This window comes from Streptomyces sp. NPDC059866 (genome assembly GCF_042731325.1).
Lineage (GTDB): Bacteria > Actinomycetota > Actinomycetes > Streptomycetales > Streptomycetaceae > Streptomyces > Streptomyces flavusporus.
This window is the reverse complement of the sequence record NZ_JBHWJT010000006.1, coordinates 57,145-113,201: the sequence shown is the minus strand read 5'-3', so window position 1 is coordinate 113,201 and position 56,057 is coordinate 57,145. Positions and strand designations below refer to the sequence as shown.

Sequence of the window (56,057 nt, the reverse complement as noted above, 5' to 3'; positions counted from 1 at the left end):
GCCTGGCCCGCCTCGCCGGCACCGGACGTGTGCAGATGCCGGAGCTGGAGCTGCTCCCCGCCTCCTACGACCTGCCGGGCGCCCGCCTCCTCGACCTCGTGCAGGTCATGGACCGTATCCGCGCCGAATGCCCGTGGTCGTCCCGCCAGACCCACCAGGGCCTGGCGAAGTACGGCATCGAGGAGGCGTACGAACTCGTCGAGGCGATCGAGGACGGCGACCGCGAGGAACTGCGCGAGGAACTCGGTGACGTCCTCCTCCAGGTCGTCTTCCACGCCCGGATAGCCGAGGAGGACCCGGACGCGCCCTTCTCGATCGACGACGTGGCGGCCGGCATCGTCGCCAAGCTCATCCACCGCCATCCGCATGTCTTCGGGGACGAGACGGCCTCCACCCCCGAGGAGGTCAAGGAGCACTGGCTGCGCACGAAGGCACAGGAGAAGCGGCGTACGTCGGTGACGGAGGGCATCCCCCTGCACCAGCCGGGCCTGGCCCTCGCGGCGAAGCTGGCGTCCCGGGTGCGTACGGCGGGCCTGGAGGTGCCCCTGCCGAAGACCGAGGGCGTCGGATACGAGCTGCTGGCGCTGGCGATACGGGCCGAGGCGGAGGGCGTCGACCCGGAAGCGGCGCTACGGGCGGCGGCGCGGGCCTACCGGGATGCGATCAGGGAGACCGAGAGCCGGGGACAGGAGACCGAGAGCCGGGGACAGCGGATGGATTCAGACACAGCCGGGACCGGCGACTGACGTCACTCGCCGACCAGCGACCGATGTCACCCGGCGACCGATGTCACCCGGCGACCGGCGACCGGCGACCGATGCCGACCGACGACCGATGTCACCCGCCCCTCCGCCTCCGGATACCGTCAACGGGTGACCAGCCAGCCCCACCGCCCGAGCCCCCACCAGGACGCCCCCGAGCTCTTCACGTGGGAGTTCGCCACCAACCCCTACCCGGCCTACGCCTGGCTCCGTGAGCACGCCCCCGTCCACCGGACACGGCTCCCCAGCGGTGTGGAGGCCTGGCTGGTCACCCGTTACGCCGACGCCAAGCAGGCCCTCGCCGACCAGCGGCTCAGCAAGAACCCCGCCCACCACGACGAGCCCGCGCACGCCAAGGGCAAGACGGGCATCCCCGGTGAGCGCAAGGCGGAGCTGATGACGCATCTGCTCAACATCGACCCGCCGGACCACACCCGCCTCCGCCGGCTCGTCTCCAAGGCCTTCACGCCCCGCCGCGTCGCCGAGTTCGCGCCCCGGGTGCAGGAGCTCACCGACGACCTCCTCGACCGGTTCGCCCGCACCGGCTCCGCCGACCTCATCCACGAGTTCGCCTTCCCGCTCCCCATCTACGCCATCTGCGACCTGCTCGGCGTCCCCCGCGAGGACCAGGACGACTTCCGGGACTGGGCGGGCATGATGATCCGGCACGGGGGAGGGCCGCGGGGCGGGGTCGCGCGGTCGGTGAAGAAGATGCGCGGCTATCTTGCCGACCTCATCCACCGCAAGCGAGAGTCGCTCTCCTCCGAACCGGTCCCGGGCGAGGACCTCATCTCCGGCCTCATCCGCGCCTCCGACCACGGCGAGCACCTCACCGAGAACGAGGCCGCGGCGATGGCGTTCATCCTGCTGTTCGCCGGGTTCGAGACCACCGTCAACCTGATCGGCAACGGCACCTACGCCCTGCTCACCCACCCCGAACAGCGCACCCGCCTCCAGCAGGCCCTCGCCACCGGCGACCGTGGCCTCCTGGAAACCGGGGTCGAGGAACTCCTGCGCTACGACGGCCCGGTGGAGCTGGCCACCTGGCGGTTCGCCACCCAGCCGCTCACCGTCGGAGGGCAGGACATCGCGCCCGGCGACCCCGTGCTCGTCGTACTCGCCGCCGCGGACCGGGATCCGCAGCGGTTCGCCGATCCGGACACCCTCGACCTCGCCCGCCGTGACAACCAGCACCTCGGCTACGGGCACGGCATCCACTACTGCCTCGGCGCCCCGCTCGCCCGTCTGGAGGGGCAGACCGCGCTCGCGACCCTCCTCACCCGCCTCCCGGACCTCCGACTGGCCGTGGACCCGAGCGAGTTGCGCTGGCGCGGCGGCCTCATCATGCGCGGACTGCGCACGCTGCCCGTGGAGTTCACGCCCATTTCGTAAGGCAACTCCCCGGATTCGACCGGAACCCTCCACTCCGGCACCGAAAACGTGACACGACCTCAACTCTGTGATCTTCACGTGATCTGCGCGGCATTAACTTGTGACAAGTGATCGACTGCCGATACGTTCACCCATCAGCGCGACGTCGAACACCAGTCGCCGCGCCGGTCACTGCTGTCTCGTGAAAGGTCCCCGCATGCTCTCCGGGAACGGTCGTCACCGTCGCCCCCGCCAGGTTCCGGCCCTCGTGGTCGCGGCCGGCGTGACCGGGTCCGCCATCGCCATCCCACTCCTCGGCGCCACCGGCGCGAGCGCGGCCAGCGGCACGACGTGGGACCGGGTGGCGGAGTGCGAGAGCGGCGGCTCCTGGAGCGCCAACGCGGGCGACGGGTACTACGGAGGGCTGCAGTTGTCCCAGGAGGACTGGGAGCGGTACGGCGGCCTCGCGTACGCGGCCAGCGCCGACCAGGCCAGTCGTTCGCAGCAGATAGCCGTCGCCGAGAAGGTGCTCGCGGACCAGGGCGTGGGCGCGTGGGGCACCTGCGGGCTCACCTCCGGTCTCAACGCCGACAAGGGGTCGGCCGATGTGGACACGGGTGTGGCCGGTGACACCTCGTCGGACACTTCCGAGAGCCTGCGTAACTCGCTCGGCTTGTCCGGTTCCTCCAGCTCGTCCGGTTCGTCTGATTCGGCAGGATCTTCGCCTGAATCCACCGCGCCGTCCCCGTCGTCTGACTCGTCATCGAATGCGACGGACGGTTCCGCGAGCCCGACGCCCACCGACTCCACCTCGGGCAACTCTCAGGAATCCGACAGCTCGCCCACAGTCACCCCGAAGGGCACGGAATCGGACAACTCTGGGCAGAGTGAAGGTGATTCCGGTCTGATCGACACCGGGACGGGCAGGCATCGCGGCGACAGCGCCGACGAGGACGCCGCCGACGCTCGTACGGCCGATTCCTCGGGCCGTCACGCCTCGCGCGACAGCGCCTCCGCCCGCGATGCCGCCGACGGGTCGTACACCGTGCGCGAGGGGGACAGCCTCTGGGGCATCGCCGACTCCCTTGGCGTCCAAGGGGGGTGGCCCGTGCTCTATGCGGACAACGAGGAGACCGTCGGCGCCGACCCCAACCACATCATCCCCGGTCAGACGCTGGATGTCGGGGTCGAACCGGGCGAAAAGTAGCGGGAGTTCACGTCACACTTCGCGCCTAATGTCCGGTTTGGTGAAAGTGTGGGATGAGTCTCAGAGGCCCTGATCCTCTTTGAAATTCCGCCAATCGCGTGTCTACGGTCATGACCGCTCGCCAACGCGAGCCCCGGCTGCCGCAACGCCGAATCCTGCCAGCGGCCGTTCGGGAACAGTCGTCGCGTCAAGCGCCGTAGGCAGGAGCGGGGGACCCAAGGTAAGCGCCGCACCGGACAGTTGAGCCGGTACGGCTTGGGGTGAAGTCACGCCTCCCCACAGGGGCGTGGCCGGGCAACTCAACCGGCCCGAACCCGACAGCTCACCTCGCAGGCGTCGGTGAGGGGATCTCTCCATGCTGTTTTCCAGCAAGGGCAAGCACCGTCGTCCGTCCAAGGCCGCTCGCGCCATAGCCGTCGTCGGCGTCACCGGCGCCGCCGCCGTCGCCGCCCCGCTGATGGCGGCCGGCAGCGCCTCCGCCGCCACCGCCTCCGAGTGGGACGCCGTCGCCCAGTGCGAGTCGGGCGGCAACTGGTCCATCAACACCGGCAACGGCTACTACGGCGGTCTGCAGTTCTCCGCCTCCACCTGGGCCGCGTACGGCGGCACGCAGTACGCCGCCACGGCCGACCAGGCCACCAAGGCGCAGCAGATCCAGATCGCCGAGAAGGTGCTCGCGGGTCAGGGCAAGGGTGCCTGGCCGCACTGCGGCACGGGCCTGTCGAACGCCACGTACACCGGCGGTGGCGCGAGCGACTCCTCCTCGGAGGGCTCCTCGCAGAGCAGCACCGAGACCACCACCCGCTCGACCGAGCAGCAGCCGGCCTCCCGTTCGCAGGAGCGCCCGGCGCAGAAGACCGTCACCGCCCCGACCGGTGAGAAGGTCGCGAAGGGTGACGGCGAGTACAAGGTCGTCACCGGCGACACGCTCAGCACCATCGCCGAGAAGCACGATGTCGAGGGCGGCTGGGAGAAGCTGTTCCAGCTGAACAAGGACATCGTCGAGGACGCCGACCTCATCTACCCCGGTCAGCAGCTGCACCTGAAGTAATCCGGGTCCACCCGGGTCGGCAGCTTCACCTGACCTGAAGCGATCCGGGCTTCGCAGACCCCCGTGAGGGTCCCCCCGTCCCCGCGGGCCCCCGCCCCGGCGCGTGTTCCCCCGTACGCGCCGGGGCGGGGCTTTTGTGTCACCGCTCGTGCCCTCGTTCTTCGCTCGGGCCCTCATTCTTGAGGAACCGTCTTTGTTCCATTCGGAAACAATTTACGATCGGTTCCGTCCACGGGGCGGGCGACCGGCTGGCCGATCCCACGGAGCCGGTTAGGCTCGTCTCGCAGAGCCGCTGCGGTCCTGCTAAACCGCGTCACATCCACGAAGGAGATGCTCGTGCCGTCCATCGACGTCGTCGTAGCCCGGGAAATCCTGGACTCCCGAGGCAACCCCACGGTCGAGGTCGAGGTCGGCCTCGACGACGGCAGCACGGGTCGTGCCGCCGTTCCGTCCGGCGCCTCCACGGGCGCCTTCGAGGCCATCGAGCTCCGCGACGGCGACCCCAACCGCTACCAGGGCAAGGGCGTCGAGAAGGCCGTCCTGGCCGTCATCGAGCAGATCGGCCCTGAGCTGGTCGGCTACGACGCCACCGAGCAGCGCCTGATCGACCAGGCGATGTTCGACCTGGACGCCACCGACAACAAGGGCTCCCTCGGCGCCAACGCCATCCTCGGCGTCTCGCTCGCCGTCGCGCACGCCGCCTCCGAGGCCAGCGACCTGCCGCTCTTCCGCTACCTGGGCGGCCCGAACGCGCACCTGCTGCCGGTGCCGATGATGAACATCCTGAACGGCGGCTCGCACGCCGACTCCAACGTGGACATCCAGGAGTTCATGATCGCCCCGATCGGCGCGGAGTCCTTCTCCGAGGCCCTGCGCTGGGGCACCGAGGTCTACCACACCCTCAAGAAGGTCCTGAAGAGCAAGGGCCTGGCCACCGGCCTCGGCGACGAGGGCGGCTTCGCCCCCAACCTCGGCTCCAACCGCGAGGCCCTCGACCTCATCCTCGAGGCGATCAAGGAGGCCGGCTACACCCCCGGCGAGCAGATCGCCCTTGCGCTCGACGTCGCCGCGTCCGAGTTCTACAAGGACGGCTCCTACCTCTTCGAGGGCAAGGCGCGCTCGGCCGCCGAGATGACCGAGTACTACGCCGAGCTGGTCGACGCCTACCCGCTGGTCTCCATCGAGGACCCGCTGTTCGAGGACGACTGGGAGGGCTGGAAGACCATCACCGCCAAGCTCGGTGACAAGGTCCAGCTCGTCGGCGACGACCTGTTCGTCACCAACCCCGAGCGCCTGGCCAGGGGCATCGAGGAGGGCGCCGCCAACGCCCTGCTGGTCAAGGTCAACCAGATCGGCTCGCTGACCGAGACCCTGGACGCCGTCGAGATGGCCCAGCGCAACGGCTTCAAGTGCATGATGTCCCACCGCTCCGGCGAGACCGAGGACGTCACCATCGCCGACCTGGCCGTCGCCACCAACTGCGGTCAGATCAAGACCGGCGCCCCGGCCCGCTCCGAGCGCGTCGCCAAGTACAACCAGCTGCTGCGCATCGAGGAGATCCTCGACGACGCCGCGGTGTACGCCGGCCGCTCGGCGTTCCCCCGCTTCAAGGGCTGAGCGAGCCTCGTAGGAAGCGTCGTACGTACGTCCCCGTACTCGGTCCCGTACCGTGTGCGGGGACGTACGCGCGTGTGACGGGAGTGGGAGATGGCCGCCAAGGACCGGGACCGTTTCTCCACCACGACCAGGATCCGGCTGCTCGGCGAGCAGACGGCCGCCCGCGTCTACCGCTCCCAGACCCGGCGCCAGGCCCGCCGCTCCCGGCTGACCGGCCGCGCCGCACTGCTCGCGCTCGTCGTCTGCTCGCTGGTGGTCGCCCTCGCCTATCCGATAAGGCAGTACGTCGCCCAGCGCGCCGAGATCGCCGACCTCCAGCGGCAGCAGGAACAGGCCCGGCAGCGGGTCGAGGAACTGCGCGACCTCAAGGCACGCTGGCAGGACGACGCGTACGCGGAGCAGCAGATCCGGCAGCGACTGCACTATGTGATGCCGGGGGAGACCGGTTACGTCGTGATCGACCCGGACGCGGCCGAGCAGTCGCACGCCGACTCCGGGGCGGCCGACCGCCCCTGGTACGCGAACGTCTGGGACGGCGTCGACAAGTCCGACGCCTCCGACCAGTGAACACAAGAGAAAGAACGTCATGGAGACCCCCCCGCCGCCCACCCCGCGCACCGAGCCCACCGACGCGGACGTCGAGGCCTTCAAGCAGCAGCTCGGCCGGCCGCCGCGCGGGTTGCGCGCCATCGCGCACCGGTGCCCGTGCGGGCAGCCGGACGTCGTGGAGACCGCCCCGCGGCTGCCCGACGGCACGCCCTTCCCGACGCTGTACTACCTGACCTGCCCCAAGGCGTCCTCGGCGATCGGCACCCTGGAGGCGAACGGCGTGATGAAGGAGATGACGGCCCGCCTGGAGACCGACCCCGAGCTCGCCGCCGCCTACCGCGCCGCGCACGAGGACTACATCCGGCGCCGGGACGAGATCGAGGAGCTGAAGGGCTTCCCGAGCGCCGGCGGCATGCCGGACCGGGTGAAGTGCCTGCACGTCCTGGTCGCCCACTCGCTGGCCGCCGGACCCGGCGTGAACCCCCTCGGCGACGAGGCCCTCGCCATGCTGCCGGAGTGGTGGCGCAAGGGCGCCTGCGTGACCGTACCGAACGAGGAGAACGACCAGTGACCCGAGTGGCCGCCGTCGACTGCGGCACGAACTCCATCCGGCTGTTGGTCGCCGACGCAGACCCGGCCACCGGCGAACTCGTCGACCTGGACCGCCGTATGACGATCGTGCGGCTCGGCCAGGGCGTCGACCGCACCGGCCGCCTGGCCCCCGAGGCCCTGGAGCGGACCTTCGCGGCCTGCCGCGAGTACGCCGCGATCATCAAGGAGCACGGCGCCGAGCGGCTCCGCTTCGTCGCCACCTCCGCCTCCCGGGACGCCGAGAACCGGGACGACTTCGTGCGCGGGGTCATGGACATTCTGGGCGTCGAACCTGAGGTCATCACCGGCGACCAGGAGGCCGAGTTCTCCTTCACCGGCGCGACCAGGGAGCTGGCGGAACACGACCATCTCCCCAAGCCCTACCTCGTCGTGGACATCGGCGGCGGCTCGACCGAGTTCGTCGTCGGCGAGGACCACGTCCGCGCGGCGCGCTCGGTCGACGTCGGCTGTGTGCGGATGACCGAACGGCACCTGGTCCGCGACGGCGTGGTCTCCGACCCGCCGACCGAGGAGCAGATCGCCGCGATGCGGGCGGACATCGAGGCGGCCCTCGACCTCGCCGAGGAGACGGTGCCGCTGCGCGAGGCGCACACGCTGGTCGGCCTGGCCGGCTCGGTGACGACGGTGTCGGCGATCGCGCAGAACCTGCCCGAGTACGACTCGGCCCGCATCCACCACTCCCGTGTCTCCCACGACAGGGTCCGCGAGATCACCGACTGGCTGCTGCACTCCACCCACGCCGAACGCGCGGCCGTCCCGTCCATGCATCCGGGGCGGGTGGACGTCATCGCGGCGGGGGCTCTCGTCCTGCTGTCGATCATGGAACGGACCGGCGCGGAGGAGGTCGTCGTGAGCGAGCACGACATCCTCGACGGCATCGCGTGGTCCGTCGCGTGAACTGCAGCGGCCGACCGTGACTTCCTATACCGGCGCCGTCTTCAACAACGGGATGGTGGCGAGGCTCGTCGACATCCTCGCCTCGGCACGCGAACGAGGCGGGACGGCACCGTTCGCCGACGAGATCGCACGCATCAACCGAACACTGGACAGCTGCGCCACAGCGAGGTGGGCCATGCCGAGCGCCACGCTGGCAGCCCTCCTCGACCTCATCGCCGAGGAGCTGAAGACATCCCCGGACCAGGATCTGCCGCCAGGCTTCCTCACGAGGCTGGATGCGGCCGCCGGGGATCAGGACCGGCTGGAGTTCCTGACCCACACGGCCTCGTCGCTTCGCACCTCGAAGCGAGAAGGGATCGCCCGCTTCGAGGAACTCCCGATGTCTTCCTGGGAGGCGGAGCTGCGATACGCCCGCCTGCGGGACTTCTCATGGTGGGTGGAGTCGGAAGAACATGAGAACTTCGAAGAAGGGGTGCTCGCCGGCGCGACCGGCGAGCACCCGGACGGTTGCGCGCACCTGCTCCCGCCCCTGATCGCGGAGCTGCACGCGGCTCTGCTGCTCGACAAGGACGCCCGCTCCGCCGCCGGCCTCCGCTCCGTGGTGCCCTGGGCCACGCCGCCGATCCTGCGCGAAGTCCTGCGGGCCGCCTCCACCCACCTCCTTGAAGCGCACTGAGGCCTGGCGGCGCATGGTCGGTGGCGCAGGTCGCTCGGGCTGGGTGGTCCGGGTCTCGTTTACTACTGGTCAGTAGCCATCAGTTGAGCGGGTCGGCTAGCGTATGAGCTCATCCGAAGGGCCTCCGTGGGGCCCTCCGCGACGCCCTGTCGGAAAACTTCGTGAAGTTCTTCACAAGGAATTCGGCCCTGTCGGAGGGTGGAAAGGGCCCGGTTGGCCCTTCCGGGGGCCGAGCAGCCCTTGAACGCGTTCAGAAGGCTGCTGCAGGGGTGTACTGGAAGGCTCTCGCGGAAGCGTGTTTCGACCGGCTCACACGGGGGTCGGCGACCCAGAGAGGCAGCTCACGCGGCATTGACAACGGGTCGTACCGCCCCTCGGTTCCGGGCGTGACCATGACCTGCGTCACGCGGGCCGGGGAGTGTAACACAGGGCCTGCAAGAGCTTGTGAAGGGGCGCACGAACTACCCCCCTGAGGCAGGTGGATACTCGATGGCATGAGCACCACGGAGCGTCCCAGGATCCTCGTAGTAGGCGGTGGGTACGTAGGCCTGTACGCAGCTCGGCGCATTCTCAAGAAGATGCGCTACGGCGAGGCGACCGTCACGGTCGTCGACCCCCGGTCGTACATGACCTACCAGCCCTTCCTTCCCGAAACCGCCGCCGGCAACATCTCCCCGCGACACGTCGTCGTCCCGCTGCGACGCGTGCTCCCCAAGGCGGAGGTGCTCACCGGCCGGGTCACCACCATCGACCAGGACCGCAAGGTCGCCACGATCTCCCCGCTGGTCGGTGAAGCGTACGAGCTCCCCTTCGACTACCTCGTCGTCGCGCTCGGCGCGGTCTCCCGCACCTTCCCGATCCCCGGCCTCGCCGAGCAGGGCATCGGCATGAAGGGCATCGAGGAGGCCATCGGTCTGCGCAACCACGTCCTCGAGCAGCTCGACAAGGCCGACTCCACCACTGACGAGGAGATCCGCCGCAAGGCGCTCACCTTCGTCTTCATCGGCGGTGGCTTCGCGGGTGCGGAGACCATCGGCGAGGTCGAGGACCTGGCCCGCGACGCGGCGAAGTACTACAACAACGTGTCTCGCGAGGACATGCGCTTCATCCTCGTCGACGCCGCCGACAAGATCCTCCCCGAGGTCGGCCCCAAGCTCGGCCAGTACGGCAAGGAGCACCTGGAGAGCCGCGGCGTCGAGATCTACCTGTCCACCTCCATGGACTCCTGCGTCGACGGCCACGTGGTGCTGAAGAACGGCCTCGAGGTCGACTCCAACACCATCGTGTGGACCGCGGGCGTCAAGCCCAACCCGGTCCTGGCCCGCTACGGCCTCCCCCTCGGCCCGCGAGGCCACGTCGACACGGCGGCGACCCTCCAGGTCCAGGGCACCGACTACATCTGGGCCGCGGGCGACAACGCCCAGGTGCCGGACATCGCCGCCCGCAAGGCCGGCGTGGAGAACGCCTGGTGCCCGCCGAACGCCCAGCACGCCCTCCGCCAGGCCAAGGTCCTCGGCGACAACGTGGTCTCCGGCATGCGGGGCTTCCCGCAGAAGGAGTACTCGCACGCCAACAAGGGCGCGGTGGCCGGGCTCGGCCTCCACAAGGGCGTGGCGATGATCGTCATGGGCAAGATGAAGATCAAGCTGCGTGGCCGCCTGGCGTGGTACATGCACCGTGGCTACCACGGTATGGCCATGCCGACCTGGAACCGCAAGATCCGGGTCTTCGCCGACTGGACGCTGGGCATGTTCCTCAAGCGCGAGGTCGTCGCCCTCGGCGCGCTGGAGTCCCCGCGCGAGGAGTTCTACGAGGCGGCCAAGCCGGCGCCCGTCGCTGCCGCGACCAAGACGGAGGAGAAGGCCAAGGCCTCCTGACCTCCGGTCACTTGAACACCCCGAAGGGGCCGCCTGCCATCCGTGGTGCGGGCGGTCCCTTCGGGGTTCACCCGGTCAAGTCGCCGGCCTGAGCCGGACATACCGCCTACGGCGATTGAGTAAAAGCGCCCATGTGCCGGTCCAGCCCTCCCGGTTGGGTGGAGCGCATGGTGGACAACAACAGACCGAACGCTGCCGTGCCGCGCGCGTGGATCGCGCCGTTGATCTCGACCGTGATCACGCTCCCGGCCAGCCTCCTGGCCCTCTTCTTCGGCGGGCTTACTCCCATGGCCTGCGACGCCTGCAACGGGGTGGAGGCCGAGCGTTTCGACCAGAGCTTCAACACTGCCTTCACGGCCCTCCAGATCGGCCTCGCGGTCTCCATCGTCCTGCTGCTGGTCAGTTGGTGCCTGCCATGGAACGAGCAGAACACAATCCGCCGCGGCGCCTTCGCGGCCCTGGCGCCCTGCACCGTGTTGGTCGCCGTTGTCTTCTTCCTGGGGCTGATCGACGGGCCGAACTGAAACGTGCATCACGTGGGCATCGGGCGAAGGCGGCATAGTGACCCGGTCCCGTCCCGATATTCAAGTGAACGCACGGGATGAGCTTGCATAGGGTGACTGGCGTGGACCCCGCTGACTTCTACACCGGCATCGTCGCAGAGCTCTACGGGCCGCTGAAGTCCTTCTCCCAGGACCCCGAGCCCTATGCAGCCTTCATTCAGCAAGCCGGCGTGCCTGCCTTGGAGCTGGGATGCGGGGACGGTGATCCTCTGCTGGAGCTGTGCCGACGCGGCCTGGAGGTCGAGGGCGTCGACTCCTCCGTGGACATGCTGCAACGCCTCCAGCGCCGAGCGGACGAGCAAGGGATCCCCGCCACCGTGTTTCACCAGCGGATGGAGGCCCTGAACCTGCCCCGCCGCTACCGGGCGATCTTCCTCGCCGGGCCGACCTTCACCCTGCTCCCCGACAACGCCACCGCGCTGGCCGCCCTGCACGGCATCCGCGCTCACCTGGCCGAGGACGGCACGGCCCTGGTACCCCTGTTCACTCCCGCACCGACCCCGGCCGAACAGATCGGCCAGGTACGCACGGCCACCGCACCCGACGGCGCCGAGCTTCGGGTATCCGTCGTCGCCGAGCAACGCGACGAGACTGCTCGGACACAGACGACACTTCTGCGCTACGAACGCCACCACGGCTCAGACAGCAGCGTTGTGGAGCGCCCGTGGGTCTTGCACTGGTACACCCGCGATGAGTTCGAAGAGCTGGCCACGACCGCCGGCCTGGCCGTGACTGCGGTCACCGATCCGCACGGCAAGCCCGCCCCCGCCAACGCCACCGACCTGCACTTCCGACTCCGAGCGAGGAAGGCGCGGTCAGGGCATCGCGGTTGGGCGCAGCACTGAACGTCTGGGCCGAGGCCGCCCCTGTCAGGGGCATCGCGATCCTGAACTCGCGGCGGCGTTCGCACTGACCGTCTTCATCCGCAGGCGCCGGACACCCACAGCGAACCCTCCACATCCGTGCACGCCCCCGGTCAACTCCCCTCTACCGCAGGAGGGTTCGCGCCGCCTCCTCCGTACACCCTTGGGAGCGGCACACCGCCGCCCAGTAGAGGACCGGGTTCTGCCTGAGCACCGTTTTCCTCAGAACGGCGACGTGAAGGCGTGGCGCCGTGCTCTGTGTGACTCCAGTCATACAGCGTCATGCTAGGAATGTTCGAAGGCATACGGGGTAAGCGCGGCATGTTTGAGCGATTGCATTCGCGTACGGGGAGGGGGCACGCCGGATGGCGTGGGAAGAGTGGGAGCAGCTCAAGGCCGATGCCGTGCAGAGACAGTCGGCGCGGATGCAGCTGAATCAGCTGCCGGCTGATGGGGGCGGTGGCAGTGGCGGGGGCTCGGATCTCGTCGTTCACGACGACGAGTTGGGCAAGCTCGGCAATATGGCGTACGACCTGCGCGAGAGGTTCCGGGTGGACGCGGACTTCGCGCGCCCGAGTACCTTCACGGCGTCCGTCGACCTCTTCAACGATGGCCTCGACATGGGCTCCGCGCTCACCGAGCTGCACGACGCGTGGAACACTCAGCAGCAGACGCTGAAGGAGGCATGCGCCCATATCTCCAACCATCTGGACTTCAGTCGTGCCCAGCACGCGAAGGACGACGTGCACATCCAGACCGGCATGAGGAACGCCGCAGGCGACCTGATGACAACCTCGCGTATCAACGAGTACTTCAAGTAGCGGCAACGGGGGCTGACAACAACATGGCGGCGGACACGCTGACCGCGCAGGAACTTACGGATCTGCGCCTGGGCACGCTGAACACCGCGGTTTCCGACTGGAAGACCATGGTGGGCAGGCTGGAGCGGCTCGCCACCGGCAGCGACGGCGAGCTCAGCGCGGCCGATCTGGAGAAGAAGGCCAACGCCGCGGACTGGAAGGGCGTCAACGCCACGGTTTCGCGGGAGTTCGTCACGAAGACCGCGGCGCAGTTCGCGGACGCGGCCGCCGCCGCCAAGAGCGTCCTGGCAGTGCTGCGCGACGCGCACAGCGCCTTCAAGCAGCACAAGGAAGACCTGCGCACCGCCATCGACGAGCTGGCGAAGAACAATATCTACGTCAACGGAAACGGAAAGGTCGCCGCCTCCGTCCCCTCCGGTGCGGCGGCTGGGGGCGCCGACATCCACAAGCCGACGGCCGCGGAACTGGACGCCGCCCAGAGCAGGATCACCAAGATCCTTTGGGAGGCGACCGAGACCGACCGCATCGCGGCCCGGGCTCTGCGCCAATTGGCCAAGAACAAATACGACTTCACTGACCAAGGTCCCGACAGCCTGAAGGATGCCGACCGCGAGCAGGGCAAGGCGGACGCTGAGTATTGGCGGAAGGAGATCGGCAAGGGGAACGTCGACGAGTGGAGCAAGGAGAAACTGGCGCGCTTCAACGAGGCCCTCGAGAACCAACGCGACAACCCCGGCTTCACCGAGGCCTTCGCCACCGGGTTGGGAGGGGACGGCACTCTCCAGTTCTGGCGCGATCTCGCCTCTCCGCCCGGCGGTGCGGTCGAGGGCGACAAGGCCAAGCTCCTGGCTCAGGTGCAGGACAACCTGAGCATGTCGCTCGCAAATGCCTCCCACAGCGACAGCCCGGCGATGGAGGCGTGGAAGAAGGACGTGATCGCGGCCGGTGGCAAGCCGTTCCCCGTCGACCCTGCCATGCCCATGGGCCCGAACGGCTTCCAGGTGATGAGCAGCCTGATGGGCAAGGGGAAGTTCGACGACGACTTCCTCCACGACTACGGCACGGCGATGCTGAAGTACGAGCGCGAGTACCCGGGCGACCCCAAGGTCGCGTGGCGAGACACCACCACGCTCACCTACCCGCCCACCGGCAACCTCAACGACCCCGTCGTCGGCTTCATGGACGCCCTCGGCCACAACCCCGAGGCGTCCCTCGACTTCTTCAACGGCTCGACCGGCCAGGGCGACGACAAGCTCAGCAACTTCGACTACCTCGTGGGCCACGGCAAGGATGCCCGCGAGTGGCCGGTGGACGACGACGGAAAGCCCATCGGATACAACAACCTCGGCCACGCCCTCGAGTCCGCCACGCTGGGGTATCCGTACGACGACCAGAACCCCCACATCCCGCCAACGAAGACCGAGGCCCAAATCCAGGCGCGCGAGGACCGTCTGGACCTCGTGTCCAAGGTCATGGGCAACTACAACTCGGCCGACGAGATCGACAAGCAGGACGGGATCCGGGACAGCCTTGCGAAGATCGCGGCTGGTCACATCGACAGTTTCAACTACTCCATGGCCGACTGGGGCGGAAGCGGAGAGCTCGGGGACAGGAAAGGCCTCTTCAACGCCGACGGGAGTCATCTCCGCGATTTCGGGGGTCCGGAGACGATCGATTTCCTGCGGGCGCTCGCATCTGACGAGGATTCCTACGAGACCGTCTCGACGGCGCAGCAGGTGTACGGATCGAGCCTCATGGCGGCTCAGGGCGACAACCGGGACGACGCACTGGATGCGGGACTGCACAGCATGTCGATGCACGGCCTACTGGATCAGGCCCGTACAGAGGCCATTGGCCATCAGTACGGCGAAGACGAGACCGCTCGGAACAAGGCGCTCGAAAAGCAGGCGGAGTGGCGTAAGTTCGTGGCCGGTGCCGCGATCGGTGTGGGTGTGGGCGTGGCCTCGGGAGTGGTGGTTCCCGCCGGGGTTGCCGCTGCCGTTGCTGTACCGCTTGGCTTCGAGACGCTCGGCAGCGCCGGCCAGACGGTTATGGGAACGCAGACGATCGATTGGCTTCAGAACAACGAGTACAACAACGATCAGGAAGCCATCGATTCGATTCAGAAGGCGAAGGATCGGGGAGCACAAAACGCGATGACACCGCTCTTGAACTACGCGGACGACGAGCACATGACCCCGCACCAGGTGAGGGAACTGACCTTGAAGGCACAGGCCGCGTACTCGGCGGGCGGGGATCAGAGCGACACTGACGATGCTCGGGGCTGGTGAGGATGCGTAGGGCAAAGATGTTTTCCGTCCCCATGCTGGTGACATTGTTGCTCGGGTCGACGGCATGCAGCTCCGGTAACGCGAAAGAGTCCACCGATCCGGAGAAGACCGCTGACAGTACACGGGAAACCTGTGAAGTGTTGCTGGGTGCGGCCGGTGTCAAATGGGTCAAGCGCAGTAGTGTACGAGAAACTGGCCTGGCCGAGACCAGCGACCTGAAAAGCGCCAAAGACCAATACTATGAGGATGCAAGGGCGTGGGATTCCCAAAGTAATAAGGTGCCTGTTTTCACGGGGTCCGAAGTGTGTAGGGTGGTAGTGAAGGAACAGAAGCCTCACAAGAATTACTTGTCATTCCGCTACGGTGCGTCCATCTTTCCTTTCGACTATCCATTCGGCAAGAAAACAGGAATCTATGACGCTAAGTCCGTGATTTCTGTCAACTCCGACGTGAAATTTGTAATCTGGAAGGATCGAGGCTCCCCCGACCGCTACTCCGTCTACGTGAAATGTGGGGTGCCCGGTGCGCCCGCGGGACAGGAGACGGGCGTGCCGATCGAGGGTTCCATGACCGACACCCTCACGGGTGAAACCACAGCCGAGAACCACCTGAAGTACCTGCTCCATTCTGCCCGCGTGGTTGCCCAGACCTTCGACTGCCAGAACAAGCCCACGGTGCCGGAGGAGTTGCCCGCTGGCATTTGAACAAAGATTTCGTACCAGGTATGAAACGTCCGAATTCGAGGGCGCGGCGCGGGAGGGCGACCTCCGCATCATTTACGAATCGAGTTGCACCGTTTCGAAACTGCTCGGCTGCGAGTCGAACGCTGGACTTCCGTCCACCTTCACGATGCCGCCTGGGGTCCAGGAAGCGGGCGCGTGACACTGTCAATGGGGCACGAGACAAGGCCCCGTCGAGCGACTGCTCAGCCGTCTCGTCGGCCACGGCAAGGAGACCTGTGAGTGACCGGTGGACGACGACTGACGAGAGTATCCGCCTTCACCTTGGCCGTGGCAGCTCTGGTCCTAACGGCGACGTCCTGCTCCGCGGAGGACGACACTCCAACTTCGGCGGCGGACGGCTGCGAGGAGGCCCTGGGAGGTTCGGGCATCGAGTGGGTCGAGAGCCATGCGGACGTGGCCGGTGGCGGCGAGTTGGACCGGGGTGGCGTCGACCTGAAGGAAGCACGAGCGCAGCACTACAAGCAGATGGAGTCCGGGGGCTCGGACGGATTCCACTGGTCGTCCGAACTGTGCACGATGACTGCTTTCGACGCAGGAAAGAAGAAAGAACTGAGGGTGGAGTTCGGCCCCTCTTCCCTTCCCTTCGACTTCCAGACGAAGAGCGCCGAGGACGGGATCGTCACGCCGGTCAATTCGGACGTGAAACTGCACCGGGTGGACGACTCCAAGGGAGTCGTCCAGTACGGCGTCTACGTGAAGTGCAAGATCCCCGGCACGTCGCCGCGGCAGGAAACGGAGACCCCCCTGGCGGGCGTCATGACCGATACCCTCACCAGCGGCACATCGGTCCGCGACCACATGAAATACCTCCTGCACTCCGCACGCGCCATGGCCGACGTCCTGGACTGCCAGAACGAACCCAAGGTCCCAGCGAAGCCGCCTGCTGGCTTGCAGTGACTCGACGACAGTGTTATTCCGATGTGGGCAGCCCGAATTAGCCTCGATTCGTTAGCCGCAGCTCCGCGACTTTCCCGAGGGACTGCCCTGCTATGAGGACGACTGAGACGAGCGGGGAGCCGTGAAGGACGAGGAGATAGTCGCGCACTTCGACGGCCGTGGCCGTGTCCACCTGCGGTTCGGCTACGTCGACGCCGAGAAGGCTCGCCGCATGGTGGAGATCGCCCACGCGCTCGGCTACCGGCCGCTCTCCACCGGTACTCTCCGCCGCGGGGATGTCCCCTGCTTCTACGAACGTGACGACGCCCCGGACGCCCGCCGCCGGGCCGAGCAGACCATCGAACGGCTGCGGGCGGGCGACCCGGTGCTGCCGGAGGTGGAGCCGCCTCCGCCCCCGCCGCCGTCTCCGGCCCCACCCCTCACGCCGCGGCAACCGGCACCCCGCCCCCGGAGGTCATTGGAACCTCAGCCACCTCCACCGGCTGGCCCACCCGGGCCCCGGATCCCGCCTCGGCCGTCCTACCCACCTCCCCCTCCGCCACCACCTCCCATCGCCCCAATCCCTTAACGGCGTTCGCGTGGGCCCGGAGCATGCATTTCGTCTCTGCGGTCTGCGTTGCACCTCTCGCCGATCGCGTAGAGCCAACGTCCTGAGACACCACATCCAGGGCACGAGGGCCCACCGAGATGAGCGATCGTACTCATGCCGTTGTGGTGGCTCCGCCGTGAGGATTCATGCATGCCTCAGCGGAAGAAACTGACGATGAGCCAGATGAACCCCAGCGCTTACGCGGCCCTGTACGGCCCGTATCAGCAGCCGCGGCGATCCCGCCGGGGCCGGAACGTCGTCGCTTTGCTGGCGGCCGTGGTGTGGGCGGTCACGCTTGCATCGCTTGGCTGGCTGACACTTCTCGTGGGGATGGCAGCGGTCTGGGGTGCGGCGGAAGGGGCACCTGTCGGAGGGGTTCTGCTGCGGTTCGTTCTGATCGTCGTTGGCGCTGCCGCCGCACTGACCGCTGCGGCTTTCGCGCCCGGCATCCGCCGAATGGCACTGGCGGGTCGTGCGCTGATCGTGGGCGCCTTGGCGGCCCCGGTGCCCGCGGGCCTCGCGGTCTACACCTGGATCCACGTCGGCTGACCCGGCGGCCCAAGAAGGCCGGCAATGGCCTATGACCACTCGACCCCGAACTCATAGGCCACTTCCCAGCGAACGTCCGGCACGACGATGTCCGCGGTCTCCACGGGCCGCCCGCTGGTGTCGTAGTACGTTCGCTCGATCTCCAGCACCAAGTCCCCCACGCTGATCCCGAGCAGATTCGCCTGAGTCTGCGTTGCCCTTGCCGGGCGCGGTACTTCGACCGCGGTTTCGATCTCTACGCCGATGGACTGCATGCGCTCTACGACACCTGCGCCGGCCAGGGGCCCCATTTCGGGCAGCACGATCGGTGTTCCGTCCGTGATGGCCATCGGTTCCCAGGACTCGGAGAGCTGGACGGGGTGGCCGTCGGCCAGGAACTCATAGCGGGTCGTCACGCAGAGGTCCCCGGGGTTGATGGCGAGCCGCTCCGCGATGGAATCCGGGGCGGGCACACGGGCTTGACTGTGCGATTCCCAAGTCCCCTTCCTGCCGCGCTCTTTCATGTCGGCGCGGAAGGGCGACCCGCCTCGGCGCTCGCGGTGCCGTGAGCGGACCATGCGCATCCGTTCGCGCGGTTTGCGGACGTACGTGCCTGATCCCGCACGTCCTTCGAGGAGCCCCTCGATGATCAGGCGGTCCATGGCTCGCTGGGTGACGTTGCGGCCGACGCCGTACTCCTCGGCGAGCTGCGCCCGGGAGGGCAGGCGTGCCCCGATGTCCCACTCTCCCGCAAGGATCCGGGCGCGCAAGGAGTCGGCAACTGCGAGGTACGGCGCCTCTCGGGGCATGGGCGGCTCTCCGATTCCTCCGGGGTGCGACGGGTGTTCCAGCGACATTGACAAGTTACTGCATCAGGTAGAAGCTACTGGAGTAGAAATACTCTCCGCGTTCATGGCGCTACAGGGGGCTTCCTCGTGTGCTCTGCGAAGGCGCGGGCGGTCGCACTGGCCGCCCAACTCGCCGCTCTTACAGGGCGCGTGGCGCACACCGAGGAATTCGCTGACCGGATTCGTGTCCGGGCCGCGCTTCCTGCACGCGTCACTGACGCCGCTCGCCGCGCGCTCCTGGCGGCTCTCGCCGACGCCGACCGATACGGCCATGACGTGACAGCGGAAGGCGCTGTCGTCTGGGGCGAGATCGACAGCGGTGGGGCGGCGCAAGACCCGACAACGACTCGTCGAAATCGGAGTTGACCACATGTCAGACGTCATCGCTCGCATGCTGAACCGTGTTCGAGTCCTCTTCGCCGCCGACGGAAGACGTTCCATCAGCGCGCCGCTTCCACAGGCCAGGTCATCGAGACGGCCTCCAGAACCCGTCGACCCGGCGTTTCCCTGCCCTGGTTCGCCCCGCCCCATCCCCGCCCCCACCGTCCGCCGCTGGTACACCTCCCTCGACGGCGCGGAAAGCCGCCTCGTCCGCCCCTACCTCACCGCCCACGAGCGCGAGGAGAAGGCCCGCCTTCAGCGCCTGCGCCGCGACATCCTCTGGTGTGCCACGTACGGCGTCGACCTCGATGCCCGTGACATTCACGCCGTACTGGGAGCGGCGTCATGAGTGAGGAAGCGGACCGCGTACGACTCCTGCCCTGGACCGGCGCACACGGTCAGCCCTGTCTGCTGCTCACGGACGGCGACGGCGGCCCCGCCTCCCGGCTTGCCGACCGGATCGAGGACGTGCAGCTCGGGCTCGCGGAGCGACTGCTGGGGCGTGCGCGTGAGGTGCTTCCCTGGTGTGGTCCAGGTGGTGGCGCGGAATGCGCCGGTCTCGCCGGTCAGTTGGCGGATGCGCTCCAGGACGTGTTGCTCATCGCCGTATCGCGGGGTGCCCTGCTCGCCAGGGATCGGCGGGCCCGGGAGGGCCGGCCGGCCTCCGCGTCGTTGCCGACTGTCCTTTACGACGCCCTGGCGCACAGCCCCGCCGAATCCCGCGTATTCGGCCTGCTCACACTCCGCGGTCGCGACCTCACCTCCGCAAGCGCCGCCCGGCGCTACGTACGCGAGACGGCCCGGTCGTGGGGTCTGCCGGCCGGTACGACGGACGATCTGGAAACGATCACCGGAGAGTTCGTCGCCAACGCGTTGGAGCACACCGACAGCCGCACCATCACGGTCACCTGTGCTCTCACCTCCCGGATGGTCACGTTCGGCGTCACCGACGAGGGCGACGGGTACTCGCCGATGCCGTCCCCGGGCGCGGTAGGGCTGCCAGTCCTGGAGCAGGAGCACGGCCGTGGACTGCTGATCACCGCCGCACTGGCCGACCGGTGGGGAACGCGGCGGGCGGGTAGGGGGCTGACCGTCTGGGCCGATGTCGTCGTCGCTGGTGCGGAGGCTGCCGGATGACCGTGCCAAGGACGGGGGCCTGGCCCCGGAGCCCGAAGAGTCCTGACGTCACTCTTTGTGATGACGATCATCCATTCCGGCGGCTACCGTGGACGGGCAGGCCGAGAATCCCGCCCATGGGAGGAATCATGACCGCCGAGCCCCTCGCCGAGCCGACCTCCGAGCCCGGCTGCCGCTGGCCGGTGCCGCCCCGGGACGGATACACCGTGGACGACCTGTTCACGTTGCCCGACCTCCCGCCGCACACCGAGCTGATCGACGGGAGCCTGGTTTTCGTGAGTCCGCAGCGCCGCTTTCACGCCAAGATGATCGAACTGCTGCTGAACGGCCTGCGTCGGACGGTCCCGAAGGAACTGAAGGTCGAGCGCGAGATGACCGTCGTCCTCGACCGCCGCAACGGCCCCGAGCCCGACCTCTCCGTCGTTCGCGCCGAGGCCGTCGTCGACGATCTGGAACAGACTCGCTTCCAGGCTGCCGACGTCCTGCTCGCCGTCGAGGTCGTTTCCCCGGACTCCGAAGCCCGTGATCGCGACACCAAGCCCCACAAGTACGCCGCCGCGGGCATCCCGCACTACTGGCTCGTCGAGCTGGGCGGTGCGAACAAGCATCCCGTGGTCCGAACCTATGAACTCGACCCTGTGTCCAAGACCTACGACCTGACCGGCACTCACCGTGACCTGCTCAAGCTCAGTGCGCCGTACGACATCGACATCGACATCACTCTGGACGCTCTCAGGGAACTCTGACAACTCCCCCTGACAGGGGTTTGCTCAGCTGTAACGCGCGTGGGGGACTGTCAGCAAGCCCCGCAGGTGTTTACGTGGTGTTGGACATTCCGGGATGACCGTCACGGAGGTGTGCGCCATGGCTGACGCCGCGCCGCGGCTGAAGGGGCTGCTCGAACAGGTGCTGGGAACTCCGATCCCGGTGCGCATCCGCGCCTGGGACGGTACGCAGGCGGGCCCGCCGGGCGCGCCGGTGCTCGTCGTACGCAACCGGCGGGCCCTGCGCCGGCTGTTGTGGAAACCGGGCGAACTCGGCCTCGCCCGCGCCTGGGTCGCCGGGGACGTCGATGTGGACGGTGACCTGTACACCGCCCTCGGCCTGCTCGCCGGGCTGATCTGGGAGCGCGACGAGGACGCCCGCGGTCTCGCCGAGGCGTTGCGCGAACCCGAGGTACGCGCCGCCGTCCGCGGCCTGGTGCGGCTGGGCGGGCCCGCGTTGCCGCCCGCCCCGCCCCGGGAGGAGGTACGCAGACGCCGTCATCTGCACACCCGGCGCAGCGACCGGCGGGCCATCAGCCACCACTACGACGTCGGCAACGACTTCTACGAGATCGTGCTGGGCCCGTCCATGGTCTACTCGTGCGCCTATTGGGAGGACGCCGGCACTCTCGAGGACGCCCAGCGCGACAAGCTCGAACTCATTTGCAGGAAGCTCGCCCTGAAGCCGGGTCAGCGGCTCCTCGACGTCGGCTGCGGCTGGGGTTCGATGGCGATCCACGCCGCCCGCGAGCACGGCGTGAGCGTCGTCGGCATCACGCTGTCGCAGGAGCAGGCGGCGTACGCCCGTAAGCGCGTCGCCGACGAGGGGCTCACCGACATGGTCGAGATCCGGGTGCAAGACTACCGCGACGTCGGCGACGGACCGTACGACGCGATCTCGTCCATCGGCATGGCCGAGCATGTCGGCGCCCAGCGCTATCTGGAGTACGCCGACGTCCTGCACCGCCTCCTCAAGCCGGGCGGCCGGCTGCTCAACCACCAGATCGCCCGCCGCCCACACCGCGAGGAGTCGGCCTACCACGTGGACGAGTTCATCGACTCCTACGTCTTCCCGGACGGCGAGCTCCAGCCCGTCGGCAGCACCGTCACCCAGCTGGAGCGGGCCGGCTTCGAGGTGCGGGACGTCGAGTCGATCCGGGAGCACTACGCCCTCACCCTGCGCCGCTGGGTCGCCAACCTGGAGGCCGAGTGGACGCGCGCGGTGAAGCTGACCAGCCCCGGCCGGGCCCGCGTCTGGCGCCTGTACATGGCGGCGTCCGCGCTGTCCTTCGAGCGCAACCGCATCGGCGTCAACCAGGTACTGGCGGTCAGAACGCCCGAGTCCGGCGCCTCCGGGATGCCGCTGCGGGCTCGCACCTGGAACACCTGACGGACAGGCACCGAGGGCCCCGCCTCCCGGAGGGAGCGCGGCCCTCGGCCTCGTACCGGATCCTCGACCTGCTATTCGGACTTGATCGCGCTGAGCATGTTCAGGCGGGCCGCGCGGCGGGCCGGCCACAGGGCCGCCAGGACCCCGACCGTGGCCGCGAGGAGCAGGAAGACGGCCATCCGGGTCCACGGCAGGACCAGTTCGTACGTCGCCATCGTCGACGCCAGCAGTTCACCGGCCGCCCAGCCGAAGAACACGCCCAGGCCGATGCCGAGCACACCGCCGAACAGGGAGATCACCAGGGACTCCAGGCGGACCATCCGCTTGATGCCCTTGCGGTCCAGGCCGATCGCGCGGAGCATGCCGATCTCCTGCGAGCGTTCGAAGACCGACATGGCCAGGGTGTTGATGACACCGAGGACCGCGACGATCACCGCCATGGCGAGCAGGCCGTACAGCATGTTCAGCATCAACGTGAACATCTGGGCGATCTCGTTGGAGATGTCCTTCTTGTCCTGGACCTTGATGGCCGGGTTGGAGCCGAGGGCCTCCTCCAGCCGGTCCTTCGTCGCGCCGGACGGGCCGTCGGACGTCTTGACCATGACCTGCATGTCGGTCGGGTCCGCCAGATGCGGGGTGAGGGTCGCGTTGTCGAGCATGATGCCGCGGATCATCTCGTTGCCCTCGTAGACCCCGGCCACCGTCAGCTGCTGCTTCTTGCCGTCCTCGAACGAGGCGGTGAAGGTCGAGCCGGCCTGCCAGCCGTGGGACGTGGCGGTGTCGTCGTCCACGACGACGTCCGTGCCACCGACCTTGAAGCTGCCGTCGTCGACCTTGAGGTCGGTCAGCTCGCCGATCGTGCCGCCGGTGACGCCGGTGAGGTACTCGGTCTCGCCGTCGATGCGCGAGGGCGCGTTGCGCAGCGGGCTGGTGGCGGTGACGCCGTCGGTGGCCTTCAGCTTCCGGTCGACGTCGGGGGAGAGGGTGTTGCCGTTCGCCATGGAGACCACGTAGTCCGCGCGGAGCGCCGACGAGGCCATCTTGTCGATCGACTGCTGCAGGCTGCCCGCCATCACCGTCATGCCGGTGATCAGGGTGAGGCCGATCATCAGGGCGGAGGCGGTGGCGGCGGTACGGCGCGGGTTGCGCACCGAGTTCTGGCGGGCGAGCTTGCCCGACACCCCGAAGATCCGCAGCACCGGGGCCGCGGCCGCGATCAGCGGGCGGGACAGCAGCGGGGTCAGGATGAACACGCCGATGATCAGCAGCACCGCGCCCATTCCCATCGGGGCCTGGCCGTCCGAACCGTTCATCGTCGTCGCCGCGAGGATCACGGCGACGCCGGCCGCGGAGAACAGGGCGCCGATCGTGTTGCGCAGCACCAGAGACTTCACGGTCGCCTGGGCGTGCACGCTGCTCATCGCCGCGACCGGCGGGATCTTCGCCGCCCGTCGGCCCGGCAGCCACGCCGCCAGCATGGTGACGAGGATGCCGACCGCGAGAGCGGCGCCGATCGTGCCGGGGGAGATCACCAGCGGCCCGGCGGGGACCGTGGCGTCGAGCGCGCCCATCAGGGAGCGCAGTCCGGCGCCGATGCCGACGCCGGCGATCAGGCCGGTCACGGCGGCGACCGCGCCGACCACGAACGCCTCGATCAGCACCGACCGGGTGACCTGCTTGCGCGAGGCACCGACCGCCCGCAGCAGCGCCAGCTCCTTGGTGCGCTGGGCGACCAGCATGGTGAAGGTGTTGGCGATGATGAACGTGCCGACGAAGAGCGCGATGCCCGCGAACACCAGCAGGCCCTGCTTCAGCCCGCTCATCGACGAGGCGATCAGCTCCGCCTGGTCGTCGGCGAGCTGCTTGCCGGTGGTGGTCTCGACGACGTCCTTCGGCAGCGCCTTGTCCAGTTCGGCCTTCAGTGCGGCCTGGGTGACGCCCGCCTTCGCCGTCACGTCGATCTCGTCGTACGTGCCCGTCTTGCCGAACAGCTGCTGGGCGGTGGCGGTGTCGAAGAGGGCCAGGCTGCCGCCGGCGGCGACATTGCCGTCGTCGGTGGTGAAGATACCGGTGATCTTCGGGCTGAGGACCGGGCCGTCGACCGAGAGGCGCAGGCTGTCGCCCACCTGGTAACCGGCGCGCTGTGCGGTCTCCGCGTCGATGGCGACCTCGCCCTTGCCGTGCGGGGCGGCGCCGGACTTCAGCGGGTACCGAGGGTCCTTGTCACCCCAGTAGTTGCCGCCCTGCGACTGGAAGCCGCCGCCGATGAGCTTGCCGTCCTTGTCGGCGATGGCGGTGAAGCCGGTCACGACACCGGTGGCGGAGGCGGCCCCCGGCACCTTCGCGGCGTCGTCGAGGAGAGCCTGGGTCAGTTCGGGCGCCTTGCCGATCGTGTCGCCGGTGTCCTCCCGGCCCTCGGCCGTCACGGCGACGTCGACGTGGTCGAAGCCCTTGGCGGAGCTCTTCTGGTAGGCGTCCGAGATGGTGTTGGTGAAGACCAGGGTCCCCGACACGAACGCCACGCCGAGCATCACGGCGAGCACGGTCATCAGGAGCCGGGCCTTGTGCGCGAGTACGTTGCGCAGGGCGGTGCGGAACATGGGAAGTCTCAGTCCTGAGCAGGTGGGTGAGGGGACGTCAGCTCGTGCGGCCCTTGGCGTCGAACTGCTTCATACGGTCGAGCACCGAGTCCGCGGTCGGCCCGTACACCTCGTCCACGATCCGGCCGTCCGCCAGGAACACCACCCGGTCCGCGTACGCCGCGGCCACCGGGTCGTGGGTGACCATCACCACCGTCTGCCCCAGCTCCCGTACGGAGTTGCGCAGGAAGCCCAGCACCTCGGCGCCGGAACGGGAGTCGAGGTTTCCGGTGGGCTCGTCACCGAAGATGATCTCGGGCCGGGAGGCGAGGGCGCGGGCGACGGCGACGCGCTGCTGCTGGCCGCCGGAGAGCTGGGACGGGCGGTGACCCAGCCGGTCGGCGAGGCCCACCATCCCGATGACCGTGTCGAGCCACTGCTTGTCCGGCTTGCGGCCCGCGATGTCCATCGGGAGGGTGATGTTCTCCAGGGCGGTCAGTGTCGGCAGCAGGTTGAACGCCTGGAAGATGAAGCCGATCTTGTCGCGGCGCAGCTTGGTGAGCTGCTTGTCCTTCAGGGAGCCCAGCTCGGTGTCGCCGATCCGCACCGAACCGGAGGAGAAGGAGTCCAGTCCGGCCACGCAGTGCATCAGCGTGGACTTGCCGGACCCGGAGGGGCCCATGATCGCGGTGAACTCGGCCTGCCGGAAGTCGACGGAGACCCGGTCCAGGGCGACCACCTGGGTCTCGCCCTGTCCGTAGATCTTCGAGAGATCCGTGGCGCGTGCGGCCACGGTGGTGGCCCGGTCGGCGACGGGTGTGGTGGTCACGGAAAGGTGCTCCTGTCGGACGACGGTGTGGGGATGCGATCCATCGTCTCGGCCGTACGGCGCCCTGTAGTCACCCCCTGTTCCGGTTCCGAAGGCAGACTGCGGTCGGACCGTGGGTGCCGGTGTCATACCTGGGGATGACGGACGACCCCGAGGGGACGCCGCGTCGAGCCCGGTGCGAAGGCCGATGCGAAGGCCTTGTCGAGAACGGGTGGATCCCCCTCGTTCGGGCGGTGAAATTCCGTCATTCCGCATGCGCGGCCGACTGTCGCACGCAAGGCTACTGGCAAGTGCTGACGGCGCTTACCCAGTGCTGATGCACCCTCAGACGTCAATAAAATAAGACAACATCGGTCCGTGCTTCCGCTGTTCGGGGGAAGCGTCCCGATAGGCTCGGAACCTCGATGCGGAGCCCATGGCCTGCCCGGATGGTGGAATGCAGACACGGCGAGCTTAAACCTCGCTGCCCCTTGCGGGCGTACCGGTTCAAGTCCGGTTCCGGGCACTTCCGCCTGCACTGACGTCTGGGTGAGAGCCCCCCGCTGTCCCGCATGACCGGACGCCGGTCGGGCTGCACCCGGGGCGGTGAGCGGGGAGTATCGGTGGTGAGGGTGGTGTGAGCCGACGCGCTCCCTCCGAGGCGTCGACGCCGTTCGCCGCCCGGCATCCCACGGAGGGAGCCGACCATGAACATGCCCGGTATGCGTACCTCCGCCGACACCGGTGCCCGCCCCGCGCCGCGGGTGGTGAGCGCCGGCGATGTCGGCATACTCCTGCTGCGGCTGGCAGTGGGTGTGATCCTGGCCGGCAGTGGAGCCCAGAAGCTGTTCGGCTGGTTCGGCGGGGCGGGCCTGGACGCCACGGGGAAGTACTTCACCGATCTCGGCTACGACCCCGGTGTCTTCTTCGCCGGCCTGGCGGGCGTCTCCGAAGTCCTCGGCGGACTGGGGCTGGCCGTCGGCCTGTTGACCCCGCTCGCCGCGGCGGCCGCGATCGGGGTCATGATCAACGCGATGGCGGTCGCGCCCGACGTGACGCTGTGGTCCGCCGAGGGTCCGGCCTTCGCCTACCCCATGATCTTTGCCGTCGCCGCGCTCACCATCGCTGCGGTGGGTCCGGGGCGTCTGTCGCTCGACACGTTCTTCCCCTGGAGGGACGGTGGGTGGGTGCCCGCGGCGGTCGCGCTGGTCCTCGGCGTCGCCGGGGGAGTCGTCATCCTGGCGCTGTAGCTTTCGCGCCCTGCCGCTTTCCTCGGGGACTGCTGCCCCTCTTGTCGGGACTTCGGTGCGGGGCCGTTGACACTCGGCGGACGGGGGCGGAGACTCATGACGGAAAACTGGTGAACTAATTTTCACTGCACGAACAAACGTCCATGGCTGAAACGACGCGGTAAAGACGCCCACCGAAGGGAACGCCCGATGCGCACCACCGTCGGCATCATCGGAGCCGGCCCCGCCGGCCTGCTCCTCGCGCGGTTGCTCCACAACGCCGGTGTCGAATCGGTCGTCCTGGAGAGCCGGGACCGTGCGTATGTCGAGCGGCGGCAGCGGGCCGGGATCCTGGAGCAGGGGACGGTGGACGTACTGCGTGCGGCCGGGGCCGCGGCGCGCATGGACCGGGAGGGGCTGCGGCACGACGGCATCGAACTGCGCTTCGACCGCCGCCGTCACCGCATCGACTTCCCCGCCCTGACTGCCGGGCGCTCCGTGATGGTCTACGCCCAGACCGAGGTCTGCAAGGACCTCATCGCCCTTCAGCTCAAGGAGGGCGGACCCTTGTTGTTCGAGGCGGAGGCGCTCGCGGTCGAGGGGGCCGAGAGCGAGCGGCCGTGCGTGCGCTTCCGGTACGAGGGGCGTGAGGACGTCCTCGAGTGCGACTACGTCGTCGGTTGCGACGGGTTCTGGGGTGTCTCCCGATCAGCGGTGCCGGCCGCCCTGTCCCGAGTCTTCGAACGGACGTACCCGTTCGGGTGGCTCGGTGTCCTCGCCGACGTACCGCCCTCGCACGACGAGCTCGTCTACGCCCACCACGACCGCGGCTTCGCCCTGCTGTCCATGCGCTCCCCGTCCGTCTCCCGCCTCTACCTCCAGGTGCCCGAGGGGACCGACGCCGAGGACTGGAGCGACGACGAGATCTGGGCGGAGCTGGAACAGCGCTTCGAGACCGCCGACGGCTGGCGCCTGGAACGCGGGCCCATCACCCAGAAGTCGGTAACGCCGATGCGTTCCTTCGTCCACGAGCCGATGCGGCACGGCCGCCTCTTCCTGGCCGGCGACGCCGCGCACATCGTGCCGCCGACCGGCGCCAAGGGGCTCAACCTGGCCGTCGGGGACGTCGTCACCTTCGCGCGGGCCCTGACGTACCAGAAGGAGACGGGATCCAGCGAGCTGTTGGACGCCTACTCGGAGACCTGTCTGCGCCGGGTCTGGCAGGCCGAGCGGTTCAGCTACGACATGACGACGCTCCTGCACCGTGCGCCCGGCGCCACGCCCTTCGAGGAGCGGCTGCAGCTCGCCCGGCTGGCGCGGATCACCTCGTCCCGCGCCGCCGAGACCGACCTCGCCGAGGCGTACACGGGCTTCCCCCACGACTGATCAGCGGCCGGTGATCACCGGCCGGTTCCGGCCATGTTCCGAGTTCGTCATGAATGAGGCTCTCCGCTGCCGGGAATCACGGACCCGGCTAGCGTGTTGGCCAGCACGAGGAGGGAAAGATCCTCCCCAAGCACTAGGGTCATTCCTTTGCCTGTCCATTACTCTTGAGCCAAGGCTACGCAGGGTGGCCATGGAGGAGTGAAATGAGGAGCAGCAACCCGGTCTTCTCGCGACGGGGGTTCAGCCGCGACAACGGCTACGCGGGCTTCAACACCGCGCCGCAGGCCGGGGGCGCAGCTGTGGGCACACAGGGCAACCCGTACGCGCAGCCCGGCGCCGGTAACCCCTACGCCCAGAACCCTTACGCCCAGCAGGACCTTCAGTACGGCGCGCCGCCGCAGGCACCGGTCACCACCGACCGGATGACGATGGACGACGTCGTCATGCGCTCGGCGATGACGCTGGGCACGGTCGTCGTCGGTGCCGTGCTCGCCTGGGCCGTGCTGCCGGTGTCGTCCAGCAGCTTCGGCCTGGCGATCGGTGCCGCGCTCATCGCCTTCGTCCTGGCGATGGTCCAGTCGTTCAAGCGCAACGCCTCGCCCGCGCTGATCCTGTCGTACGCCGCCTTCGAGGGCGTCTTCCTCGGCGTGATCAGCGAGATGTACAACAGCCAGTGGTCCGGCGCGCCCTTCCAGGCGGTGCTCGGCACCATGGCGGTCTCGGCCGCGACGCTGCTCATCTACAAGGCCGGCTGGATCCGCGTCACCGCGCGCTACGCCCGCATCGGCATGGCCATCGCCATCGCCTTCGTCCTGGTCATGGCGGTCAACCTGCTGCTCGTCGCGTTCGGCGTCGCCGAGGACGGCGGACTGCGCAGCATGGGCCCGCTCGGTGCGATCGTCGGCATCCTCGCGATCGTGCTCGGCGCGTTCTTCCTGACCCTCGACTTCAAGCAGATCCAGGACGGCATCGCCTACGGCGCGCCCCGCAAGGAGGCCTGGCTGGCCGCGTTCGGCCTGACCATGACCCTGGTGTGGATCTACGTCGAGATGCTGCGGCTGGTCGCCATCTTCAGCGGCGACGACTGATCGACGCGGCGCGCTCCGCTGATGAGCGCGTGAGTGTGAAAAGGGCCCTGGGTTCCCCTCCCGGGGCCCTTCGTCGTGTCCGGTGGGTTGACGGTGGTGCGCGCTCAGAGCAGTTTGCGCGCGGCCCTCCTCAGGTCGTACTCGTGAATGATCGCCTTGGCATGGCCGTACGCGAGATTGTGCTCGTGGCGCAGCCAGCTGACCTTCTCCTCGAAGCGGAGAGCGGGGCCTTCTTCGACGGTGCGCAGCCAGTCGGCGACTTCACGACCGGTGCAGTGGGGGATACGAGCGAGCAGATTGCGATGGGTCTCCTCGGAGAAGACTTGGGACATCGGCGCCTCCGGACGCAATCGGGTGTAAGCCGGTCCTTCAGGTCACCGTGCCTGAGCGTTCGCCCGTTGGCAACAGTGCGGGAGCTGCGCGTAGTCTCGCGGCGTGGTGGATACGACGCGTCTGATCGGTGCGGTGGACCAGTTTGCTGATCGGTTGAGGGCGGCGCCGCAGAGCCGGTTGCAGCGGGGCGCTGCCGCGGAGGCGCTGGCGCTGGCCCGGGCATTGGCTCGGTGGGCGCAGGAGTTGGAGGCGCCCGGGGTGGAGCCTCGGGAGATGCCGGACGCGGGGATGTTCGCGGCCGCGGATCAGATCACCGTTGCGGGGCGGGACTTGGCCGCTGTGCTGACGAGTGAGGCTGAGGTGGAGGAGGCGCTGCGGGTGGTGGGGGAGGCGCAGAAGCGGGCGGGGGTGTGAGGCTGGTTGGCGGGTGCGGGTTCGTTGCGGTTGGTCGCGCCCAAGCGGCGGAGCCGCATATCGACACAGCCCCGCGCCCCTGTAGGGGGCGCTTCCGTGCCCGGCGTCCCCAGTCACCCGGCGTCCCCGGTCAGAAGGACGCTATGACCCTGTCCGCCAGGATGTAGACGTTCTCCTCGCCGCACGCGAACGTCAGGGTGTAGGCGCCGGAGATGCCGGAGCCGCCGAGCAGGAACGGGGTCTCGCCCGAGCGCAGCGCTGCCGCCAGGTGGTCGGCGGTTTCGCGGTGGCCGGGGGTCATGCACAGGGTCGTGCCGTTGGCGAAGACGTAGACGTCGAGGGTGCCCAGCGGGCCGGGGCGGACGTCGGTCAGCTCGACACGGGAGGCGGCCAGTTCCTCGAGGGTTTCGATCGTGCGCTCATGGTCGTTCACGACCGGTGAGGCGGTCGGCGTGAAGTCCGGGTGAGAAGGGTGGCGGCGGCGGGCCGCGGCCAGCTCCGCGGATTCCCCGGCGAACTCGTCGACCTCGGGGCTCGGCTCGGACACCGGCTCCAGCGGTTCCAGGGCCGCGAAATCGGCCTCTCGCGGGAGGAAGAGGTCACTGTCCGTCAGGCCCAGCAGCGACGGTGCGTCGGAGACGTCACGGGCCTCCTGGGCGGCCCAGAAGGCGCGCGCCTCGGCCAGCTCCCGCTCCCGTTCCTCGGCCAGCGCCTCGGCCACGGCCGTGCGTATCTCGTCGGTATCGGCGGCCGTGCGGGCGGCGGGCACGAGGGTGCGCACGGCGGCGCGGCCCTCAGCGAGCTCGGCGTGCAGGTTCGCGACCTGGCGGCGCAGCTGCATGAGGGTGCGCAGGACGGCGACGCCCACGGCGCCCGTGGCGGCCGTGGTGACCAGCAAGGCGATCGGCATGGGGCTCACTGACGTACTCCCGGTTCAAGGTCGACCCCCGACTTCCTACATCAGCTTGATGGGTGAACTAACCAGCTGTCAGTGCGTAACGTCACGAAACGGACAGGGAATTCTGTCTGACGTTTCTGGTGGGGATGCGCTGACCTGCGGTGATCCCTGTTGTGAGGGAGATAGGTCACATCCTGGGGGAGATTGGATCACAAACCGGCCCAGAACCCCGGTGGTGACGAGGTTCTGGGCCGGCGGGTGACGGTGGGTGCCGGTGAGGCTACCCAGGGGTTCAGCTGAGGCGCTCGATGACCATCGCCATGCCCTGGCCACCGCCGACGCACATCGTCTCCAGGCCGAACTGCTTGTCGTGCCACTGGAGGGAGTTGATGAGCGTGCCGGTGATGCGGGCGCCGGTCATGCCGAAGGGGTGGCCGACGGCGATGGCGCCGCCGTTGACGTTCAGCTTCTCCAGCGGGATGTTCAGGTCGCGGTAGGAGGGGATCACCTGGGCGGCGAACGCCTCGTTGATCTCGACCAGGTCGATGTCGTCGATGGTCAGGCCGGCGCGGGCCAGGGCCTGCTTGGACGCCTCGACCGGGCCGTAGCCCATGATTTCGGGGGACAGGCCCGAGACGCCGGTGGAGACGATGCGGGCGAGGGGGGTCAGGCCCAGCTCGCGCGCCTTGGTGTCGGACATGATGATCAGGGCCGCGGCGCCGTCGTTCAGGGGGCAGCAGTTGCCGGCGGTGACCAGGCCGTCGGGGCGGAAGACGGGCTTGAGGCCGGCGACGCCCTCCAGGGTGACGCCGGGACGCGGGCCGTCGTCCTTGCTGATCACGGTGCCGTCGGGGAGGGTGACCGGGGTGATCTCGCGCTCCCAGAAGCCGTTCTTGATGGCTTCCTCGGCGAGGTTCTGCGAACGGACGCCGAACTCGTCCATCTCCTGGCGGCTCACGCCCCAGGAGCGGGCCAGGTTCTCGGCGGTCTGGCCCATCGCGATGTACGGGTCGGGGATCAGGCCGTCTTCGCGCGGGTCGTGCCAGGTGGTGCCCTCCTGCTCGGCGACCGCGGCGGTGCGGGCCTCGGCCTCGGCGAACAGCGGGTTGCGGGTGTCGGGCAGGCTGTCGGAGTTGCCCTTGGCGAAGCGGGAGACCGTCTCGACGCCGGCCGAGATGAAGACGTCGCCCTCGCCGGCCTTGATGGCGTGCAGGGCCATGCGGCTGGTCTGGAGGGACGACGAGCAGTACCGGGTGATCGTGCAGCCGGGGAGGTGGTCCATCCCCATCTGCACGGCGACGACACGGCCGAGGTTGTTGCCCTGCTCGCCGCCGGGGAGGCCGCAGCCGAGCATCAGGTCGTCGATGTCCTTCGGGTCCAGCTCGGGGACCTTGGCGAGGGCGGCCTGGATGATCGTGGCGGTGAGGTCGTCGGGGCGCAGGTCCTTGAGGGAGCCCTTGAAGGCGCGGCCGATGGGGGAGCGGGCGGCTGAGACGATCACGGCTTCGGGCATCACGGCTCCAGACGACGACGGTGGGCTCTTACGCGGGAAATTACCCGTAAGTAGGCTCTCGGTCACCGGCATCCGGGTGTGATGCAGACCTCTTTTCCAAGCGCTTGCTTAGAAGGTCCGCAGTGATCGGCGCCGCGGGCGCCGGCGCCGGCGCGAGCAGCAGGCCCACCGGGGGCCGGGTCAGCGGCCGGGCCAGGCGGCGTACGAACGGCGACGCGAGCACCGCGGCGAGCACGACCCCGCCCGCCATCAGGGCGGCCACCTCCAGATGGGTGTCGGCCCGGGCGATCAGGCCGCGCTCCCGAAGCGGCAGGATGACCAGCGGATGCAGCAGGTAGACGGTGAAGCCACCGGCCCCGAGGGCGGAGATCAGCGGCAGCCGCCGCTTGGGCATCACTCGCAGCAGGCACAGCACGAGCGCGGCGGCCGAGGCCAGGACGAGCAGCCGGATCAGCCAGGCACCCTCCATGCCCAGCGGGTTGTCGGCGGTGTACGCATGGCGCATCGAGAGCCAGTCGCCCTTGACGTCCCGGCTCCACAGCCCTCCCACCGCACCCGAGGCGAGGATCCCCGCCACCGCGACCGGCAGGCTCCACCGGCTCTCGAACCACTCCCGGAGCATGCCCTGGCCCAGCCGCCAGCCGAGGTAGAACAGCGGCAGGTACACCAGGGTCCGGCTGGCCGAGAACATCAGCCCGAACTCCTCCACGTACCCGAGCCCGAGCGCCACGACCGTGGTGACCAGCAGCGGATGGCGCAGCTGGACCACGAGCGGCAGCAGGAGCCGCCAGAAGAAGAGCGACATCAGGAACCACAGCGTCCACGGCAGCTGGGCGATGTGCAGGTCGAGGGGGCCGCCCAGCGCGTATGTCTCCAGTGAGAACAGCAGGCTGAACAGGAGGGCGGGCACGGCGATGCTGCGGATCAGGTTGCGCAGGTGGCGCGGGCCGAGCGGCCCCGCGCTGCTGAAGGCCCCGGCCAGGACGACGAAGGCCGGGACCCGGAAGGCCCAGGTCGCGACGTGGAAGGAGTGCAGCGCGTCGTACTTGCTCATGATGCTGCCGATGGAGTGCAGGACCACGATCAGTGCGGCGGACACGAACCGGGTGTTGTCCCACCAGGGGTTTCGGACCCGGGCCGGGCCGGCGGTGTCGGTGGGTCTCGGGGGCGGGTTTTCCATCGCGGCGGGGTGCTCCTGACAGCAAAGTGACAGCGGAAAAACAGGGGCCGCTCACCTTCGCGAGTCCAGGGGATTCCCCGGTTACGCGATGCCGCTGGAACGGTGAATGCCAGGTGTACGAAAAGAGCTGCGCGGCTACGTCGGCTGTGGTGCCGGCTCCGTCGCGGTGACCCGACGGCGGCGGCGCCTCTTCAGAAGGGCCCACGGGCCCCGTGGCCCCGTCGGCATGGCTGCCGTGACTTCCGTGCCGGCCTCCGAGGCGGCCTCGGCGGCGGCGCGGGCGACGGGGAGGTAGCCCTCGTGACGGGTGACGTCGGGGCGCTCCTCTTCCGCCGGCCACAGGCCCAGCGCGGCGCAGAGGGTGGGGAGGACCGCCATCGCGGCGGTGGCGTAGCCCTCGGCCGAGGGGTGGTAGTTGTCGGGGCCGAAGAGTTCGCGCGGGTTGGCGGCGAACTCGGGGCCCAGCAGGTCGCCCAGCGACACGGTGCGGCCGCCCTGTTCGACGACTCCGATCGTCTGGGCGGCCGCCAGCTGGCGTGATGCCCGTCGGGCCAGCCAGCGCAACGGTTGCTGGACCGGCTCGATGGTGCCCAGGTCGGGACAGGTGCCGACCACCACCTCCGCGCCGGCCGTGCGCAGCCTGCGTACCGCCGCCGAGAGATGGCGCACCGACTGGGTCGGCGGCATGCGGTTGGTGACGTCGTTCGCGCCGATCATGATCACGCAGACGTCGGGGACCAGGTCCGGGTCGGACAGGGCCAGCGTCACCTGGCGGTCCAGGTCGTCCGACCGGGCGCCGGGCAGGGCGACGTTGCGCAGCCGTACGGGGCGTTCCGCGACGGCGGCGAGGCCCGAGGCGAGCAGTGCGCCCGGAGTCTGGCCGACCCGGTGTACGCCCTGGCCCGCGGCGGTGGAATCGCCGAGGACGGTGAGGCGGAGGGGCGGATCACCCTGGGTGTCGTACGTACGGCCGTACAGCCCGTCCGCGTTCGGCACCCGGGGCTCCGTGCCGTTGCCCACATGGCGCCTGGCCAGCCGGACCTCGGCCAGCACCAGACCGACGACCGCGGCACCGGCCAGGCCGATACCGCCGCCGCCGTATGCCGCACCGGCCGCGATACGCCGGGCCACCCTCGCCCTCGACATCCTCGTCATGCGTCGCCGACACCTCCTCGTACCCGTTCAACCACTTGCTTGCCCCGAAGCGACCGCCCGCCAATCTCAACGGCGAGTGAACGCAGGTGGCAGGTGGCAGGCCATAGGCTGGCTGCACTACCACGACCACCTCTTCTGCAGCATCCGGAGACAACGGTGCAGTTCCACGACTCGATGATCAGCCTCGTCGGCAACACCCCGCTGGTGAGGCTCAACAACGTCACCAAGGGGATCAGGGCGACCGTCCTGGCCAAGGTGGAGTACTTCAACCCGGGCGGTTCCGTGAAGGACCGCATCGCCCTGCGCATGATCGAGGCGGCCGAGCAGAGCGGGGAGCTCAAGCCCGGCGGCACGATCGTGGAGCCGACCAGTGGGAACACGGGCGTCGGGCTCGCCATCGTGGCTCAGCAGAAGGGGTACAAGTGCATCTTCGTGTGCCCCGACAAGGTGTCCACGGACAAGATCAACGTGCTGCGGGCGTACGGGGCCGAGGTGGTCGTCTGCCCGACCGCCGTCGCGCCCGAGCATCCGGACTCCTACTACAACGTCTCCGACCGGCTGGTGCGCGAGACGCCGGGTGCCTGGAAGCCCGACCAGTACTCCAACCCGAACAACCCCCTCTCGCACTATCACTCCACCGGCCCCGAGCTGTGGGAGCAGACAGAGGGGCGGATCACGCACTTCGTGGCCGGTGTCGGCACCGGTGGCACCATCTCCGGGACCGGGCGCTACCTGAAGGAAGTCAGTGACGGGGCCGTCAAGGTCATCGGCGCCGACCCCGAGGGCTCGGTGTACTCCGGCGGCTCCGGGCGGCCGTATCTCGTCGAGGGCGTCGGTGAGGACTTCTGGCCGACGGCGTACGACCGTACGGTCGCCGACGAGATCGTCGCCGTGTCCGACAAGGACTCCTTCCAGATGACCCGGCGGCTGGCCAGGGAGGAGGGGCTGCTGGTCGGCGGGTCGTGCGGCATGGCCGTCGTGGCCGCGCTGCGGGTGGCCGAGCGGCTCGGACCGGACGACGTCGTGGTGGTGCTGCTGCCGGACAGCGGGCGCGGGTACCTGAGCAAGATCTTCAACGACGAGTGGATGGCCGACTACGGCTTCCTCGAGGACGAGGGCCCGAGCGCGCGCGTCGGCGACGTGCTCAACGACAAGGAGGGCGGCGCCATCCCCTCCCTCGTCCACATGCACCCGGACGAGACGGTCGGCCAGGCCATCGAGGTGCTGCGCGAGTACGGCGTCTCGCAGATGCCGATCGTGAAGCCGGGCGCCGGGCACCCGGACGTGATGGCCGCCGAGGTCGTCGGCTCGGTCGTCGAACGGGAGCTGCTCGACGCGCTGTTCACCAAGAGCGCCTCGCTGGAGGACCCGCTGGAGAAGCACATGTCGCCGCCGCTGCCGCAGGTCGGCTCCGGCGAGCCGGTCGGGGACCTGATGTCCGTGCTCGGCGAGGCGGACGCGGCGATCGTGCTGGTCGAGGGCAAGCCGACCGGAGTGGTCAGCCGGCAGGACCTGCTGGCCTTCCTCGCCAAGAGCGCGAAGTAGGGCCGGACGGCAAACCTGCGGTGAACGGGCCGGGCCGGCGGCGAACTTGCGGCGACGTGCGTGTTTGTTGCTCTTCTCGGAAGTGGTACGAGCGTGTCACGTCCGCGCAGCACCCGCTTAACACAGGTCCGGCACATTAGGGGGTGTCGGCAGGGCGGGAGCGGCTCCCCGCCCCGGCCGGCACCGAACGGCGCCAAGGACCTCCGGAGCGGCTCCCGGACCTCCATGGACGCCACGGACGCGCAAGCCCGGCCCTGACCCGGCCCGCGTCCCTCGCGGGGACCGCCGTCGTCCCGCCCCCCGTCAAGGGGGTGCGGCGGTCCCCGCGCACACTTTTCCGACGTCCGGCTCCGCCGAGGCCGTCAGTCCTCCCAGTCGCTGTCCTGATTCGACTTGCCGCGCCTGCGGAACAGGCCCGGATTGACGCGGGCCGCCTGGAAGGCGTTGACGCCCACGATGCCTGCCCAGGCGACGAGGAGGCCGGGGAGCTGGGCCACGCCGCCGCCGATCGCGGAGAGCGGGACCGCCAGGACCAGCGAGACGATGCCGAAGCCGAAGCGCTCGCCCCAGGAGTCCGTCGGCTTCGGTGAGCGGGAGTCCCGGGCCACCACCATCTGCTGCTCGGCCAGATGCCGGCGCACCCGGCGCTCGACGGCGCCGTCGATGCGCTGGTCGACCTTCTCCAGGAACGAGTCGACCAGCGCGGACTCGTACTCCTCGCCCAGTTCCCTGCGGGCCTGCAGGGTGGCGTTGAGTTCCTTCTTCAGCTCGGCGTCCCGCGCGTCCATTCCGCTCATACGCACCACGGTAGGGAGCGGGTGCGTGGGCCGCACTGGGGTTAGCCCCCCTGTCGCGAGCGGGTCACCCGGTGGCCGTCAGCCCCTTGCGCTCCGCGTACGCCCGCGCCACGTCCTCCGGGTCCTTCTTGTCCTTGTCGACCTGGCGGTTGAGTTCGGTGAGGTCGGCGGTGGTGAGGGCGTTGCCGAGCCCGGCGAGCGCCTTGCGGACGGTGGAGTCGGCCTTGCGGTCGGCGATCAGGGGGACGACGTGCTGGCCGGGGATCAGGTTCTTGGGGTCCGTCAGCACCACCCAGCCCTCCGCCTGGATGTCGGTGTCGGTGGTGAAGAGGTTGGCCACGTCGACGTCGCCCTTCTTCAGGGCGCCCTTGACCAGCGGGCCGGAGGAGTCGAGGGACTTGAACTCCTTGAACTCCACTCCGTACACGTCCTTCAGTCCGACCACGCCGACCTGACGCGTCTTGACCTCCGCGGCCGCGCCGATGACCAGCTTGCCGTTCTGCTTCTTCAGGTCGGCGAGGGAGGTCAGGCCGTACTTCTCCGCCGTCTCCCGGGTCACCGCGAAGGCGTCGGAGTCCTCGGCCATGCCGTACGGCAGGACCTGGAGGCCGGACGGCAGTGCGACGGTCAGGGCGTTCTGCATCTCGCCCTCCTCCGTCGCCGTGGCCTTGGGGGCGACGTAGTGCAGCAGGGCGCCCTGGTACTCGGGGAGGAGGTCGATGTCGCCGCCCTTGATGGCGGGGATGAGGATCTCGCGGGTGCCGAGGTTGGGGCGGACGGTCGTCTTCACTCCGGCGGCGTCGAGGACGGCCGCGTAGAGGTAGCCGAGCACCTGGTTCTCGGTGAAGTTGGCGGTGCCGATGGTGAGGCCGCCCTTGCTGGAGCCACCGCCGGAGGTGGTCGTGCCCTCGCTGTCGAGGGAGGTGATGCCGCTGGAGCACGCGGAGAGAGCGGGGACGGAGGCTGCGGCGAACAGGCCGCCGAGGAGAGTGCGACGGTTCATTTTCGTTCCCTAGGCGGTGCGGTGTCGGAAGAGGATGCGCTGGAGGGCACTCAGCAGAAGGTCGAGGGCGATGGCGACCACGGCGACCAGCACCGCGCCGCCCATCACCTGCACGAGGTCGCGCTGGGCCAGGCCGTCGAAGACGTACCGGCCGAGGCCGCCGAAGGAGACGTACGCGGCGATCGTGGCCGTGGCCACCACCTGGATCAGCGCGAGACGCAGGCCCGTCATGATCAGGGGGAGGGCCAGCGGGAGCTCCACCTGGAAGAGGACCTGGTGGCCGCGCATGCCCTGTCCGCGCGCCGCGTCCTTCACGTCCGGGTCGACGGCGGTCATTCCGGCGTAGGTGTTGGTGACGATGGCCGGGACCGCGAGGGCGACCAGTGCGACGTAGACGGGCCACATCGAGAGGCCGCTGGCGAGGAAGACCAGCACGACCAGGCCGACGGTGGGCAGGGCGCGGCCGAAGGACGACAGGTTGATCGCGACGAACGCGCCTTTGCCGGTATGGCCGATCAGCAGGCCCAGGGGGAGGCCGATCGCGGCGGCGATGAGGGTGGCGAGGAGCGAGTACTGGAGGTGTTCGGCGAGGCGGGTGGCGATGCCGTCGGGGCCGGACCACTGCTCGCCGCTGGTCAGCCAGTCGCCGAGGTTCTTGAAGAGTTCGTACATCTCAGGCTCGCCGCCTCGTCCACGGGGTGAGTGCGTACTGGACGGCGACCAGAGCTGCGTCCGCCACCACGGCCAGCAGGAGGGTGAGGACCACGCCCACGATCACCGGGGTCGGGAAGTTGCGCTGGAAGCCGTCGGTGAAGAGCTGGCCGAGGCCGCCGTCGCCGATGTAGGTCGCCACGGAGACGAGGGAGATCGACATGACCGTGGCGATCCGGACGCCCGCCATGATCACGGGGAGGGCGAGCGGGAACTCGACGGTGAGGAGGGTGCGCAGGGGGCGCGTGCCCATGGCCTTCGCCGCCTCCTTGGTCTTCGTGGGGACCGAGTCGAGGCCCTCGACGGTGTTCCGGAGCAGGACCACCAGGGTGTAGATCGTCAGGCCGATGACCGTGGTGGTGCGGGTCAGGCCGGAGACCGGGAGGAGGAGCACGAAGACCGCGATCGACGGGATGGTGAACAGGACGTTCGACAGGCCGAGCAGGAAGCCGCGCAGGGGGCGGACGCGGTGGGCGACCACCGCGAGCGGGAGGGAGATCAGCAGGCCGAAGAGGACGGCGCTGAGTGCTGCCTGGAGGTGGGAGACCGTCAGGGTGGTCAGGTCGTCGGTGTGGTCGGATATCCAGGACCAGTCGATGGTCATGCGGCCACGACCTCGGTGTGCGCCCGGTTCGCGTGCTCGTGGATGTCGTCGCGGGAGGAGACCCCGGTGAGTACGCCGGCCGTGTCGACGCGGGCGATCAGGCCGGTGGGGGAGGCGACCGACTCGTTGAGCGCCGACAGCAGGGAGTCGGTGTCCTGTAGCGGTCGTACGGGGAGTTCGGCGTCCTTCGACGCCCAGTGCAGCGGCTTGTGCCCCTCGTCGAGTACGAGCGTCCAGGTACCGCCCTCGGGGGCCGGGCCCTGGGGGACCTCGGCGAGGGTCCTGAGCGAGAGGAGCTTCAGGCCGCGCTCGGCGCCGAGGAAGTCGGCCACGAAGTCGTCGGCCGGGCGGGCGAGGAGTTCGGCGGGCTCGGCGCACTGGACCAGGTGGCCACCGGTGCGGAAGATCGCGATCCGGTCACCGAGCCGGACGGCCTCGTCGATGTCGTGGGTGACGAAGACGATGGTCTTGTTCAACTCCTTCTGGAGCCGGAGCAGTTCGTCCTGGAGCTGGGTGCGGACCACCGGGTCGACCGCGCCGAACGGCTCGTCCATCAGTAGGACGGGCGGGTCGGCGGCGAGGGCGCGGGCGACGCCGACGCGCTGCTGCTGACCGCCGGAGAGCTGGTGCGGGTAGCGGCGGCCGGCCTCGGAGGTGAGGCCGACGGTCTCGAGGAGTTCCGTGGCCCGGGCGCGGGCCTTGCGGCGGCCCCAGCCGAGCAGCAGCGGCACGGTGGCGATGTTGTCGAGCACCGTGCGGTGCGGGAAGAGGCCCGACTGCTGGATGACGTATCCGATGGACCGGCGCAGCTCGGCGGCGTCCTGCTGCTGGACGTCCTTGCCGCCGACCCGGATGGTGCCGGAGGTCGGTTCCACCATCCGGTTGATCATCCGCAGGGTGGTCGTCTTTCCGCAACCGGAGGATCCGACGAGGACGGTCACGCCGCCCTCCGGCATGGCGAGGGAGAGGTCGTGGACTGCTGTCGTGCCGTTGGGGAAGCGCTTGTGGACCGCGTCGAACTGGATCATGAGTTGTCCCTTGCCCGGCCTGTATAACGTCATGCAGAGTTCTTGGTGTCTGAATAGGTTGTCAATGCTCCGGCGTTAATCCGCGGTTACGGATGACCGATGGGCAAGATCAGATGTCCGGTTTGAGGAGGGTATGCGCGTGATGTCGTCTCGGATCGTGGACGCTCCGGAGGGTGTGGCCCCCGGCCTCGTCGTTCTCGACGGGCGTGGGCTCGGCGTCGCGGATGTCGTCCGGCTCGCCGACGGCGCCGCGCGGCCGGTGCCGGGGACCGAGGCGATGAAGCGCGTCGAGGAGTCCTGGGACGCCGCCCGCCGGATCGCCGCCACCGGTCGCGTCTACGGCCGCTCCACCGGCGTCGGCGCCAACCGGAACGAGGACGTGCCCACCGATGCGGCCGCCGGCCACGGCCTGAGGCTGCTGCGCAGCCACGCCGGCGCCATCGGGGAGGAGCTGCCCGCCCGGCAGGTACGGGCGATGCTCGCCGTACGCGCCAACCAGCTGCTGGCCGGGGGCGCCGGGCTGCGGCCGTCCGTCGTCACCGCGCTGTGCGAGGCGCTGGAGACCGGGGCGTACCCGGTGGTGAACGAGTTCGGGTCGGTCGGCACCGGCGACATCGCCGCACTCGCGCAGGTCGGGCTGGCGCTCGCCGGGGAGCACCCATGGCGGGGAACGGCCGCACCAACGCCCCAACCCCTCGACAACAACGACGCGTTGGCCCTGATCAGCAGCAACGCCCTCACCCTGGGTCAGTCCGCGCTCGCCCTGCACGAACTGCGCGGGCTGCTCGCCGCCACCCAGGTCGTCGCCGCGCTGTCCCTGCTGGCCGTCGACGGCTCACACGAGGCGTACGCCGCCCCCGTGCACGCCGCCCGCCCGCACCGCGGCTCCGCCGAGGTCGCCCGGCGGATGCGGGAGCTGATCGGTGCCGCCGACCGGCCCACCCCACCGCTCGGCCGGATCCAGGACCCGTACGGCTTCCGCTGCCTGCCCCAGATCCACGGCCCGGCACACGACGCCGCCGACGCCCTGGAGGAGGTCCTCGCCGTGGAGATCAACGCGGCTGCGGAGAACCCGCTGATCTCCCCCGAGGACATGGCGGCGTACCACCACGGCGGCTTCTACCAGGCTCAGCTCGCCCTCGCCCTGGACCACTTCAGGCTGGCCATAACCCAGGTCGCCCGCCTGTCCACGTCACGGCTGTCGACGCTGAACGAGCCGGCCTACACCCGCCTGCGCCCCTTCCTCGCCGACCACGAGCCCGCCTCCTCCGGCGTGATGATCCTGGAGTACGCCGCCGGCGCCGCCCTCGGCGATCTGCGCGCGTTCTCCGCGCCCGCGTCGCTCGGCCACGCTGTACTCTCCCGAGGCGTCGAGGAACAGGCCAGTTTCGCCTCGCTCGCCGCACGGCAGACGCTGCGTGCGTGCGGCGCGTACCGTCTCGTCGTCGGCTGCGAACTCGTATCCGCCGTACGGGCGTTGCGGCAACGCGACCTCCGCCTGGAACCGGAGCTTCCGGCGGGCCGGGCGCTGGAGCTCGCCGAGTCGGTGCTGGACGCCGACCCGGCCGACCGGCCGCTCACGGCCGATGTGACGGTGGCGTCCGAACTGCTCGACCGGTTCACGGACATCTGGAGGGGGAGCACGTCATGAGCGGTACCGAGAGCCGTACCGACAGCCCTGCCGCGCGGCTGCAGGCGCTCTTCGAGGGGCACCGGCTCACGCCGACCCAGCGGCGCATCGCGCACAGCATGGTGCGGCGGGCCGCCGACGTGCCGTTCCTGTCCAGCGTCGAGCTCGCCGAACTCGCCGGGGTCAGCCAGCCCTCCGTCACCCGCTTCGCGGTCGCCCTCGGCTTCGACGGCTACCCGGCCCTGCGCAAGCACCTGCGCGAGGTGGCGCCCGCCGAACAGAGCGCGGACTCGGCTTCGTACAACGAGTACCAGCAGGCCGTCGAGGCCGAGATCGAGAACCTGAAGCACCTCGCGGAACTGCTCGCCGATCCGCGGCCGGTGCAGGAGGCGGGCCGGCTGCTGGCCGCCTCCCGCCCGCTGCCGGTGCTCGGCCTCAGAGCAGCGGCCTCCCAGGCGTACGGCTTCGCCTACTTCGCCGCCAAGGTCCATCCGGACGTACGGCTGCTCCACGAGGGCGGCACGATGATCCACGACCGGATCGACGGAGCCGTACGGGCGGGCGCCTCGGCGCTGCTCTGCTTCGCGCTGCCCCGGCATCCGCGCGAGGTCGTGGACACGCTGGCGTATGCGAAGGAGGCGGGCCTGTCCGTCGTGACCGTCGCCGACTCCGCCTTCGCGCCCGTCGCGAAGGTGTCCGACCTGCTGCTGCCGGCCGCCGTCGGCACGGGGCTCGCCTTCGACACGGCCTGTGCGCCGATGCTGCTCGGGCGGGTCCTGCTGGAGGCGATGTGCGACGACCTGCCGGACGCGCAGGCCCGGTTGGAGGAGTTCGACGCACGGGCGGCGGCGCGGGGGCTGTTCGTGGAGTAGGGCCTGTACGGGGCTGGTTCTCAGACGCGTCTCACCTTCGCTCGCTAATCTGCACGGCCGACAGGAATGTGCCAGAGCGACAAGGAGGCGGAACGTGGCACGCGGAGGTCAGGGGCTGGCTCGGGTGGCCTGCATCGTACGGGCGGGGGCCGCACCACTGTGGTGGCTCGGAGTGTTCGCGGCCGGCATCGGCGTACTGGTCCCCGGCGTCACCGGGCGCAGGATCGGTGTGCTCGCCGGGGCGGCGCTGTTCATCGTCGCCGCCGTCACGGTGGCCTTCCGCCGCCGCAGGCGCTACGCCGCCCTCGCCGACGGGGCCGCCCGCGCCGGCAAGCACGACGTGCTCCAGGACCGCGCGGTGACCGTCCGCAACTGGCGGCGCGGGCACCGCTGGTGGCTGCTGCTCGCCTTCCTCGCCGCGCTCGGCAGCTCCTACGCCGTGCCCGCGGCGGGCGGCATGCTGCTCGCCGGGACCGGTGCGGGACTGTGGCTGAAGGCCGCGTGGCTCGGGCGGCGCGAACGGGCCGGGGAGGCGCTGCTGTGGGTGCGCGTCGACTGGCTCGCCCGCGACGGCGGCCGCCCGGCCGGCAAGGCGGTCAGGGCGTACCGCAGCACGGGCATCGCGGCGGGCGACGCAGCCCCTGGCGGCTCCCGCCGCCGCACCGCCGCGCTGGTCTGACCGGTCCCTCAGACCTCCAGCTCTTCCTCGATCCGTCGCAGCTGGTGCCGGGCCATGGCGAGGTTGGACCGCTTGGCGTCCAGCACCAGGTAGAGGAAGAGCCCGTTGCCGCCGCGGCCGCTGAGCAGCCGGATCAGGTGGTACTGGTCCGACAGCGTGATCAGGATGTCCTCGATCTGGCCCTTGAGCCCGAGGTGTTCCATCGTGCGCATCTTCGCGCGGACCACGTCGGTGTTGCCGGCGGCGGCGACGTTGAGGTCGAAGCTCTTGCTGCCGCCCATCGTGCCCAGGGCCATGCCGCTGGTGTAGTCGACGAGGGCGACTCCGGTCGCGCCCTCGATGGAGGCGAGTGCTTCTTTCAGCGCGGTCTCGGTGTTGGCCATGGCTGCGGTTTCCTCTCAACTTTCCGTGGTGGTGGGTGTGTTGGTGCGTGGGGGGCGTGGGGTTCGTGGCGTGCGGACGGCCTTCTGACGGGTGGAGGCGGGCTGGGCGGGGGGCTCGGGGGCCGTGTCCCGTACGGCGTCGCCGACCAGTTCGCCGATGCGGGCGCCGGTGCGGCGGCCTTCCAGGTGCAGGCGGCCGACGTTGACGCGGTCCTCGGCGAGCAGCGTCAGCACGGCGGTACGTCCCGCCGCGTACGTCGCGACATAGCCGTCCACCCCGCGAACGAGCAGTTCCCGGAGGTCGCCCTGACCGGTCACGTCGGCCATCCGCACGGCGACGCCGAGTGCGGCTGCGGTGAGCGCGGCCAGGCCCTCCGGCTCCACGCCCGGGGTGTCGTGGGCGATGACCAGGCCGTCCACGCCGGCGGCGAGGGCGCCGGTCAGCTGGGGCACGCGGGTTCTCAGCCGGTGGAGTTCGTCGAGAATCGGGGGTTCCACCGCCATCAAAGGTCTCCTTTCAGCGGGCGGGTGGGGTGGGTGGTGCGGCGCCCGCTGCTGCGGTTGCTGTCGTTCAAAGGGCCTCCAGCGCATCCCTGACCCTCTTCAGCAGCGCAATGTCGGGAGCGGCGGTCCTGAGACCGTCGGGGGCGGCGATTCCGGTTCCGGCGCGGTCGGCCGACGCGGCCCCGGCGGGAGCCGGCGGCGTCCGTGGAGCCACCAGCCCGGCCGCTGCCAGTCGCCGTACCGCCACCAGGGTGTGGAACGCCGGCCTGCCCAGTTCGCGGGCGATGTCCGCCGCGGTGCGTATGCCGTCCACCCGGCCCAGCACCGCGCTCTGCCGGGGCGCGACCGCGGGGGCCGCGGCCGTGTCGACCCGTTCCAGGGGTGCGCTGTCGCTCGCCGGGTCCGGCCAGATGCGGTGCAGCAGGCTGCGCCGGCGGAGCGTCTCGTGCTCCACGGCGGCGACCGGGACGGGGTGGACCGATCCGAGCCAGTGCGTGGTGCCGTAGTGGAAGCGGCCCGGCGTGCGGCTCGGGGCGAGGGCGAAGTACGCGGCGTCGTACAGGGCGCTCAGATGGCACAGCTCCAGCGCGCCCGGGGCGAGACGGCCGCCGTCGAGCAGCAGGCGGTCGGCGTCATGCCGCTGGTCGGCCCGGTCGACGGCGTCCTGCCAGGCCCGCGCGTCGAGCGTGCCGTGCGCCGTGAGGATCACGTCGAGTCCGGGGGCGAGGGGGCTCTCGGCGTGCACCACCCGGCCCTCGGTGAGGTACAGCGTGCCGCACTCACGGACCAGGACTCCGGTGGCCCGCTCGGCGGCGAGCCGGGTCAGCATCGGCGAGACGCCGCCCGAACGGCTCCCGGCCGCCTTGTTCCGCACCGGCAGCCGGGGCGGTGGGGTCGTGCCGACCATCGTCATCCCAGCACCAGCCGTCCGGCCATCTCGCCCAGCCGGATACGGGCCAGTGCGAGGTTGCCGTCCGCCCGGGCCAGCCAGAGATGCAGGAACACGCTGCTGTCGAACGATGTCCGCACGAACCGCAGCACGTGATAGCTGTCCCGGTTGCTGAGGATCAGGTCCTCGACCGGCGGGTCGGCCGCCTCCTCCCCGTCGTCGGGTGCGAACGCCCGCTGCTCGGCGGCCAGGCGGGCCAGCTCCGCGGCCTCGGCGGCCGCCGTCTCATGGTCGCCGCCCGGCGGTTCACCGACGGTGCCCAGGGCCAGTCCGCTGGTCCAGTCGACCAGTGCGGCCCCCCGCGCACCGGGCAGCCGCATGGCCTCCAGCAAGCACTCGTCGATTCCGGGCACCCTGACTCCCCTCCCGCCTGGGTTCGGCTGAGTAACCCTGAGGCTACGCAACGTGTGTGCGGCGGGTGAGAGTTCTGGCATTTTCCAGTGGAACTTGCCCCGGAGCTACTAGGGTGGGTCAACTGGCCCTGCTTTCAGGCCAGTTGATCAACCACGTCCACCGGTCGGCGTCAACGGCGGTCCGGTGTGCGCAGGGTGGTGAGCGCCGTCGCGTGCGCCCCTCCCGACTCCGCCACGATCTCCTTGAGGGTCTGCGGAGTGCGTACGGTCGCGAAGGCCACGCCCCCGGCACCGTCCGGGGCGAAGCCGTGAATGCCCGGCCGGGCGAGCGAGTTGTAGGCGTAGTGGTGGGCGAAGTAGTACGCCCCCGTGTCCAGCGCCGCCGCGTAGTCCCCCTGCTCCAGCAGCGGCAGCGCACGGCCCTCGGCCAGCAGGTCCCCCGCGAAGCAGGCCGGTCCCGCCACGTCCTGCACCACCGCCGGCCCCTCCTTCGGCCGCCCCTTCGCGTCGTACGCGGCGATCCTCAGCGGCCACGCCCCCGGCACGTACACCGTCCGCGTCGCGACCTGCACGCCCGCGTGCGTCACCGCGACGGGCCGCCCGCCCGCCCTCTTGGCGTACTCGACCCGCGCCACCACCGTCCCGTGCTTGGCCAGCAGGGACCGCCCGAACTCGGTCACCAGCCCGTACCGCCCGTCGAACAGCCCCGGCACCGTCTCCCTCAGCATCCGCGCGTACTGCGCGTACGTCGGTGTCGTCGCCTCCGAGGCGAAGTTCACCGGCAGTCCCCCGCCGATGTCGATCGTGTCGATCTGCCGACGGCCGATCCGCCGGTTGATCTCCTCCGCGAGCGCGTACGTCTGTGCCACGCCGTCGGTCATCCGGGACAGCGGGATGCCCTGCGAGCCGGTGTGCGCGTGCAGCCGGGTCAGCCAGGGGCGCTCCGCGTACGCCCGCACCACCCACTCGCGCGCCCCCTCGTCCCGCAGCGCCACCCCGAACTTCGAGGTTGCCGTGGCGGTCGAGAGCGCCTCGATGGAACCCCCGCCGACCTGCGGGTTGACCCGTATCCCGATGGGGGAGCGGCTCGGCGCCGACCGCATGAGACCGTCGATGCGGTCCAGCTCCTGCGGGTTGTCCGCGTTCACGGCGATGCCCAGCGCCAGCGCCTCGCGCAGCTCCGCCGGAGTCTTCGCGGGCGAGTCCAGCACCGTCCGCTCCGGCGCCACCCCGGCCGCCCGTGCCAGCGCCAGCTCACCCGGGCTCGCCACCTCCGCGCCGATGTCCTCGTCGCGCAGCAGCCGCAGTACCGGTACCAGCGGGGTCGCCTTCACCGCGAAGGCGTGCAGCACCGGCGTGCCGGGCGCCACGACGGCCTCGAACGCCGCGCGCAGCTCGGCCGCCGACTCCCGGATGCCGGTGATGTCGAGCAGGCCCACGATGGGGGTGCCGGGTCCGAGCAGCCCCTGCTCCACCGCCGCCCGTACCGCCTCGTCACGCCGGGCCGCCCGCTCCCCGCCACCCACGTGATCCTCGTGGCCGTTGTCCATGCCGTCCCCCGTTCTGCCGATGTCCGAGCCCATGCATCCAGCCAAACATCCACTGTGCCCCCGCGCCGAGGGGCCAAGGTATTGACTAGGTCTATTCAGAAAGTCAGGATGTGAATAACCGCAGCAACAATCCGCCGGGAGCAATCCACCAGGAGGCAGACCATGTCAGGACCCCGCCCCGTACGAGCGCCGCGCGGTACGGAACCGAGCGCCCTGGGATGGCAGCAGGAAGCCGCTCTGCGGATGCTGCAGAACAACCTCGACCCGGAGGTCGCCGAGCACCCCGACAAACTCGTCGTGTACGGCGGGACCGGCAAGGCGGCGCGTGACTGGCGCTCCTTCGACGCGATGGTCCGCACGCTGAGGACCCTCAAGCAGGACGAGACGATGCTCGTCCAGTCCGGCCGCCCGGTCGGCGTCATGCAGACCCACGAGTGGGCCCCGCGCGTCCTCATCGCCAACTCCAACCTCGTCGGCGACTGGGCCAACTGGGAGGAGTTCCGGCGCCTGGAGCAGCTGGGCCTGACCATGTACGGCCAGATGACCGCCGGCTCCTGGATCTACATCGGCACCCAGGGCATCCTCCAGGGCACCTACGAGACCTTCGCCGCCGTCGCCGCGAAGAAGTTCAACGGCACCCTCGCCGGGACGATCACCCTCACCGCCGGCCTCGGCGGCATGGGCGGCGCCCAGCCGCTCGCCGTGACCATGAACGACGGTGTGGCCATCTGCATCGACTGCGACCCACGGGCCATCGAGCGCCGTATCGAGCACCGGTACCTCGACGTGCGCGCCGACTCGCTGGAGCACGCCCTCCAGCTGGCCGTCGAGGCCCGTGACGCCCGGCGCCCGCTGTCCATCGGCCTGCTCGGCAACGCGGCGGAACTGCTGCCGCGCATGCTCGCCGAGGGCGCGCCCATCGACATCGTCACCGACCAGACCTCGGCCCACGACCCGCTGGCGTACCTGCCGCTGGGCGTCGACTTCGACGACATGGCGTCGTACGCGGCGAAGGACCCGGCCGGTTTCACCACCCGCGCGCGTGAGTCCATGGCCCGGCACGTCGAGGCCATGGTCGGCTTCATGGACGCCGGAGCGGAGGTCTTCGACTACGGCAACTCCATCCGCGGCGAGGCCCAACTCGCCGGATACGACCGGGCGTTCGCCTTCCCCGGCTTCGTCCCCGCGTACATCCGGCCGCTGTTCTGCGAGGGCAAGGGCCCCTTCCGCTGGGCCGCGCTGTCCGGCGAGGCCTCCGACATCGCGAAGACCGACAAGGCGATCCTGGAGCTCTTCCCGGAGAACGAGTCCCTGGCCCGCTGGATCAAGATGGCGGGGGAGCGGGTCCACTTCCAGGGACTCCCGGCCCGTATCTGCTGGCTCGGCTACGGCGAGCGCGACAAGGCCGGTGAGCGGTTCAACGACATGGTCGCGAGCGGTGAGCTGGCCGCGCCGATCGTCATCGGACGCGACCACCTCGACTGCGGTTCCGTTGCCTCCCCCTACCGGGAGACCGAGGCGATGCTGGACGGGTCCGACGCGATTGCCGACTGGCCGCTGCTGAACGCGATGGTGAACGTGGCGTCGGGCGCGTCCTGGGTGTCCATTCACCACGGCGGCGGCGTCGGCATGGGGCGGTCGATCCATGCGGGGCAGGTGACGGTGGCGGACGGCACGGCACTGGCGGGCGAGAAGATCCGGCGCGTGCTGACGAACGACCCGGGCATGGGCGTGATCCGGCATGTGGACGCCGGGTACGACATCGCGGAGTCGGTGGCGGGGGAGCGGGGCGTGCGGGTGCCGATGCGTGAGGGTGACGACGCGTGATCCAGGAGCAAGGCGGGCGCGGCAACCGTCCGGCGGGGGATGAGGTCTCGTCGCCGGGTGCGGGTCCGGCTGTGCCCACCCTCCCCCACTCTCAACTTCGTTCGAGCGGGGGGACCCCCATCGCCCTGCGGAACGACTGCCCACAGCCTGTGGCGGGTGGCGGTGGCCCGCAGTCGGTGCGGCGGCCCGCACCGACTGCCGTCTCGTTCCACGAGATGTGGCGTGAGTTGCGCCCCATCGGTCGGCATCCCGATACCGGTGGCTACCGGCGCTTCGCCTGGACCGGTGCCGATGGTGAGTGCCGGGAGTGGTTCAAGGCGCAGGCGGAGTCGCGTGGGCTGACGTACGAAGTCGACCGGAACGGCAACCAGTGGGCATGGCTCGGGGACCCCGCCCAAGGGGACGCCGTCGTCACCGGGTCGCATCTGGACTCCGTGCCCGATGGCGGGGCCTTCGACGGGCCCCTCGGGGTCGTGTCCTCCTTCGCCGCGCTCGACGAACTGCGCCACCGCAACGCCCGGTTCACCAAGCCCCTCGCCATCGTCAACTTCGGTGACGAGGAGGGCGCCCGCTTCGGGCTCGCCTGCGTCGGGTCGCGGCTGACCGCCGGGCAGCTCACCGTCGAGCAGGCGCATCGGCTGACCGACGGCGACGGGGTCACGCTGCCGCAGGCCATGGAGGCCGCCGGGTACGACCCCGGTGCCATCGGACCGGACCCGGAGCGGCTTGCGCGCATCGGTGCCTTCGTCGAGCTGCACGTCGAGCAGGGGCGGGCACTGGATCTGTCCGGCGACCGGGTGGGCATCGCCGGTGCCATCTGGCCGCACGGGCGGTGGCGGTTCGACTTCCGGGGCGAGGCCAACCACGCGGGGACCACGCGGCTGGTGGACCGGCGTGACCCCATGCTGTCGTACGCCGAGACCGTGCTGGCCGCCCGCCGGGAGGCGCAGCTCGCCGGTGCCGTCGCCACCTTCGGCAAGATCGCCGTCGAGCCCAACGGCGTCAACGCCATCCCCTCCCTGGTGCGCGGCTGGCTCGACTCCCGCGCCGCCGACCAGGCGAGCCTCGACGCGGTGGTCGGCGGCGTCGAGCGGGCGGCCCGTGAGTACGCCGACGCCCACGGTGTCGACCTCGACGTCGTCCGGGAGTCCTTCACGCCCGTCGTGGAGTTCGACCACGCCCTGCGCGACGAACTGGCCCGCATCCTCGGCAAGGACACCGACCTCACGGTCCCCGTCCTGGGTACGGGTGCCGGACACGACGCCGGGATCCTCTCCGGGAGCATCCCGACCGCCATGCTGTTCGTGCGCAACCCCACGGGCGTCTCGCACTCCCCGGCCGAGTTCGCGGCCGAGGACGACTGCGTGGCCGGGGTGACCGCACTCGCCGACGTACTGGAAGGGCTGGCGTGCACGTGACGCAGACGCAGACGTACTGGCTGGAGCACGCCTGGCTCGGCACCCACGTCGAGCCGGGCGTGGCCGTGGACACGGACGACGGCCGTATCACCGCCCTCCACACCGACGTCCCCACCCCGCCCCCCGGCGCCGAGATCCTCCGCGGCCTCACCCTCCCCGGCCTGGCGAACGCGCACTCGCACGCCTTCCACCGCGCCCTGCGCGGCACCGTCCAGGTCGGCTCCGGGACCTTCTGGACCTGGCGCGAGGTCATGTACTCGTTCGCCGACAGGCTGACCCCGGAGACCTACCACGCCCTCGCCCGCGCCGTGTACGCCGAGATGGCACTGGCGGGGATCACCGCGGTCGGCGAGTTCCACTACGTCCACCACGCCCCGGGTGGCACCCCGTACGCCGACCCCAACGCCATGGGCGAGGCCCTGATCGCGGCCGCCGCCGAAGCCGGCATCCGTATCACCCTCCTCGACACCGCCTACCTGTCCTCCGGCTTCGGACAGCCCCCCAACGCCCACCAGCTCCGCTTCTCCGACGGCAGCGCGGAAGCCTGGGCGGAACGCTGTTCAGTTCTCAAGGAACGGGATCACGCGCGGATCGGGGCGGCGATCCACTCCGTACGGGCCGTGCCCGCCGACCAGTTGGCGACCGTGGCGCGGTGGGCCGAGGAGCGGCGGGCCCCGCTCCATGTGCACCTGTCCGAGCAGACCGCCGAGAACGAGGCGTGCCTGGAGGTGCACGGCTGCACCCCGACGCAGCTCCTCGCCCTGCACGGTGTGCTCGGGCCGCGCACCACCGGCGTCCACAACACCCACCTCACCGCCGAGGACATCTCCCTCATCGGCGGCAGCGGCACCGGCACCTGTATGTGCCCGACCACCGAGCGGGACCTCGCGGACGGCATCGGGCCGGCCGTCGCCCTGCAGAACGAAGGCTCCCCGCTCTCCCTCGGCTCCGACAGCCACGCCGTGATCGACCTGCTGGAAGAGGCGCGCGCGATGGAGCTGAACGAGCGGCTGCGCACCCGTACGCGAGGTCACTGGACGGCGGCGGCCCTGCTGCGGGCGGCCTCGGCCGACGGCCACGCGGCCCTCGGCTGGGACGACGCGGGCACCCTGGAGCCGGGCGCACGCGCCGACTTCGCGACGATCGCGCTCGACTCGGTCAGGACGGCAGGGCCGCTTCCGCGGCTCGGGGCCGAGACGGCCGTATTCGCTGCGTCGGCAGCAGACGTGTCGCATACGGTCGTGGGCGGTCGGCACGTCGTACGGGACGGGGTTCACACCCTCGTACCGGATGTGCCGAAAGCCCTCGCGGACGCCGTCGAAGCCCTGCGCGGATGACCCCGGGCCGCCCACCCGCGCGGCCCGCCTCCGCCCCCGAACCCGACCCCACCGCCGACCAGGCCAGCAAGGACGCCATGAGCAACGCGACGACCGTCAGCCCCGCCCACTCCGCGAGCACCGCAAGCACGCTCATCACCAACATCGCCGCCCTGGTCACCAACGACCCCTCCCTCGGTGACGGATCCCCCCTCGGACTGATCCAGGACGCGGCCGTCGTCATCGAAGGCGACCGCGTCGTGTGGACCGGTGATCAAAGCAAAGCACCCGCCACTGACAATCGGGTCGACGCAGCCGGCCGGGCGGTCATCCCCGGCTTCGTCGACTCCCACTCCCACCTCGTCTTCGCGGGCGACCGGACGCAGGAGTTCAACGCCCGGATGTCGGGGCGGCCGTACAGTGCGGGCGGCATCCGTACGACGGTCGCCGCCACCCGGGCGGCGAGCGACGAGGAACTCGAGGCGAACCTCACCCGTTACCTCGAAGAGGCCCTCCGCCAGGGCACCACCACGTTCGAGACGAAGTCCGGCTACGGCCTGACCGTCGAGGACGAGTCCCGCGCCCTGCGCATCGCCGCCGCCCACACCGACGAGGTCACCTACCTCGGCGCCCACATCGTCTCCCCGGACTACGCCGACGACCCCGCCGCCTATGTCGCCCTCGTCACCGGCGAGATGCTCGACGCCTGTGCCCCGCACGCCCGTTGGATCGACGTCTTCTGCGAGAAGGGCGCCTTCGACGGCGACCAGGCCCGCACGATCCTCACCGCGGGCAAGGCCAAGGGCCTGCACCCCCGCGTCCACGCCAACCAGCTGTCGTACGGCCCCGGAGTCCAGCTCGCCGTCGAACTGGACGCCGCCAGCGCCGACCACTGCACCCACCTGACGGACGCGGACGTGGACGCCCTCGCGCACGGCAACACGGTCGCCACCCTCCTCCCCGGCGCCGAGTTCTCCACCCGCGCCGAGTGGCCGAACGCCCGCCGCCTTCTCGACGCGGGCGTCACCGTCGGCCTCTCCACCGACTGCAACCCGGGCTCGTCGTTCACCTCCTCCGTCCCCTTCTGCATCGCGCTCGCGGTACGGGACATGGGGATGACGCCGGACGAGGCGGTCTGGTCGGCCACGGCGGGCGGCGCGGCAGCCCTCCGCCGCGACGACATCGGCCGCCTCACCCCGGGCGCCCGCGCCGACCTCGTCCTCCTCGACGCGCCGAGCCATGTGCACCTGGCCTACCGGCCCGGCGTGCCCCTGGTCACCGGCGTGTGGCGGCGGGGCGAGCGGCTGGTCTGAGGGACCTGCGCCCGGCGTCGCGACGGGGCGAACGTTGCCTGTCGCGGCACTAGGGTGCAGGGGCCCCGGCCCGCGCGGACTCGGGGGCTTCCCCGGACTCGGTACGCCCTGCGGGAGCGGCCCCGGCAGCCGGCGTGGAAGCCACCGGAACAGAAGCCTCCGCCGCCTGCCCCCGATCGGCCACCACTCGCCCCCAGGCCGTGCCCACGAGGACCAGCACCGCGCCCACCAGCCCCAGCCACCCCGGCCGGTCCCCGGCCAGGGCGATGCCCACGGCCGCCGCCCACACCGGCTCCGTGCCGAGCAGCAGGCTGACCCGGGACGGCGAGGTGCGCCGGACCGCCCACATCTGCACGAAGAACGCGAACAGCGTGCAGAACACAGACAGGTACAGCAGCCCCAGCCAGTCCCCGACACCGAAGTCCGCCGCGGCCGTCCACGGCGACGCACCCGTCCCCGGCAGCGCGAAGAGCACGCCGAACACCACCACCGCGCCGCCCAGCTGGACCGTGGTCAGCGACAGGGCGTCGGCGCCGCGCACGGAGTCCATGCGTGCCATGGCGAGCACATGCACGGTACGGACGACAGCGGCCCCCAGCATCAGCAGATCGCCCACGGACGGGGCGGTGAACCCGGCGCCCTGGGTCAGCAGCGCCACGCCGAGCACCGACACCGCCGCGGCCGCCATGAAGGAGCCCGGCAGCCGCGTCCCGCGCACCCGGCTCTCCGCGAGCGGCGTGAACACCATGGTGAGGCTGATGATCAGCCCCGCGTTCGTCGCCGAGGTGTGCACCACGCCGTACGTCTCCAGCAGGAAGATCCCGGCGAGGATCAGCCCCAGCACCCCCGCGCCGCGTACCTGAACGGCGCTCAGCGCCCGCAGCCGCCGCCACCCCGCCACCACGAGAACGGGCAGCGCCACGCCGAACCGCAGCACCAGCACGGCCAGCACGGTCTGCGCCGTGGTGACTTCCTTGGCGGCGAGGTAGCTGGAGCCCCACACCACCGCGACCAGCAGGACGGGAAGATCGGCCAGTCGGCCGAGGCGGGCCGCGGTGCTGCTCATGGATACTCCCCCTGGTGCGAAGCGGAGGGGCAGCGTAGCCATGAGCAGGTGAGCACCGGTGTCGGTATCACCATCCGGTCAGTTCACGGCGCGCCCGCCCGCCACCGCTGCCCGCTTCCCCCGTTCACCGGCAGCAGCGCCAGGCCGCCGTCCCCGTCCGGTGTCACCGCCGTCTCGACCGCGACCGCCGGACGGATCACCCCGTCACCGCCCACCGCGAACTTCAGGTTCTGGCCGTTGCTCCCCTCCACCGACGCGCACTCCCAGATGCCCACGCCCTTGTCGGTGGAGCCGCGGCTGTCCAGGCAGTAGTCGGGGTCGGCGGCCGACTGGACGACACCCCGTACCGCGTCGACCCGCCACCGCTGCGTAGGGGACGCGCCGCACGGCGCCGTGACGACATCCGTGCCCTTCTCCATCACCCCGTCGCGGATGTCCAGGCACAGCCCGGAGGCGACGTTCACGACCTGGGCGTAGGAGCCGCTCGGCGGATGTGCCGGCGGAGGCGTGGGGGAGGGCTTCGGGCTCGGAGTGCGCGGCGGGGTCGAACTCCTCGTCGGTGACGGGGACTTCGTGGTGGGCGTCGGCGGGCTTGCCGACACCGTCGCCGTGACCGTTACGGGGGGCGGGGCCACCGGTGTGGTGACGGGGCCGGGGCCGGGGCCGGTCCTGTCCTGGGAGGCGGTCTCGCCCGGTGCGAGCAGGACGACCAGCAGCGGCACCAGGACCGCGCCGAGTACCGCGGAGGTCAGCGCGAGGCGGCGGTACGGCGGCCGGTTCCGCTGCCGGCCACGGAAGGTGACGCCCGGCCCCCCGTCGCGTGTGACGTACGCCGTGCCCGACCACGGCAGCAGCCCCTCGGCCAGCGCGGTGCGCGGGGAGTCGCGCAGGGCGGTCAGCTCCTCGTACGCCGTGGCGCAGTGCACGCAGCGCGCCATGTGGGCGTCCAGGTCGGGGCTGTGGCGTGGGCCGTCGGGCCGTACCGACTCCTCGATGAGCCGACGGAAGTCCCGGCAGTGCGGGTCGTCGGAGGCCGCGAGCCGGGACGTCAGACAGGCCCGGCCCAACGCCTGGAGGGCCGGTTCTGTGCCGTATGTCACGTCCTCGCGGGTACGGCCGAGCAGGGTGGCCGTGCGCTCGTCGGGTTCCTGCTCCACCATCGCGTACCAGAGCTGTCCCTGGGTGCGGGACGGCAGGGACTGGTACGCCGCGAGCATGGGCGGGACGGGGCCCACCGGGCCTGCCGTGTTCAGGACCAGCAGCAGACCCGCGTCGAGACCGGCGGACCGTTCGTCCGCGGCCCAGTCCGTGGCCACCCGCACAGTGAGCAACAGGAGGTGGTGCCGCAACGGCACGGCGGGGTCGGTGCCGCGGGCCGTCTCGCGGGCCGCGAGCGTGAAGGCCTGCGCCGCGAGCTGCCGGGCGGTGGACTCGCTCGTCGTGCACAGCCGGGCGTAGGCGAGAACCGATGCGCGGTGGCGGGCACGCAGTTC

General features: G+C 70.1%; 53 protein-coding genes, 1 tRNA gene and 1 riboswitch (2 of these 55 only partly in view). Of the genes, 34 read left to right on the top strand and 20 right to left on the bottom strand.

What is annotated here, in order from left to right; genetic code table 11:
- From ACFV7R_RS11005 to ACFV7R_RS10925, 17 genes are all read left to right on the top strand, one after another.
- Positions 1-746: the 3' portion of a nucleoside triphosphate pyrophosphohydrolase gene (locus tag ACFV7R_RS11005; protein WP_385262347.1), read on the top strand. Its footprint begins 310 nt before the window's first position; the window shows 746 of its 1,056 coding nt (coding positions 311-1,056); its start codon lies off the left edge, out of view; it ends in the stop codon at positions 744-746.
- 126 nt (positions 747-872) lie between these two features.
- Positions 873-2,153: a cytochrome P450 gene (locus tag ACFV7R_RS11000; RefSeq protein WP_385262345.1), complete on the top strand. Its 1,281-nt coding sequence runs from the start codon at positions 873-875 to the stop codon at positions 2,151-2,153.
- A gap of 196 nt (positions 2,154-2,349) precedes the next feature.
- On the top strand, positions 2,350-3,339 hold the full coding sequence (locus ACFV7R_RS10995) for a transglycosylase family protein (protein WP_385262342.1): 990 nt from the start codon (positions 2,350-2,352) through the stop codon (positions 3,337-3,339).
- A 182-nt stretch (positions 3,340-3,521) separates the two neighbouring features.
- Positions 3,522-3,690: riboswitch (cyclic di-AMP (ydaO/yuaA leader) on the top strand.
- 4 nt (positions 3,691-3,694) lie between these two features.
- Complete coding sequence (locus ACFV7R_RS10990; protein ID WP_385262340.1) at positions 3,695-4,390, top strand: transglycosylase family protein; 696 nt, start codon at positions 3,695-3,697, stop codon at positions 4,388-4,390.
- A 336-nt stretch (positions 4,391-4,726) separates the two neighbouring features.
- Positions 4,727-6,007 (top strand): phosphopyruvate hydratase, encoded by a 1,281-nt coding sequence (gene eno, locus ACFV7R_RS10985; protein WP_385262338.1) that lies wholly within the window; start codon positions 4,727-4,729, stop codon positions 6,005-6,007.
- A 90-nt stretch (positions 6,008-6,097) separates the two neighbouring features.
- Positions 6,098-6,574 (top strand): septum formation initiator family protein, encoded by a 477-nt coding sequence (locus tag ACFV7R_RS10980; RefSeq protein ID WP_385262336.1) that lies wholly within the window; start codon positions 6,098-6,100, stop codon positions 6,572-6,574.
- Between the two features lie 19 nt (positions 6,575-6,593).
- Positions 6,594-7,127: a DUF501 domain-containing protein gene (locus ACFV7R_RS10975; protein WP_385262334.1), complete on the top strand. Its 534-nt coding sequence runs from the start codon at positions 6,594-6,596 to the stop codon at positions 7,125-7,127.
- Positions 7,124-8,065, top strand: a complete 942-nt coding sequence (locus tag ACFV7R_RS10970; protein ID WP_385262331.1) for an exopolyphosphatase — start codon at positions 7,124-7,126, stop codon at positions 8,063-8,065. Before ACFV7R_RS10975 ends, ACFV7R_RS10970 begins: the two co-directional genes overlap by 4 nt.
- A 16-nt stretch (positions 8,066-8,081) precedes the next feature.
- Entirely contained in the window at positions 8,082-8,741 is a 660-nt protein-coding gene (locus tag ACFV7R_RS10965; RefSeq protein WP_385262329.1) for a hypothetical protein, read from the top strand.
- A 494-nt stretch (positions 8,742-9,235) separates the two neighbouring features.
- Complete coding sequence (locus tag ACFV7R_RS10960; protein ID WP_385262326.1) at positions 9,236-10,618, top strand: NAD(P)/FAD-dependent oxidoreductase; 1,383 nt, start codon at positions 9,236-9,238, stop codon at positions 10,616-10,618.
- A gap of 167 nt (positions 10,619-10,785) precedes the next feature.
- Entirely contained in the window at positions 10,786-11,142 is a 357-nt protein-coding gene (locus tag ACFV7R_RS10955; protein ID WP_385262324.1) for a hypothetical protein, read from the top strand.
- 101 nt (positions 11,143-11,243) lie between these two features.
- Positions 11,244-12,026, top strand: a complete 783-nt coding sequence (locus ACFV7R_RS10950) for a class I SAM-dependent methyltransferase (RefSeq protein ID WP_385262322.1) — start codon at positions 11,244-11,246, stop codon at positions 12,024-12,026.
- A gap of 383 nt (positions 12,027-12,409) precedes the next feature.
- Entirely contained in the window at positions 12,410-12,865 is a 456-nt protein-coding gene (locus tag ACFV7R_RS10945) for a hypothetical protein (protein ID WP_385262319.1), read from the top strand.
- Between the two features lie 23 nt (positions 12,866-12,888).
- Positions 12,889-15,156, top strand: coding sequence for a hypothetical protein (locus ACFV7R_RS10940; protein WP_385262317.1), 2,268 nt, complete (start codon positions 12,889-12,891; stop codon positions 15,154-15,156).
- A 32-nt stretch (positions 15,157-15,188) separates the two neighbouring features.
- Positions 15,189-15,860: a hypothetical protein gene (locus tag ACFV7R_RS10935; protein ID WP_385262315.1), complete on the top strand. Its 672-nt coding sequence runs from the start codon at positions 15,189-15,191 to the stop codon at positions 15,858-15,860.
- A gap of 258 nt (positions 15,861-16,118) precedes the next feature.
- Complete coding sequence (locus ACFV7R_RS10930; protein ID WP_385262313.1) at positions 16,119-16,796, top strand: hypothetical protein; 678 nt, start codon at positions 16,119-16,121, stop codon at positions 16,794-16,796.
- A 739-nt stretch (positions 16,797-17,535) separates the two neighbouring features.
- Positions 17,536-17,934, top strand: coding sequence for a hypothetical protein (locus tag ACFV7R_RS10925; RefSeq protein ID WP_385262311.1), 399 nt, complete (start codon positions 17,536-17,538; stop codon positions 17,932-17,934).
- A gap of 29 nt (positions 17,935-17,963) precedes the next feature.
- Here ACFV7R_RS10925 and ACFV7R_RS10920 read toward each other — a convergent pair whose 3' ends face one another.
- On the bottom strand, positions 17,964-18,722 hold the full coding sequence (locus tag ACFV7R_RS10920; RefSeq protein WP_385262308.1) for a GntR family transcriptional regulator: 759 nt from the start codon (positions 18,720-18,722) through the stop codon (positions 17,964-17,966).
- Positions 18,723-19,152: 430 nt separating this feature from the next.
- On the opposite strand from ACFV7R_RS10920, the gene ACFV7R_RS10915 reads away from it, so the two are divergent.
- The 4 genes from ACFV7R_RS10915 to ACFV7R_RS10900 all read left to right on the top strand — a co-directional run bounded on the left by ACFV7R_RS10915 (position 19,153) and on the right by ACFV7R_RS10900 (position 22,433).
- Complete coding sequence (locus tag ACFV7R_RS10915) at positions 19,153-19,491, top strand: hypothetical protein (RefSeq protein WP_385262307.1); 339 nt, start codon at positions 19,153-19,155, stop codon at positions 19,489-19,491.
- Entirely contained in the window at positions 19,488-20,279 is a 792-nt protein-coding gene (locus tag ACFV7R_RS10910; protein WP_385262304.1) for an ATP-binding protein, read from the top strand. Before ACFV7R_RS10915 ends, ACFV7R_RS10910 begins: the two co-directional genes overlap by 4 nt.
- A gap of 128 nt (positions 20,280-20,407) precedes the next feature.
- A complete protein-coding gene (locus tag ACFV7R_RS10905) occupies positions 20,408-21,025 on the top strand; it encodes a Uma2 family endonuclease (protein WP_385262303.1) in 618 nt (205 codons plus the stop codon).
- 118 nt (positions 21,026-21,143) lie between these two features.
- Positions 21,144-22,433 (top strand): class I SAM-dependent methyltransferase, encoded by a 1,290-nt coding sequence (locus tag ACFV7R_RS10900; RefSeq protein WP_385262302.1) that lies wholly within the window; start codon positions 21,144-21,146, stop codon positions 22,431-22,433.
- A gap of 71 nt (positions 22,434-22,504) precedes the next feature.
- On the opposite strand, the gene ACFV7R_RS10895 is transcribed toward ACFV7R_RS10900, so the two are convergent.
- Both ACFV7R_RS10895 and ACFV7R_RS10890 read right to left on the bottom strand, forming a co-directional pair.
- Complete coding sequence (locus ACFV7R_RS10895) at positions 22,505-25,033, bottom strand: ABC transporter permease (protein ID WP_385262300.1); 2,529 nt, start codon at positions 25,031-25,033, stop codon at positions 22,505-22,507.
- A 37-nt stretch (positions 25,034-25,070) separates the two neighbouring features.
- The gene (locus tag ACFV7R_RS10890; RefSeq protein WP_385262299.1) at positions 25,071-25,841 is read right to left on the bottom strand and encodes an ABC transporter ATP-binding protein; all 771 of its coding nucleotides are present in this window, start codon (positions 25,839-25,841) and stop codon (positions 25,071-25,073) included.
- A gap of 422 nt (positions 25,842-26,263) precedes the next feature.
- Between ACFV7R_RS10890 and ACFV7R_RS10885 the strand changes: the two genes are divergently transcribed.
- The 4 genes from ACFV7R_RS10885 (at position 26,264) to ACFV7R_RS10870 (ending at position 29,523) form a co-directional block, all read left to right on the top strand.
- Positions 26,264-26,346, top strand: a tRNA-Leu gene (locus ACFV7R_RS10885).
- 181 nt (positions 26,347-26,527) lie between these two features.
- Positions 26,528-27,070, top strand: a complete 543-nt coding sequence (locus tag ACFV7R_RS10880) for a DoxX family protein (protein ID WP_385262297.1) — start codon at positions 26,528-26,530, stop codon at positions 27,068-27,070.
- Between the two features lie 189 nt (positions 27,071-27,259).
- Positions 27,260-28,435 (top strand): 4-hydroxybenzoate 3-monooxygenase, encoded by a 1,176-nt coding sequence (locus ACFV7R_RS10875; RefSeq protein WP_385262295.1) that lies wholly within the window; start codon positions 27,260-27,262, stop codon positions 28,433-28,435.
- 203 nt (positions 28,436-28,638) lie between these two features.
- On the top strand, positions 28,639-29,523 hold the full coding sequence (locus ACFV7R_RS10870; protein WP_385262293.1) for a Bax inhibitor-1/YccA family protein: 885 nt from the start codon (positions 28,639-28,641) through the stop codon (positions 29,521-29,523).
- 104 nt (positions 29,524-29,627) lie between these two features.
- On the opposite strand, the gene ACFV7R_RS10865 is transcribed toward ACFV7R_RS10870, so the two are convergent.
- On the bottom strand, positions 29,628-29,855 hold the full coding sequence (locus ACFV7R_RS10865) for a DUF4287 domain-containing protein (RefSeq protein WP_129799881.1): 228 nt from the start codon (positions 29,853-29,855) through the stop codon (positions 29,628-29,630).
- Between the two features lie 103 nt (positions 29,856-29,958).
- Here ACFV7R_RS10865 and ACFV7R_RS10860 point away from each other — a divergent pair, with 103 nt between their 5' ends.
- Positions 29,959-30,270 carry a hypothetical protein gene (locus ACFV7R_RS10860; protein ID WP_206306905.1) on the top strand — a complete coding sequence of 104 codons (312 nt, stop codon included), beginning with the start codon at positions 29,959-29,961 and terminating at the stop codon, positions 30,268-30,270.
- Between the two features lie 130 nt (positions 30,271-30,400).
- Here ACFV7R_RS10860 and ACFV7R_RS10855 read toward each other — a convergent pair whose 3' ends face one another.
- The 4 genes from ACFV7R_RS10855 to ACFV7R_RS10840 form a co-directional block, all read right to left on the bottom strand.
- Positions 30,401-31,180 carry a hypothetical protein gene (locus ACFV7R_RS10855; protein WP_385262290.1) on the bottom strand — a complete coding sequence of 260 codons (780 nt, stop codon included), beginning with the start codon at positions 31,178-31,180 and terminating at the stop codon, positions 30,401-30,403.
- A 280-nt stretch (positions 31,181-31,460) separates the two neighbouring features.
- Positions 31,461-32,681 (bottom strand): acetyl-CoA C-acetyltransferase, encoded by a 1,221-nt coding sequence (locus ACFV7R_RS10850; protein WP_129799878.1) that lies wholly within the window; start codon positions 32,679-32,681, stop codon positions 31,461-31,463.
- 40 nt (positions 32,682-32,721) lie between these two features.
- Positions 32,722-33,861 carry an acyltransferase family protein gene (locus tag ACFV7R_RS10845; RefSeq protein ID WP_385262287.1) on the bottom strand — a complete coding sequence of 380 codons (1,140 nt, stop codon included), beginning with the start codon at positions 33,859-33,861 and terminating at the stop codon, positions 32,722-32,724.
- Between the two features lie 135 nt (positions 33,862-33,996).
- Positions 33,997-35,016 (bottom strand): SGNH/GDSL hydrolase family protein, encoded by a 1,020-nt coding sequence (locus ACFV7R_RS10840; protein ID WP_385262286.1) that lies wholly within the window; start codon positions 35,014-35,016, stop codon positions 33,997-33,999.
- 156 nt (positions 35,017-35,172) lie between these two features.
- On the opposite strand from ACFV7R_RS10840, the gene ACFV7R_RS10835 reads away from it, so the two are divergent.
- Entirely contained in the window at positions 35,173-36,561 is a 1,389-nt protein-coding gene (locus ACFV7R_RS10835) for a cystathionine beta-synthase (protein WP_385262284.1), read from the top strand.
- 362 nt (positions 36,562-36,923) lie between these two features.
- Here the strand turns inward: ACFV7R_RS10835 and ACFV7R_RS10830 are convergent, their stop codons facing one another.
- The 5 genes from ACFV7R_RS10830 to ACFV7R_RS10810 form a co-directional block, all read right to left on the bottom strand.
- Positions 36,924-37,349, bottom strand: coding sequence for a hypothetical protein (locus tag ACFV7R_RS10830; RefSeq protein WP_385262826.1), 426 nt, complete (start codon positions 37,347-37,349; stop codon positions 36,924-36,926).
- A 73-nt stretch (positions 37,350-37,422) separates the two neighbouring features.
- Complete coding sequence (locus tag ACFV7R_RS10825; protein WP_385262282.1) at positions 37,423-38,361, bottom strand: ABC transporter substrate-binding protein; 939 nt, start codon at positions 38,359-38,361, stop codon at positions 37,423-37,425.
- Between the two features lie 9 nt (positions 38,362-38,370).
- Positions 38,371-39,033, bottom strand: a complete 663-nt coding sequence (locus ACFV7R_RS10820; protein WP_385262279.1) for an ABC transporter permease — start codon at positions 39,031-39,033, stop codon at positions 38,371-38,373.
- 1 nt (position 39,034) lies between these two features.
- Positions 39,035-39,676, bottom strand: a complete 642-nt coding sequence (locus ACFV7R_RS10815) for an ABC transporter permease (protein ID WP_129799872.1) — start codon at positions 39,674-39,676, stop codon at positions 39,035-39,037.
- Complete coding sequence (locus ACFV7R_RS10810) at positions 39,673-40,704, bottom strand: ABC transporter ATP-binding protein (protein ID WP_385262277.1); 1,032 nt, start codon at positions 40,702-40,704, stop codon at positions 39,673-39,675. Before ACFV7R_RS10810 ends, ACFV7R_RS10815 begins: the two co-directional genes overlap by 4 nt.
- 142 nt (positions 40,705-40,846) lie before the next feature.
- Here ACFV7R_RS10810 and ACFV7R_RS10805 point away from each other — a divergent pair, with 142 nt between their 5' ends.
- The 3 genes from ACFV7R_RS10805 (at position 40,847) to ACFV7R_RS10795 (ending at position 43,885) form a co-directional block, all read left to right on the top strand.
- Complete coding sequence (locus tag ACFV7R_RS10805) at positions 40,847-42,355, top strand: aromatic amino acid ammonia-lyase (protein ID WP_385262276.1); 1,509 nt, start codon at positions 40,847-40,849, stop codon at positions 42,353-42,355.
- Complete coding sequence (locus ACFV7R_RS10800) at positions 42,352-43,206, top strand: MurR/RpiR family transcriptional regulator (RefSeq protein WP_385262274.1); 855 nt, start codon at positions 42,352-42,354, stop codon at positions 43,204-43,206. Before ACFV7R_RS10805 ends, ACFV7R_RS10800 begins: the two co-directional genes overlap by 4 nt.
- Positions 43,207-43,300: 94 nt before the next feature.
- The gene (locus ACFV7R_RS10795; RefSeq protein WP_385262273.1) at positions 43,301-43,885 is read left to right on the top strand and encodes a hypothetical protein; all 585 of its coding nucleotides are present in this window, start codon (positions 43,301-43,303) and stop codon (positions 43,883-43,885) included.
- An 8-nt stretch (positions 43,886-43,893) separates the two neighbouring features.
- Here ACFV7R_RS10795 and ACFV7R_RS10790 read toward each other — a convergent pair whose 3' ends face one another.
- From ACFV7R_RS10790 to ACFV7R_RS10770, 5 genes are all read right to left on the bottom strand, one after another.
- Complete coding sequence (locus tag ACFV7R_RS10790; protein ID WP_385262271.1) at positions 43,894-44,268, bottom strand: hypothetical protein; 375 nt, start codon at positions 44,266-44,268, stop codon at positions 43,894-43,896.
- 15 nt (positions 44,269-44,283) lie between these two features.
- Positions 44,284-44,772 carry a roadblock/LC7 domain-containing protein gene (locus tag ACFV7R_RS10785; RefSeq protein ID WP_385262270.1) on the bottom strand — a complete coding sequence of 163 codons (489 nt, stop codon included), beginning with the start codon at positions 44,770-44,772 and terminating at the stop codon, positions 44,284-44,286.
- 67 nt (positions 44,773-44,839) lie between these two features.
- A complete protein-coding gene (locus ACFV7R_RS10780) occupies positions 44,840-45,685 on the bottom strand; it encodes a transcriptional regulator (protein ID WP_385262268.1) in 846 nt (281 codons plus the stop codon).
- Entirely contained in the window at positions 45,682-46,074 is a 393-nt protein-coding gene (locus tag ACFV7R_RS10775; protein WP_129799865.1) for a hypothetical protein, read from the bottom strand. Before ACFV7R_RS10775 ends, ACFV7R_RS10780 begins: the two co-directional genes overlap by 4 nt.
- Before the next feature lie 170 nt (positions 46,075-46,244).
- The gene (locus ACFV7R_RS10770) at positions 46,245-47,624 is read right to left on the bottom strand and encodes a diaminopimelate decarboxylase (RefSeq protein ID WP_385262824.1); all 1,380 of its coding nucleotides are present in this window, start codon (positions 47,622-47,624) and stop codon (positions 46,245-46,247) included.
- Positions 47,625-47,786: 162 nt separating this feature from the next.
- Between ACFV7R_RS10770 and hutU the strand changes: the two genes are divergently transcribed.
- The 4 genes from hutU to hutI all read left to right on the top strand — a co-directional run bounded on the left by hutU (position 47,787) and on the right by hutI (position 53,498).
- Complete coding sequence (hutU, locus tag ACFV7R_RS10765; protein WP_385262266.1) at positions 47,787-49,451, top strand: urocanate hydratase; 1,665 nt, start codon at positions 47,787-47,789, stop codon at positions 49,449-49,451.
- Between the two features lie 215 nt (positions 49,452-49,666).
- Entirely contained in the window at positions 49,667-50,869 is a 1,203-nt protein-coding gene (locus ACFV7R_RS10760; protein WP_385262265.1) for an allantoate amidohydrolase, read from the top strand.
- The gene (locus ACFV7R_RS10755) at positions 50,866-52,206 is read left to right on the top strand and encodes a formimidoylglutamate deiminase (protein WP_385262263.1); all 1,341 of its coding nucleotides are present in this window, start codon (positions 50,866-50,868) and stop codon (positions 52,204-52,206) included. Before ACFV7R_RS10760 ends, ACFV7R_RS10755 begins: the two co-directional genes overlap by 4 nt.
- Positions 52,203-53,498 carry an imidazolonepropionase gene (gene hutI, locus ACFV7R_RS10750; protein ID WP_385262260.1) on the top strand — a complete coding sequence of 432 codons (1,296 nt, stop codon included), beginning with the start codon at positions 52,203-52,205 and terminating at the stop codon, positions 53,496-53,498. The genes ACFV7R_RS10755 and hutI overlap by 4 nt, the downstream gene beginning before the upstream one ends.
- Positions 53,499-53,547: 49 nt before the next feature.
- Here hutI and ACFV7R_RS10745 read toward each other — a convergent pair whose 3' ends face one another.
- Both ACFV7R_RS10745 and ACFV7R_RS10740 read right to left on the bottom strand, forming a co-directional pair.
- A complete protein-coding gene (locus ACFV7R_RS10745; protein ID WP_385262258.1) occupies positions 53,548-54,564 on the bottom strand; it encodes a DMT family transporter in 1,017 nt (338 codons plus the stop codon).
- An 83-nt stretch (positions 54,565-54,647) separates the two neighbouring features.
- Positions 54,648-56,057, bottom strand: partial view of an RICIN domain-containing protein gene (locus tag ACFV7R_RS10740; protein WP_385262256.1) — the 3' portion only. The gene runs 120 nt beyond the window's last position; the window shows 1,410 of its 1,530 coding nt (coding positions 121-1,530); the start codon falls outside the window, past its right edge; the stop codon is at positions 54,648-54,650.

What these genes read in the sequence shown, in the direction of transcription:
- ACFV7R_RS10995 (WP_385262342.1), top strand. Translation starts at nt 2,350, where the DNA reads ATGCTCTCCGGGAACGGTCGTCACCGTCGCCCCCGCCAGGTTCCGGCC.
- ACFV7R_RS10990 (WP_385262340.1), top strand. Translation starts at nt 3,695, where the DNA reads ATGCTGTTTTCCAGCAAGGGCAAGCACCGTCGTCCGTCCAAGGCCGCT.
- ACFV7R_RS10980 (WP_385262336.1), top strand. Translation starts at nt 6,098, where the DNA reads ATGGCCGCCAAGGACCGGGACCGTTTCTCCACCACGACCAGGATCCGG.
- ACFV7R_RS10975 (WP_385262334.1), top strand. Translation starts at nt 6,594, where the DNA reads ATGGAGACCCCCCCGCCGCCCACCCCGCGCACCGAGCCCACCGACGCG.
- ACFV7R_RS10960 (WP_385262326.1), top strand. Translation starts at nt 9,236, where the DNA reads ATGAGCACCACGGAGCGTCCCAGGATCCTCGTAGTAGGCGGTGGGTAC.
- ACFV7R_RS10955 (WP_385262324.1), top strand. Translation starts at nt 10,786, where the DNA reads ATGGTGGACAACAACAGACCGAACGCTGCCGTGCCGCGCGCGTGGATC.
- ACFV7R_RS10945 (WP_385262319.1), top strand. Translation starts at nt 12,410, where the DNA reads ATGGCGTGGGAAGAGTGGGAGCAGCTCAAGGCCGATGCCGTGCAGAGA.
- ACFV7R_RS10940 (WP_385262317.1), top strand. Translation starts at nt 12,889, where the DNA reads ATGGCGGCGGACACGCTGACCGCGCAGGAACTTACGGATCTGCGCCTG.
- ACFV7R_RS10935 (WP_385262315.1), top strand. Translation starts at nt 15,189, where the DNA reads ATGCTGGTGACATTGTTGCTCGGGTCGACGGCATGCAGCTCCGGTAAC.
- ACFV7R_RS10925 (WP_385262311.1), top strand. Translation starts at nt 17,536, where the DNA reads ATGCCTCAGCGGAAGAAACTGACGATGAGCCAGATGAACCCCAGCGCT.
- ACFV7R_RS10920 (WP_385262308.1), bottom strand. Translation starts at nt 18,722, where the DNA reads ATGCCCCGAGAGGCGCCGTACCTCGCAGTTGCCGACTCCTTGCGCGCC.
- ACFV7R_RS10915 (WP_385262307.1), top strand. Translation starts at nt 19,153, where the DNA reads ATGCTGAACCGTGTTCGAGTCCTCTTCGCCGCCGACGGAAGACGTTCC.
- ACFV7R_RS10910 (WP_385262304.1), top strand. Translation starts at nt 19,488, where the DNA reads ATGAGTGAGGAAGCGGACCGCGTACGACTCCTGCCCTGGACCGGCGCA.
- ACFV7R_RS10905 (WP_385262303.1), top strand. Translation starts at nt 20,408, where the DNA reads ATGACCGCCGAGCCCCTCGCCGAGCCGACCTCCGAGCCCGGCTGCCGC.
- ACFV7R_RS10900 (WP_385262302.1), top strand. Translation starts at nt 21,144, where the DNA reads ATGGCTGACGCCGCGCCGCGGCTGAAGGGGCTGCTCGAACAGGTGCTG.
- ACFV7R_RS10895 (WP_385262300.1), bottom strand. Translation starts at nt 25,033, where the DNA reads ATGTTCCGCACCGCCCTGCGCAACGTACTCGCGCACAAGGCCCGGCTC.
- ACFV7R_RS10880 (WP_385262297.1), top strand. Translation starts at nt 26,528, where the DNA reads ATGAACATGCCCGGTATGCGTACCTCCGCCGACACCGGTGCCCGCCCC.
- ACFV7R_RS10875 (WP_385262295.1), top strand. Translation starts at nt 27,260, where the DNA reads ATGCGCACCACCGTCGGCATCATCGGAGCCGGCCCCGCCGGCCTGCTC.
- ACFV7R_RS10870 (WP_385262293.1), top strand. Translation starts at nt 28,639, where the DNA reads ATGAGGAGCAGCAACCCGGTCTTCTCGCGACGGGGGTTCAGCCGCGAC.
- ACFV7R_RS10865 (WP_129799881.1), bottom strand. Translation starts at nt 29,855, where the DNA reads ATGTCCCAAGTCTTCTCCGAGGAGACCCATCGCAATCTGCTCGCTCGT.
- ACFV7R_RS10855 (WP_385262290.1), bottom strand. Translation starts at nt 31,180, where the DNA reads ATGCCGATCGCCTTGCTGGTCACCACGGCCGCCACGGGCGCCGTGGGC.
- ACFV7R_RS10850 (WP_129799878.1), bottom strand. Translation starts at nt 32,681, where the DNA reads ATGCCCGAAGCCGTGATCGTCTCAGCCGCCCGCTCCCCCATCGGCCGC.
- ACFV7R_RS10845 (WP_385262287.1), bottom strand. Translation starts at nt 33,861, where the DNA reads ATGGAAAACCCGCCCCCGAGACCCACCGACACCGCCGGCCCGGCCCGG.
- ACFV7R_RS10840 (WP_385262286.1), bottom strand. Translation starts at nt 35,016, where the DNA reads ATGACGAGGATGTCGAGGGCGAGGGTGGCCCGGCGTATCGCGGCCGGT.
- ACFV7R_RS10830 (WP_385262826.1), bottom strand. Translation starts at nt 37,349, where the DNA reads ATGGACGCGCGGGACGCCGAGCTGAAGAAGGAACTCAACGCCACCCTG.
- ACFV7R_RS10825 (WP_385262282.1), bottom strand. Translation starts at nt 38,361, where the DNA reads ATGAACCGTCGCACTCTCCTCGGCGGCCTGTTCGCCGCAGCCTCCGTC.
- ACFV7R_RS10820 (WP_385262279.1), bottom strand. Translation starts at nt 39,033, where the DNA reads ATGTACGAACTCTTCAAGAACCTCGGCGACTGGCTGACCAGCGGCGAG.
- ACFV7R_RS10815 (WP_129799872.1), bottom strand. Translation starts at nt 39,676, where the DNA reads ATGACCATCGACTGGTCCTGGATATCCGACCACACCGACGACCTGACC.
- ACFV7R_RS10810 (WP_385262277.1), bottom strand. Translation starts at nt 40,704, where the DNA reads ATGATCCAGTTCGACGCGGTCCACAAGCGCTTCCCCAACGGCACGACA.
- ACFV7R_RS10805 (WP_385262276.1), top strand. Translation starts at nt 40,847, where the DNA reads ATGTCGTCTCGGATCGTGGACGCTCCGGAGGGTGTGGCCCCCGGCCTC.
- ACFV7R_RS10800 (WP_385262274.1), top strand. Translation starts at nt 42,352, where the DNA reads ATGAGCGGTACCGAGAGCCGTACCGACAGCCCTGCCGCGCGGCTGCAG.
- ACFV7R_RS10790 (WP_385262271.1), bottom strand. Translation starts at nt 44,268, where the DNA reads ATGGCCAACACCGAGACCGCGCTGAAAGAAGCACTCGCCTCCATCGAG.
- ACFV7R_RS10785 (WP_385262270.1), bottom strand. Translation starts at nt 44,772, where the DNA reads ATGGCGGTGGAACCCCCGATTCTCGACGAACTCCACCGGCTGAGAACC.
- ACFV7R_RS10780 (WP_385262268.1), bottom strand. Translation starts at nt 45,685, where the DNA reads ATGACGATGGTCGGCACGACCCCACCGCCCCGGCTGCCGGTGCGGAAC.
- ACFV7R_RS10770 (WP_385262824.1), bottom strand. Translation starts at nt 47,624, where the DNA reads ATGGACAACGGCCACGAGGATCACGTGGGTGGCGGGGAGCGGGCGGCC.
- hutU (WP_385262266.1), top strand. Translation starts at nt 47,787, where the DNA reads ATGTCAGGACCCCGCCCCGTACGAGCGCCGCGCGGTACGGAACCGAGC.
- ACFV7R_RS10760 (WP_385262265.1), top strand. Translation starts at nt 49,667, where the DNA reads ATGTGGCGTGAGTTGCGCCCCATCGGTCGGCATCCCGATACCGGTGGC.
- hutI (WP_385262260.1), top strand. Translation starts at nt 52,203, where the DNA reads ATGACCCCGGGCCGCCCACCCGCGCGGCCCGCCTCCGCCCCCGAACCC.
- ACFV7R_RS10745 (WP_385262258.1), bottom strand. Translation starts at nt 54,564, where the DNA reads ATGAGCAGCACCGCGGCCCGCCTCGGCCGACTGGCCGATCTTCCCGTC.